Genomic DNA, 56129 nt, shown 5'->3' with positions numbered 1-56129 from the left:
GCCGCGCCGACGTGCGACAAGACCTCGTCAACCATTCCCTAAGGCGTTCCTGCTATCCCCGGTTGCAGAGACCGCGGGGCTTTTCATGCTGGACAAGGTGGCGAGAACGGGGGAAGCGCGCGATGCGCTCCTGACCTTCGCGCAGGCGCACGCCGACATCGCCGCCGAGCCCCAGACGAACGCCGCACTCGCCACGCTGCTGAGCTGGGTCGAGAGCTATCTGATGCGCGAGCATCCCGATCTCGGCCGCACCGGCGCTGTCTGTCCCTTCACCCGCCAGGCCACCCGTATCGATACGGCGCGCCTTGCGATCTGCACTGTCGGCCCCACTGAGGAAGAGCGTGCCTTCACGCTGATCCGCAGCTGTTTCGGGGCGCTCGACGCGATTGCCTGCAAGCCGGGCATGGAACATTTCCGCACTGTCATCGTCGGCTTTCCCGGTTGTGCCGACGCGCCCGGTATCGCGATGCTGCAGCGCGTCCAGAAGCGGCACAAAGTCTATTCCCTGGCCCGTGGCCGGATGATCGGACTGATGTATGAAGCCTCGGAGGCGCCGGGATTGTGGAACCGCGATTTCCGTCCCTTGCGAGCGCCTCTGCCGGTCCTGGCCATCCGCCACATGGTCGAGCATGACGCGCCCTTCGCCGCCCGTCATCCGCTCCTGCTCGTGCCCTATCTCGCGAAGTTCCGCCTGGCGGGTGGGAAACGCCTGATCGACCATCTTCGCGGCCAGGGTTGAGCATGCGCGCCAAGCCCATGCAGGCGGTTGCCGAAGGATCGCCCTCGCCCGATGGCAGGGCAGCTACCGGCTTTGCCGTCGAGATTCTGACGGGCCGCGATGCCTTCCTGGCCCTAAAGCCGGAATGGGATGCACTCTTCGCCCGCGCCGGTCTGCCGCATCAGCTTTTCCAGCGTCACGCTTTCCTGCGGCACTGGTGCGACCACTATCTGGCATCCGATGATCGGCTCTGCCTCGTTGTTGGTCGCAAGGCCGGGCGCCTGGTCATGCTCTGGCCGCTGGAACGCCGGCACCGCCTCGGCCTGGAGCTGGTGCGCCTGATGGGAGCACCGGTCGCGCAGTTCGGCGATATCCTCATCGAGCCCGGTCCGCAGCGCGAGGCCTGGCTGGAGCGCGGCTGGGAGGCGCTGCGGCGGCGCGGTGTCGACCTGGTCGAGCTGCGCCTCGTGCGGAACGACGGAGCGCTCGGCCACTGCAACCGACTTGGTCTGGCTACTCCGGTGGTGAGCCAGGAGGCGCCGTTCGCCGATCTGGCCTTGCGTGTAGCACCGGACGGACCGAGCCTCGCCTATCCGGCGCGCGACCGATCCAGCTACCGCCGTCGCCTGCGCCGCCTCACAGAGCGCGGCGAGATCGCCTTCACCAGCATCGGGCCAGGCGAAGAGGCGCGCGCTCTGGCCGAGCAGGCCGTCGCGATGAAGCGCGGAGCGCTTGCCCAACACGGCGTCATCGCACCTGCGGTCTTGGATCCGCGTTTCGGTCGCTTCTTTGCGGAGCTCGCTGCCGACCTGGATGACGAAGCGGGCCTGCGCCTCTCCGTCGTCAGCTGCGACGGCCGTCCGATCGGAATCGATCTCTCCTTCGACTGCAAGGGCCGCAGCTTCGGCCACGTCATCGCCAGCGATCCGGGCTTCGAGCGGGAAGGTCTGGGCCGCGTGCTGGTTCACCACGCCTTCGCCAGCGCCAGGGCACGCGGCAGCTCGATCTTCGACCTGCTGGCCCCCGCCGATCCCTACAAGCAAGAACATGCCGACGGGGCCGTGCCGGTGCGCGATTTCACCGTACCGCTGAGCTGGCGCGGCCAACTCGCTTGCGATTTCGCCCTGCCGCATCTGCGCCCGACGCTGAAGGCGATCGCGAAGCGACTGCCGGCCGGCTGGGTCCGGCGCTTCACAAGCCCAGGCGGTTAGCTCGCCATCGCATCCATCGCACGTGCCAGCCTGACGTCGAGCTCGGTCAGGCCGCCGGCATCATGCGTCGACAGTGTCACCTCGACCGTCTTGTAAACATTCGACCACTCCGGGTGATGGTCGAGCTTTTCGGCGAGCAACGCCACCCGGCTCATCCAGCCGAAAGCCTCGTTGAAGTCGCGGAAGACGAAGCGCTTACTCATCGCCTCCCGCCCTTCGACCAGCGTCCAGCCGGTCAGGACCGACAACGCCTCCTTGCGGGCCTCCGGGCTCAGGCGTTTCGGCCGATCGTGTCCCATGTCATCTCCGCTGCGAAAGCGCGCCAAGTGGGCGGTTCGGATAGTGCAAACCGAGCGGATAGGCCGCCTCGAGCACGTAGGGCCCCCCGCCGATCGAATCACGCGAGGACATCAGTGCGACCCGACGTGCCGTAAAGCTGATCGGACGTACGATCGGATGCGCGGCGAGATAGTGCGCGACATCGACAGGCAATGAATCGCGCAGCCGGGCCAGCGTCACATGCGGCGTAAACTTGCGTGATTCGGCCGGCAGTCCGAGCCGGCGCACCAAGCGCTCCAACTCGGCCTGCAGCTCGTTCAGCTTCGGCGAGGGCTGGACCCTGGCGAAGACGGCGCGCGGCCGATCTCCGCCGAAACTGCCGAGCTGGTCGAGCGTGATCGCGAGCGGCTCGTTGCCGACATCGTTGAGAAAGCTATCGAGGTCATGGGCCGTACGCCGATCGACATCACCGAGGAAGCGTAGCGTGATGTGATAATCGGCGGGCTCGATCCAGCGGGCGCCGACCAATCCGCCACGATGCAGCGTCAGGCTCGAGGCGACCTCAGCGGGAACTTCCAGGGCGGTGAATAGCCGGGGCATGACGAATCAGTGCCAAGCATTTGTGACTCTAGCGAGACGCCAGCCTTGCACCACGCGCCGCGACCGACAAGCCGGCTCTTAAAGGCCGGCTCATCGAGCTGGTCACCCTGGCCGGAGCGGCAGAGCCGCGCAGACCTCCCTGGAAAGGGCTACCAGCCTACGGGCACGGGTTGCCGACGCGCTGGTGGATCGCGTCGATCTTCGCCTCGAGCTCGGGCGAAATCGCAACCGAGGCCGAGCCGATCGCCGTTCTGAGATGGTCCATGCTGGTCGCCCCGACGATGTTCGAGGTGACGAAACAGCGCGAGGTCACGAAGGCCTGCGCCATCTGCACGGGATCGAGCCCGGCTTCGTCGGCGAGCGCGATATAGGCCTTGATTGCCAGGTCTGCGCCGGGCGCCTGGTAGCGCTGGCCGCGATCGAACAGCGTGGTGCGGGCGCCGGCCGGCCGTGCGCCGTCGAGATACTTGCCAGAGAGGTAGCCCTGGGCCAGCGGCGAATAGGCCAGCAGCCCGACCTGCTCGCGCATGGCGATCTCCGCCAGCGCCGTCTCAAAGGTCCGGTTCAGCAGATTGTAGGCGTTCTGGATCGACTGCACGCGCGGGCGATCATTGCCTTTCGCCTCGGCGAGGAAGTTCATCGTGCCCCAGGCGCTCTCGTTCGAGAGGCCGAGATGGCGGATCTTGCCGGCTTTGACGCTGTCCGCAAAGGCATCGAGCTGCTCGGCGATCGGCGTCTCGTCCTCGGCCAGGGTGAACGCCGCCTGGTTGAAGCGGGTCGGGTTCGAGCCCCAGGCCATCGGCCGATCGGGGAAATGAATCTGGTAGAGGTCGATGTAATCGGTCTGCAGTCGCTTCAGGCTCTTGTCGACCGCTTCCTCGATCTGCCGGCGGTTGACCCGGGTCGGCCTCTTGTCGTCGCGGAACCAGTCATTGGCCGAGCGGCCGACCACCTTGGAGGCGAGGATCACCTTGTCGCGATTGCCGCGCGCCTTGAACCAGCTGCCGATGATCCGCTCGGTCGAGCCCTGCGTCTCCGCTGTGGGCGGGATCGAATAGAGTTCGGCCGTATCGAAGAAGGTCACGCCCTGGTCGAGCGCGTAGTCCATCTGCTCGTGGCCCTCGGCTTCCGTATTCTGCTGGCCCCAGGTCATCGTTCCCAGGCAGATCGCCGAGACCTTGAGATCGGTGCGGCCGAGACGGCGGTATTCCATGGCGAAAGGCTCCGATGGCGGGCGCACCGGGGACGCGCCGCGCATGACTAAGGGGATGGCAGGATGCGCCCTAGCTCAGGAGCGCGGGCGCAGGGAGGCGAGGAACCGCTCCACCGTCGGCAGGATGCGCTGCGCGATGACGCGCACGCCCTCAGCCTTCGGATGCAGCATGTCGGGCTGGTTCAATACCCGGTCCCCGGCGATCCCGTCCAGAAAGAAGGGATAGAGGACGAGCCCGTGCTTCTCGGCGAGCTTCGGATAGATCGCATCAAAGCGCGCGACATAGTCCGGTCCGTTGCTGCGCGGCGCATACATGCCGGCGAGCAGCACCGGGATGCCGCGCGCTTTCAGCCCGGTCACGATTGCGTCAAGCGACGTTTCGGTCAGCGCCGGATCGATGCCACGCAGGGCGTCATTGGCGCCGAGCTCGAGGATGACGCCGTCGGTCCCATCGGGCACCGACCAGGCGAGCCGCTCGAGCCCGCCCTGCGCGGTATCGCCTGACACGCCGGCATTGGCGATCTCGACCGAAATTCCCTTGTCGCGCAGCATCTTCTCCAGCACCGTCGGAAAGGCGGCACTGCCCGGCAGGTTGTAGCCGGCGGTCAGGCTGTCGCCGAACGCAACCAGCTTGACGGGTTTGGTCTGGGCGAAGGCGGAGCTGTTCATCAAAAAAGAACCCAGGCTGACGAAGACGAGCAGCATCGCTGCCCAAATGCGCGGCGACAGCTGGATTCGGGAGGCTAAGCGCCCATATCGGGTGGCGGCGCGACGCATGGCGGTTCTGGTCCCTTCGGCTCGGAATAGAAGTCGAAGCGGCGGCATCGGATGGGATGAAAGCGGAAACATGGCGGTGAGCGAGGCAACCCCGGCGATCGAACTCAGCGACGTCGAGCTCAGTCTGGGGCGCGGCGCCGCCCGCGTCCATATCCTCAAAGGCGTCTCGCTGACCATCCCGCAAGGGCAGGCCAGCGGCCTCGTCGGCCCCTCCGGCTCCGGCAAATCGACCCTGTTGATGACGATGGCCGGGCTGGAGCGGCCCGATTCCGGGCTGGTGAAGGTCGCCGGCCAGGATCTCGGCGTGCTCGGCGAGGATGCGCTCGCGATCTTCCGCGGCCGCCATATCGGCATCGTCTTCCAGTCCTTCCATCTCGTGCCGACCATGACGGCGCGCGAGAATGTGGCGCTGCCGCTCGAACTGGCCGGCGTCGACGATGCTCTCGAGCGCGCTGCCGCCGAATTGCGCAATGTCGGCCTCGGCGAACGCATGGACCACTATCCGGCCCAGCTCTCCGGCGGCGAGCAGCAGCGCGTCGCCATCGCTCGCGCGGTCGCACCCGACCCGGCGATCCTCGTCGCCGACGAGCCGACCGGCAATCTCGACGAGAGCACCGGCCGCTCGATCGTCGACCTGATCTTCGCGCTCCGGCGCGAGCGCGGCGCTACCCTCGTATTGGTCACCCACGATCTCTCGCTGGCGGCGAACTGCGACCGCACCGTGCGTCTGCGAGCCGGCCGCATCGAGACCGAGGCTGGAACCGAAGCGCTGGCGATCTGACATGCACGCTCCCGTCAGACCGTCGGCTACTCCTTCCAGCCCCACACGCAGGCCCGTCGGCCTGAAACTCGCGCTGCGCCTCGCCTGGCGCGATCTGCGCGGCGGCCTGCGCGGCTTCGGTGTCTTCATCGCCTGTCTTGCGCTCGGCGTCATGGCGATCGCCGCGGTGTCCTCGGCCTCGCGCGGCCTGAGTGAAGGTCTCGGCCGCGAGGGTCGGCGCATTCTCGGCGGCGATGCCGCCTTCAGCCTGATCCATCGTGAGCCGACCGCGGAGGAGCACGCCTTCCTCGCCCGCCATGGCAACGTCTCGACCATTGCGACGCTGCGCAGCATGGCCAATGCCGGTGAAAAGGGCGCGGCCCTGGTCGAGCTCAAGGCCGTCGACGGCTCCTATCCGAGCATCGGCGAATTGCGCACCGATCCGCCGGCCTCGGCCGCCGATCTGCTCGCCCTGCGTAACGGCGTCTATGGCGGCATCGCCGATCCCGTCCTGTTCGGCCGCCTCGATCTCAAGCCGGGCGACATCGTGCTGATCGGTTCCGCTCGGGTGCAGTTACGCGCCGGCCTCGTCTCCGAGCCCGACAAGATCGCCGCCGGCGTCGGCTTTGGCCCGCGCCTGATCGTCTCGCAGGAGGCGCTGCGCGCCTCCGAGCTGCTCCAGCCCGGCAGCCTGGTGCGCTGGACGGCTCGCGTCATCCTGCCGGCCGGGGCGAACACCGACGCCGCCCTCGATGCGTTGCTGGCCAATGCCGCACGCGAACAGCCAAACGCGGGCTGGGAAGTCCGCTCGCGCGCCAATGCCGCGCCGAACTTCCAGCGCAATATCGAGCGCTTCACCCAGTTCCTGACGCTGGTCGGCCTGACCGCGCTCCTGGTCGGCGGCGTCGGCGTCGCCAATGCGGTGCGCCGCTTCGTCGAGGCCAAGCGGCTCGATTTCGCCACGCTGAAGGCGATCGGCGCCACCGGCGGCCGGGTCGTCGCCATCCATCTGATCGAAGTCATGCTGGTCGCCGGTTTCGGCATCGCGATCGGGCTCGCGCTCGGCGCGGCGGCGCCCTTTGCGCTGGGCTATGCGCTCGCCGACATCCTGCCCCTGCCGTTCGAGCCGACGCTCGCTCCGGCCGAACTCGCTATCGCCGCCCTCTACGGCCTGTTGACGGCGCTGGTCTTCGCCATCATCCCGCTCGGCCGCGCCCATGACGTGCCGGTCTCCGCCCTGTTCCGCGACCAGGTCGAGCCTGACCGACGCCAGCCGCGCTGGATCTACAGGGCGATCTTCCTGGTTGCGCTCGCTGGCCTCGTCGGCGTCGCGCTTGCCTTCGCCTATGACCGGCGAATCGCGCTGATCTACATCGCCGCCGCCGCCGCCGTCTTCCTGCTGCTGCGTTTCGTTGCCCTCGGACTGATGGTGGGCGCGCGCCGCGCCGGGCGCCCACGCCAGCCGGCGCTGCGGATGGCGCTCGCCAACACCTATCGCCCGGGCGCGCTGACCCAGTCGCTCGTGCTGTCGCTCGGACTCGGCGTCGCGCTGCTCTCGACCCTCGCCTTCATCGATGTCAGCCTGAGGCGGCAACTGACGCAGTCGCTGCCGCAGAAGGCGCCGAGTTTCTTCTTCCTCGACATCCCCAACGCCCAGGCGGCCGAGTTCGACCGCTTCCTCAGCGAGCAGCGCCCCGGCGCGCATGTCGAGCGCGTGCCGATGATGCGCGGGCGCATCGTCAGCGTGAACGACGTCCCGGCCGAGCAGATCAAGGCGAGCGAGCAGATGGCCTGGGTGCTGGAGGGCGATCGCGGCATCACCTATTCCGCTGGTATGCCCGAGGCCTCCAGGCTCGCTTCAGGTGAATGGTGGCCGAAGGATTATCGCGGCGAGCCGCTGGTCTCCTTCGACGCCCGCGCTGTCGAGGGGCTGGGGCTGAAGCTCGGCGACAAGCTCACAGTCAACGTGCTCGGTCGCAACCTCACCGCGCGCATCGCCAATTTCCGCGATATCGAATGGCGCTCGCTCGGCATCAACTTCGTCATGGTGTTCTCGCCGAACACTTTTGCCGGCGCCCCGCACACCAACCTCGCCACCGTGACCGACAACGGCGCGCCAGCCACGGCCAGCGATGCGGTCCTGATGCGCCAGCTCGCCATCGCCTTCCCTGCAGTGACGGCGGTCAGGGTCAAGGACGCGCTGGAGGCGGTGAACACCATCGTTGGCCAGCTCGCCGGCGCGATTCGCGGCGCTTCCAGCCTTGCCATCGCCGCAAGCCTACTGGTTCTGGCAGGGGCGCTGGCCGCCGGGCAGAGGGCGCGGCTCTATGACGCGATGATCCTGAAGACGCTCGGCGCCACTCGCCGCTTCATACTTTCGTCGTACGCCCTCGAATACGCAGGCATCGGCATTGTTTCTGCCCTGTTCGGGCTCCTGGCAGGTACCTTGGCCGGGTGGGGTGTCGTCACGCAAGTGATGAAGATAGATTTCGTCTTCGATCCAACGGGCGCGATCATCGCTGCGACTGCAGCGGTCGTGGTCACCGTCGTGTTCGGATTGGTCGGAACGCTACAAATACTGTCGAAAGCGCCGGCTTCTCATCTGAGGAATTTATGAGTTCTGACTCACCGCAGCGCGGCATAAACATGAACGGAGCGTAATGTTGCATCGACTGGCCGGCGAAATTCTATGCCGGCGGCGGCGCTAACCATGCTTGCCTCTTGTAAGGCCGCGTGATCCCCATCATATTTCCGGGTGTCGCCACGATGGTGCGCGACGGTGGGCGTCGCAATGGCGATGTCCGCCAGGCAAAGTTTCAAGGGGAATTCTCTCCATGAGCGATTTCGACCGCAACGCTCAAGTCTGGGGTGCCGGCCGCGCACAGCAGACCAGCGCTGCCGAGCTGGACCAGGGCCTGCGCTCGTTCATGCTCGGCGTCTACAACAACATGACGATTGGCCTGGCCATCACTGGCCTGATGGCGATCGGCATCTCGATGCTGGCGATCGCCGGCTACTCGCCCTCGGGCAAGGTCACCGCGCTGACGCCACTCGGCCAGGCGCTCTACCTTTCCCCGCTGAAGTGGGTGGTGATGCTGGCGCCGCTGGCCTTCATCTTCTTCTTCTCGTTCAAGGCCGAGAGCATGAGCTCGTCGACGGCCCGCGCGATGTTCTTCGTCTTCGCGGCGGTGATGGGCATTTCGCTGTCGTCGATCTTCGTCGTCTTCACCGGTGAGTCGATCGCCAAGGTGTTCTTCATCACCGCGGCGGCCTTCGGCGGCCTCAGCCTCTACGGCTACACCACGAAGAAGTCGCTGTCGGGCATGGGCTCGTTCCTGATCATGGGCCTGATCGGCCTGGTGATCGCCTCGGTCGTGAACCTGTTCCTGGCCTCGAGCGCGCTGTCCTTCGCCATCTCGGTGATCGGCGTGCTGGTCTTCGCCGGCCTGACCGCCTGGGATACGCAGCGCCTGAAGGAAATGTACCTGTACTCGGACCTCGACTCCGAGTCGGCTGCGAAGCTCTCGGTGAACGGCGCCCTGTCGCTCTACCTGAACTTCATCAACATGTTCCAGATGCTGCTCTCGCTCTTCGGTTCCAAGCAGGAGTGATCAGGGCGACAGCCTGAAAACACGAAGCCCCGGCCGCAAGGCCGGGGCTTTTTCTTTGTGGGCCAGCCTGTGCGCGGCGATCTCAGCTCACCACGCTCAGCCGCTTGTCGAGCACCTTGAGCACCCGGCTCAGCTCGGCTCCGCGCTTCAGGATCAGCCCGGTCGCTGTCACCACCGAATAGGTGCCTTGTCGCCGCGCCAGCGAAGGATCCTTGACGATCCGGTAGAGCGGCACCTCGGCTGCGCGGCGAAAGACCGAGAACTGCGCCTTGTTGCGCAGGAAATCGATGGCGTAGTCGCGCCACTCACCGGCCGCGACCATCCGGCCATAAAGGTTGAGCAACTCGTTCAGCTCGCGGCGGTCGAAGGTGACGGAAGAGGGCGCGGCGGCAGCCGGAAAGGCGACGACCGCGCCCGCTCGCTGCGCTGGTGGAGTTTCGCTTTCGCTCATCGCTCCTCCTCTTCATCACCTGACGTTACCCGGCAAGGGATGATGCGCCCGCCCCCCGGCGCTTGGCAAGACAGCTTGATGACGGCGCCGAGGCCTTCCCTCACCTTCATAGCGATTGCCATGATTTTGCCGCGCTTGCGCCAAGCGAGCGCCCCGTTGCGGCATTCAACTCCGTTCGTTGCCTAGACGGCCCGACCTGTCCGGCACCGGACACGTCAGCCCCCCAGCCCCTCCGGCGCTGCGGCGGGTCGGGCCACTGGTCCAGGCTAACTTACGGCTGGCGGTTTCCGCCGGCCGTTTTCTTTGGCTGGAAGCTTTAGCGTGACGCGACGTGATATTCGGGGTTTGGCCGCATATCGACCGCCGAGGCGATCCGATTCGACATGTTGAAGAAGGCGGCGACCGCGCCAATGTCCCAGATGTCGCGCTCACTGAAGGCGGCCTTGCGCAGGGCCTCCCGGTCCTCTTCCTCGATTCGATGCGGCGTCTCGGTCAGCTTCACCGAAAAATCGAGCATGGCGCGATGGCGCGGCGAGAGCTGCGCGGCACGGTAGTTCATCACCATCATCTCGCCGAGCACCGGATCGCCGGAGAGCTGGCGTACCGCCTGGCCATGTGCGGTGAGGCAGTAATAGCAGCGGTTCACGCTGGAGACCGCGACCGCAATCATCTCGCGCTCCAGCTTCGACAGGCCGGACGGCGCCAGCATCAGGTCGTTGTAGAAGGTGGCGAAGGCCTGGAGCTTGGCATCGTCATGCGCATAAGCCAGCAGGACATTCGGCACATAGCCGAGCTTTTCCTCGCATTTCGCGAAATAGGCCTGCATCTCCTGCGAGAGTTCGGCTCGCGGCAGCGCGAGTGCCATCACGGCAGGCGGCGCGTCCTGTTTCGCCGGCGCTTCGCCCACCATCGCTTTGTCATGCTTCTTCGTCATCTCTGCACTCCTCGCGCTGATATCTGCGCAGATCGGCTGGTACCTGCCGCTTCTGCGCCATATTGGTGCAATCTGGCTGTCGCGATACGACCAAAGTTGCAGCCGCCGGTGAGCTATGTCATCGCTGCGGCAAAATAGCAGGGGGAAGACGACGATGGCCAAGCGGGAAGCGAATGCCACGGCTGCAGCCGTGATCGCAATCGAGACCGCCGCTCGCGAGCTCGGCTCGGCGATGCCTCCAGAGTTCCCGAAGCTGCTCTATGGCCGAACCGTCGCCGAGGATCTCGTCGCGCTGCCCGCCGACCTGCTCGCCCGTGCCGCTGATGCCGCCTATGCCCACCTGACCAGTCGGCGCAAGCCCGGCCAGCCCAATCTGCGCTTCCGCGACGAGGCCATGAAGGAGGATGGGCGCGAACGCCAGATCACGATCCTGGAAGTCGTCAACGACAACAAGCCGTTCCTGCTGGATTCCACTCTCGCCGAGCTGGCCGAGCAGGGCTATGAGCCACGCCTCGTCGCACACCCCATCCTCGCCGTGGTGCGCAAGGACAACGGCACCTTCGAATCGCTCGCCGGTGAAGCCGCCGGTCGCGCCGTCGAGGGCACGCGCCGCGAGAGCCTGATCCATATCCATCTCGACCGGATCGACACCGCCGAGGCGCGTGACCGGCTCGCCGCGGGCCTCGCCCGCGTCTATGTCGATGTCGGCCTCGCCGTCGACGACTGGGCCGCAATGCGCGGCCGCATCACCGAAGTGATCCAGTCCTACCGCGCCAACCCGCCGCCGCTGCCGGAGGACGAGGTCACCGAAGCGCTGAACTTCCTGGAATGGATCGCCAGCGACAACTTCACCCTCCTCGGCGTGCGCGCTTATCGCTTCGCCGGCGGCGACACCGCCGCCGACCCCGTCGATTCCTCCGGCCTTGGCATCCTGCGTGACCCGGATGTGCGGGTGCTGCGCAAGAATCGTGAACTCGTGGTGATGACGCCTGAGATTCGCGCCTTCCTGGCCAAGCCACAGGCGCTGATCATCACCAAGGCCAACGTCAAGAGCCGCGTCCATCGCCGCGTCCATCTCGACTATGTCGGGATCAAGCTCTTCACCGCCGATGGCAGGCTCGACGGCGAGTTGCGCATCGTCGGCCTTCTGACCTCGAACGCATATACCGGCACCGCCCGCTCCATTCCCTATCTGCGCCTCAAGATCGCGCGCGTCCTCAAGAGCACCGGCTTCGATCCGTCGAGCTATTCCGGCCGCGCTCTGTACAACGTGCTGGACGCCTTCCCGCGCGACGAGCTCTTCCAGATCGACATCGAGACGCTCGAGCGTTTTGCCCTCGATATCATGCAGTTGACCGAGCGGCCGCGCATCCGCGCGCTCGCCCGCGCCGACGAGTTCGATCGTTTCGTCTCGGCGCTCGTCTTCATCCCGAAGGACCGCTACGACACCACCGTGCGCCGCCGCGTCGGCGAATTCCTCGCCCGCATCTATCAGGGCCGCGTCTCCGCCGCCTATCCGGCCTATCCGGAAGGGCCCCTCGCCCGCACGCATTATATCATCGGCCGCGACGAGGGCCGCACGCCCAAGATCGACCGCGATACGCTCGAGGCCGGCATCGCCGCAATCGTCCGCACCTGGGGCGATGGGCTGAAGGACGCGCTCGACGCGCAGAAGGCCGGCCCCGCGGCGCGTGCGCTGGCCGAGCGCTATGCCGAGGCCTTCGGCGCAGCCTATCGCGAGCGCTATTCCGCCGAGGATGCGCTGATCGATATCGACATGCTGCAGAAGCTGTCGGACGAGCGGCCGCGCGCCGTCAATCTCTACCGTCGCGAAGGCGACGGCCCGACCCGCGCCAATCTCAAGCTGTTCTCGCGCGGCGCTGCGATCTCGCTGTCGGCACGCGTGCCGATGCTGGAGAACATGGGCTTCCGCGTCGTCAACGAGCGGACTTTCAACATCACGCCGCAGCAGAACGGAGCGACCGGCTCGGATGCGCGCGTCTGGCTCCACGACATGACGCTGGAGCGCGCCAGCGGCGGCGAGATCGACATCGAGAACCTCGATCCGACGATCGAGGCGGCGCTGATGGCGCAGTTCCGCGGCCTCACCGAATCCGACCGCTTCGACCAGCTCGTCCTCGCCGCCGGCCTCGCCTGGCGCGAGGCCGCGCTGCTGCGGGCACTCGGCCGCTATCTGCGCCAGGTCGGCGCACCCTATGCGCAGGACTACATCGCCGATGCGCTGACTCGCCATTCCGGCATCGCCACCGGGCTGGTCAAGCTCTTCATCGCCAAGTTCGATCCGCGCCTCTCCGACAAGAAGCGGGCCGAGCAGGTGAAAGCCGAGCGCGAGCGCATCGAAGCCGCGCTCGCCGACGTCACCAGCCTCGACGAGGACCGCATCCTGCGCCGCTTCGTCAATCTGATCGACGCAGGTCAGCGCACCAACTTCTTCCAGATCGGCCCCGACGGGCATCCGCGCAGCACGATCTCGTTCAAGTTCGCCTCGGGCCAGGTCGACGGCATGCCGCTGCCGCGCCCGCTCTACGAGATCTTCGTCTATTCGCCACGCGTCGAGGGCGTGCACATGCGCTTCGGCAAGGTCGCGCGCGGCGGCCTGCGCTGGTCGGACCGGTCGCAGGACTTCCGCACCGAGGTGCTCGGGCTGGTCAAAGCGCAGCAGGTCAAGAACGCTGTCATCGTCCCGGTCGGCGCCAAGGGCGGCTTCGTGCCCAAGCAGTTGCCGCCGGCGGGCGACCGGCAGGCCTGGCTCACTGAGGGCACCGAGAGCTACCGCATCTTCGTGCGCACCTTGCTCGAGCTCACCGACAATCTCGACGGCGAGACGGTCGTGCCGCCGCCGGACACGGTCCGCCATGACGGCGACGATCCCTATCTCGTCGTCGCCGCCGACAAGGGCACCGCGACCTTCTCCGACACCGCCAATGCGCTCTCGGTCGAGAAGCATCACTGGCTCGGCGACGCTTTCGCCTCCGGTGGCTCGCAGGGCTACGACCACAAGGGCATGGGCATCACGGCGCGCGGCGCCTGGGAGGCGGTGAAGCGCCATTTCCGCGAGATCGACGTCGACATCCAGACGACGCCCTTCACCGTCGCCGGCGTCGGCGACATGTCCGGCGACGTCTTCGGCAACGGCATGCTGCTCTCGCCGGCGATCAAGCTCGTCGCCGCCTTCGACCATCGCGACATCTTCCTCGACCCCGATCCCGACATGGCCAAGAGCCTGGCCGAGCGCCAGCGCATCTTCGCCCTGCCGCGCTCCTCCTGGGCCGACTATGACAAGTCCCTGATCTCCAAGGGCGGCGGCATCTTCTCGCGCCAGGCCAAGAGCATTGCGCTCTCGCCCGAGGTGCGACAGGCACTCGACTTCGACAAGGCGCAGGTCACGCCGGCCGAGCTGATGACGGCAATCCTGAAGGCGCCGGTCGACCTGCTCTGGTTCGGCGGCATCGGCACCTATATCCGCGCCGGCGACGAGACCGACGCCCAGGTCGGCGACCGCGCCAATGACGCGATCCGTGTCACCGGCGCCGATCTGCGCGCCAAGGCGATCGGCGAGGGCGCCAATCTCGGCGCGACCCAGCGTGGCCGCATCGAGGCGGCACGCCAGGGCGTGCGCCTCAACACCGACGCGATCGACAACTCCGCCGGCGTCAACACCTCGGACGTCGAGGTCAACATCAAGATCGCGCTCGCCGACCCCGTCCGCGACGGCCGCTTGCCCGAGAAGAAGCGCAACGCTTTGCTCGCGCAGATGACTGACGAAGTTGGCCTGCTCGTCCTGCGCAATAATTACCTGCAGAGCCTGGCGCTCTCGCTCACCGAGGCGCAGGGCATCCAGGCGACACCGCATCTGCGCCGGCTGATGGTGCAGCTCGAGGAAAACGGCCGGCTCGACCGCAGCGTCGAGTACCTGCCATCCGACGCGATGCTGATCGAGCGCGAAAAGCGCGGCGAGGGCCTGACCCGGCCGGAACTCGCGGTCCTGCTCGCCTATGCCAAGCTCGCTCTGCACGACGCGCTGCTTGAATCGGCCATTCCCGACGATCCCTATCTGAAGAGCGAGCTCGTCCGCTATTTCCCGCAGCCGCTGCGCGAGGGCTATGGCCCCGAGATCGCCGGCCACAAGCTGCGCCGCGAGATCGTCGCGACCCAGCTCGCCAATGCCATCATCAATCGCGGTGGCCCGGCGATCGTCTCGACGCTGGCCGACCAGACCCGCGCCGAGGCTCCGGCGATCGCCGCCGCCTACGCCGTCGCTCGCGATTCCTTCGACCTGATCGCGCTGAACGGCGCCATCGATGCGCTCGACGCCAAGCTGCCGGGTAAGACCCAAACCGGGCTCTATGCCGCCGCGCAGGAATTGGTCGTCGACCGGATGCGCTGGTTCCTGCGCCGCGGCGTCGCCACGCCGGGCGCGATCGAGCAGACCGTGGCGCACTATGCCAAGGGCGTCGCGGCGCTGGAAGGTGCGTTAGCCGAGCTGCTGCCGGAGGCAGCGGCCCAGGCGCGCAATGCCCGCATCGCCGCGCTCACCGCCGAGGGCGTGCCCGAGCCGCTGGCGGTGCGCGTCGCCAGCCTGCCCTGGCTCGCCGAGGCAACCGACATCGTCGACATCGCGAGCCGCACCAAGCGCGACATCGTCGACGTCGCGCGGATTCATTTCGCTGCCGATTCGGTCTTCGGTTTCTCGACACTGGCCTCGGCGGCCGCTGCCGTGCCGGCGACCGACGATTATGAGCGCCTGGCACGCCAGCGCGCGGTCGAGACGCTGACCGACGCCCATGCTGGGCTGACACAGGAGATCGCCACCGGCAAATCGGGCCCCGATGCGCTGAAGGACTGGCTGGCAGAACGGGGCGCCGACGCCGAACGCACCCGCGCCACCGTCTCGGCCATTGCCATGTCCGGCCTCTCCCTGCCAAAGCTGATGGTGGCGGCCGGTATGCTGGCCGATCTGCCACGCCGATAAGGCCGAGAAGAGAGTTTGGCGATGAGCCCCGAAGACGAGAGTACGATGCCGGCTGCGACGCGGATCGATCCGAAGTTGCTGGAGATCCTCGTCTGCCCGGTCACCAAGGCCACGCTCGAATACGACGCCGCTCGCCAGGAGCTAATCAGCCGCGCCGCCAAGCTCGCCTATCCGATCCGCGACGGCATCCCGATCATGCTGCCGGAAGAGGCACGTCAGCTGGAAGGGTAGTGCCGGAAATCACGTCTCCTATTTGGGCTGACTCAAGTAAGATTCGGTAGGACCGCGGAAGCTTGGTGCGCGACCTGCCGATAACCGTCCGGCCCGACTCGGTATGACCGGGTCTGACTCTGGGTCACGGCAACAGGTAGTGCCTACAGCATCTCGCCCTTGAGCAGGCGCGGCGTCGATCCTCCCAATCCGGCCGCCTCGCGGATGAAGAAGCGCTTAAGCCCCGGCATGCGCTCGACCAGGCCGAGCCCGAGATCGCGCACCAGCCTGAGCGGCGTCGAATCGTTCGAGAACAGCCGGTTGAGTCCGTCGGTGACGACACCCATGGCGACCGTGTCGAAGCGCCGCCCCTTCTCGTAGGTCTCGAGCACGTCCGAACCGCCGACATCGAGGCCAAGGCGGGCGGCATCGACGATCGCCTCGGCGAGGGCCGCGACGTCCTTCAGCCCGAGATTGAGCCCCTGGCCGGCGATCGGATGGATGACATGAGCGGCATCGCCGAGCAGCGCCAGCCGGTCGCCGACGAAACGGCGCGCCACGCCGAAGGACAAGGGATAGGCGCCCGGGCGGCTTTCCATGGTGATCTCGCCGAGCTCCAGGCCGAAGCGGCGCTCGACTTCGAGCAGGAGGTCGCTGTCGTCGAGCGCCAGCAGCGCCGGGACGTTCTCGCTCGCTTCCGTCCAGACGATCGAGGAGCGATGGCCGAGCTTGCCGCCATCGGCCAATGGCAGGATCGCGAAGGGGCCAGACGGCAGGAAATGCTCGACCGCCCGCCCCTCATGCGGCCGCTCATGACCGATGGTCGCGACGATTCCCGATTGCGGATAGGACCAGCCGACCCAGCCGATGCCGGCCTGTTCGCGGAGCTTGGAACGCGCCCCGTCCGCCGCGACCAGCAAGGCGCAATCGAGGCTCTCGCCGCTCGCGAAGTTCACTGCAGCCATACCGCCGTCGTCAACTGCGCTTGAGCGGACGCCCTCGGCCCGCAATTCGACACCATTGGCGCGCGAGACCTGGAGTAGTGCCGCCATCAGCGCGCCGTTCTCGACCATATGGGCGAAGGGCTGATCGGGTTCGACCTCGCCGTCGAAGCTGAGGAAGACCGGCCGTACCAGATCCGGTGTGCGGCTGTCGGTGATCACCATCTCGGTCATCGGCGTCGCCGCCGTTTCCGCCAGACGCCAGACGCCGAGCGCCTCCAGCATGTTGCGCGCCGCCGCTGCGACCGCATAGGCGCGGCTGTCGGCTCGCGCCGGCGCGGCCAAGGCCGGATCGGCGACGATGATGCGGAAGCTCTCGCCCAGCGCCTGCTTCAGCGCGACCGCTAGCGTCAGCCCGGCGACGCCGCCGCCGGCGATGACGATGCGCTGGCTCGCATTTTCGGGGCTCTGCACCATGGCCTTCCTCGCATCGCACCGCTTGACGCGGCCAGATCGCTCGTTGCTGATGCAACCCTGCCGTCTTGCCTACAGCCGGCCCGGGCCGCAAGCCCGCGCCAAGCCAGTTTCCCGCCGATGACCCGCGCCGCCGACACCCTGCTCTCGATCTTCGATCTCGAACCGCTCGGACACAACCGGTTCCAGGGTCGCAGCCCCGACAATGGCTGGACCCGGGTCTTCGGCGGCCAGGTGATCGGCCAGGCGCTCTATGCCGCCTGCAAGACGGTCGAGGAGCGCCAGCCGCACTCGCTGCACGCCTATTTCCTGCTGCCCGGCGATCCGCAGATCCCGATCGTCTACGAGGTCGAGCGCCTGCGCGATGGCGGCTCGTTCACGACGCGGCGCGTGCTCGCACTGCAGAAGGGCGCGGCGATCTTCGCGATGTCGGCATCCTTCCAGATCGCCGAGCCCGGCTACGACCACCAGATGCCGATGCCCAACGTGCCGATGCCGGAAGAGCTTCCCGATCGCGACGGCATGGAACGCGACGTGCTGCCGCACATGCCCGAGGCGGTGCGAGCCTATTACCGGCGCGAGCGGCCGATCGAGATCCGCCCGGTCGAGATGAGCCGCTACGCCGCAGACGGATCGCGGGAGCCGAGATTCGACGTCTGGGTCAGGGCCTCGCAGAAGCTGCCGGACGAGCCGGCGCTGCACCAGAGCGTGCTCGCCTATGCCTCCGACCTGATGCTGCTCGATTCCAGCCTGATCGCGCATGGCACCAGCGTCTTCGACCGGCGTATCCAGGCGGCAAGCCTCGATCATGCGCTCTGGTTCCACCGGCCCTTCCGCGCCGATGACTGGCTGCTCTACGCCCAGGACAGTCCCTCGGCCTCCGGTGCGCGTGGCTTCTCGCGCGGGCTGATCTTCGACCGGGAGGGGCATCTGGTCGCCTCGGTCGCGCAGGAAGGGCTGATCCGACCCCGCCCCGACCGCGTCTGAGCGAAAGCCGCCTGCTTTCACAGCATCTGCCTAATTCTTAGGCATTAGAGCCCGCTGAGATCCGCCTGATCATGGCGGAATCGCGGCATTGCCCGCTCGCGCGCCACATCTTCCGGTTGGCACGCCGCTTGATAGGTCCACCCCGACGCGCCTGGCTCGAAAGGGCGCGAGAGGCGCAACGACGTCGCTTGGACCGCGGTCCGGCGCGCACAAGCGGGGATAACCCAGCCATGAAGATCGTGATGGCTATCATCAAGCCGTTCAAGCTGGAGGAGGTGCGCGACGGGCTCACCGCCATCGGCGTGCACGGGCTGACCGTGACCGAAGTCAAAGGCTATGGCCGTCAGAAGGGCCATACCGAGATCTATCGCGGCGCCGAATACGCCGTGAGCTTCCTGCCGAAGATCAAGATCGAGGTCGCCGTCACGGACGATCTCGTCCCCAAGGTGATCGAGGCGATTACCGCTGCTGCCCGCACCGGCCAGATCGGCGACGGCAAGATCTTCGTTTCGTCGATCGAGAAAGCCGTGCGCATCCGCACCGGCGAGACCGATGGCGACGCCCTCTGATCCCGACCTTCCGTCCAGGAGTTACACGATGAACATCAAGACCCTTAACCGGGCCGGGCTGGTCGGGCTGGCGCTCGCCGCGATGGCCGGCGCCGCGCTGGCGCAAGCTCCCGCTGCACCGCCTGCCCCCGTGCCCAACAAGGGCGACACCGCCTTCATGATGAGCTCGACGATCCTCGTCCTGCTCATGACCGTGCCCGGCCTCGCTCTGTTCTATGGCGGCCTCGTCCGCTCCAAGAACATGCTCTCGGTGTTGACCCAGGTCTTCGCCATCGTCTGCATCGTCTCGCTGCTGTGGATCATCTACGGCTATTCGCTCGCCTTCACCAATGGCGGTGGCCTCAACGACTATGTCGGCGGTTTCTCCAAGGCCTTCCTGCGCGGCGTCGACGCCAATTCGACCGCCGCGACCTTCTCCAACGGCGTCGTCATCCCGGAATATATCTACATCGCCTTCCAGATGACCTTCGCCTGCATCACGCCGGCCCTCATCGTCGGCGCCTTCGCCGAGCGCATGAAGTTCTCGGCGCTGCTGCTCTTCATCGTGCTCTGGGTCACCTTCATCTATTTCCCGATGGCCCACATGGTCTGGTACTGGGGCGGGCCTGATGCGGTCGGCAACGCCGCCAAGGCGCTGGCCGAGGCCGGCCCTGACGGCAAGGCCGCAGCCCAGGCCGCGCTCGACGCGGTCAACGCCGATGCCGGCATGCTGTTCAAGTGGGGCGCGCTCGACTTCGCCGGCGGCACCGTCGTGCACATCAACGCCGGTATCGCGGGCCTGGTCGGCTGCGTCCTGATCGGCAAGCGCATCGGCTTCGGCCGCGAACTGATGGCCCCGCACTCGCTGACCATGACCCTGATCGGCGCCGCCCTGCTCTGGGTCGGCTGGTTCGGCTTCAATGCCGGCTCCAACCTCGAAGCCAACGGCACCGCCGGCCTCGCCATGATCAACACCTTCGTCGCCACCGCGGCGGCGGCGGTCGCCTGGCTGTTCGTCGAATGGGCCGTGAAGGGCAAGCCCTCCATGCTCGGCATGGTTTCGGGTGCGGTCGCCGGCCTCGTTGCCATCACCCCGGCCGCGGGCTTCGCCGGACCGATGGGCTCGATCGTGCTCGGACTCATCGCCGGCGCCGTCTGCTTCGTCTTCTGCTCGACCGTGAAGAACGCGCTCGGCTACGACGACTCGCTCGACGTCTTCGGCATCCACTGCATTGGCGGCATCATCGGCGCGCTCGGCACCGGCATCCTGGTCAACCAGGCGCTCGGCGGCGCGGGCATCCCCGACTATGCGACCAAGCCGGGCGAGCTGGTCGCCGCAACCTACGAGTTCGGGACCGCCTTCATGGCCCAGCTCAAGGCGGTGCTATTCACCCTGGTCTTCAGCGGCGTCGGCTCGGCGATCCTCTACAAGATCGTCGACGTGATTGTCGGCTTGCGTGTCCCGGCTGACCAGGAGCGTGAGGGCCTCGACATCGCCGAGCACGGCGAGCGCGCCTACCACGACTGAGCGCGGACTTTACCTCCGATAAGACAGCGCCCCGGCGGGAAACCGCCGGGGTTTTCTGTTGGCGCCCTTCAATCGCGGCTTTCCGCGCGATCGAGCACGATCTCGAGAACCTGCACCGCCTGCGGCAATTCGATCAGGAACTCGGCATCGCGTTCGAGATGGTGGATCTTGCGTGGATCGGGCCCGGCGAAGCGCGACATCGCCTCGACGCTCTCCCAGTACGAGATCGTCACGAACTCGCTCTCGGTCTTCCGATCCTCGCGGAACATCTGCGCGCCGAGCGCCTTTCTGGCCAGCGGCCTGACGCCGACCTCGAGCAGATAATCCGCGTAGGCATCGGCCTTTTCCGGCACGGTGCGGCCACGCCAGATCCGGGCAATTCTCGCAATTCTGTTCTCGCCATCGGTCATGTCGCCCTCCTCGCTGGTGCTTGTCGAAGAATGCTTTGGTCGCGCCATCGTTCCCGAGGCCCGCGACAGCACGCGGCGGCAGCGCAAGGTTAAGCGCGCCTTAACCGGACCTTCCTAACCTGCCGGTTCGATGGGGCGGTCTCGGCCGCCTTCCTCATGCCCGCAGACCACGGCCCGATGCGCACGATCCGACGCTCCTCATCGCTGATCGACCGCCTGCCCGATCCGGTGCGGGAGTTCCTGTCGCGCCGCGCTGCCGAGATCGGCGGCATGGCGATGCTCGCGCTGATGGTCGCCGTCGCGGTCGCCCTCGCCACCTGGTCGGTCGACGATCCCAGCCTCAACAACGCCACGCGCGGCACCGTGCGCAACTTGCTCGGCCGGCCGGGCGCGATGATTGCCGATCTCGCCATGCAATTGCTCGGCCTCGGCGTGGTCGCACTGCTGCTGCCGCCGCTGCTCTGGGCGCTCAGGCTGATCCGCTTCCATCTCTTCGATCGCAGCGCGCTCAAGCTCGTGCTCTGGGTCATCGGCATCGTCTCGACCGCCGCGGTGGCGAGCGCTTTGCCGGCAACCCCGCGTTGGCCGCTGCCGACCGGCATGGGCGGCGTGATCGGCGATGCGCTGCTGCATGGCACCCGCAATATCGTCGGGCTCTCCGGCACCGCGCTCGGTGGTCTCGTCGCCTTCGTCTTCGCCGGTATCGCTATCCTCTCGGTCACGGCCGCGGCCGGCTTCGGCCTCGTCACTGACGCTGACCCCGAGCTCGACAGTGACGATGATCCGGCCTGGGCCGATTCGGACGACCGCCGCGACGACGAGCCCGGCCTGTCGGTGATCCTGATCGGCTGGCTTGCCCATGGCGCCATGGCGCTGAAGGCCGCGATCATGCGCCGTCTGCCGCGACCACCACAGCCGGCATCGGCGAGTGCCGGGTCGATGCCCGTGCCGGTGCAGAGCGGGCGGGTCCGCCGCGAACCGAATTTCACCGGCGGTCCGGAGCCTTATAGGTCACCTGTCGTCGCACCCGAGCTCGCTCGCGCCGCGGCCGTCAGGCCGAAAGCGAATGCTCCCGCGGCCTATGACGACGACGAGCCGTTCGAGGCGCAGGACGTGCGCGACCTCAACGCGCCGCGCGTCACGCCGCCGCTGACCGCACCCAAGCCCGGCAAGCGCCTGTCGCGCGAGGCCCAACCCTCGCTGCTCGACCGCGACACCTTCGAATTGCCGCCGCTGACCTATCTCGCCGAGCCGAAGAAGCTGCCGGCCAACACCGTTTCGACCGACGCGCTGGAGCAGAACGCCACCCTGCTGGAAGGCGTGCTCGAAGATTTCGGCGTGCGCGGCGAGATCAGCCAAGTCCGCCCCGGCCCGGTTGTGACGTTGTACGAGCTTGAGCCGGCCCCCGGCACGAAGTCGTCGCGGGTGATTTCGCTTGCGGACGACATTGCGCGGTCGATGAGCGCGATCTCGGCCCGCGTCGCGGTGGTGCAGGGCAAGAACGCGATCGGCATCGAATTGCCCAACGCCAAGCGCGAGACCGTCTTCCTGCGCGAACTGCTCGCCAGCCAGGATTTCGAGGGCACCAAGCACAAGCTGGCGCTTTGCCTCGGCAAGACCATCGGCGGCGAGCCGGTGATCGCCGATCTCGCCCGCATGCCGCATCTGCTCGTTGCGGGCACCACCGGCTCGGGCAAGTCGGTCGCGATCAACACCATGATCCTGTCGATCCTCTACCGGCTGAAGCCGGAGGAGTGCCGGCTGATCATGGTCGATCCCAAGATGCTCGAGCTTTCGGTCTATGACGGCATCCCGCATCTGCTCACCCCCGTCGTCACCGACCCGAAGAAGGCGGTCGTCGCCCTGAAATGGGCGGTGCGCGAGATGGAGGAGCGCTACAAGAAGATGTCGAAGCTCGGTGTACGCAACATCGACGGCTTCAATGTCCGGGTCGGCGAGGCGCTTGCCGCCGGCGAGGTCATCACCCGCACGGTCCAGACCGGCTTCGACAAGCATTCGGGCGAGGCGATCTATGAGGAGGAGGCGATGGACCTGTCGCCTCTGCCCTATATCGTCGTGATCGTCGACGAGATGGCCGACCTGATGATGGTCGCCGGCAAGGAGATCGAGGGCACGATCCAGCGCCTGGCCCAGATGGCCCGCGCCGCCGGCATCCATGTCGTGCTGGCGACGCAGCGCCCTTCCGTCGACGTGATCACCGGCACGATCAAGGCGAACTTCCCGACGCGGATCTCCTTCCAGGTGACGAGCAAGATCGACTCGCGCACCATTCTCGGCGAGATGGGCGCCGAGCAGCTGCTCGGCCAGGGCGACATGCTCTACATGGCGGGCGGCGGGCGGATCACCCGCGTGCACGGCCCGTTCGTCTCGGATTCCGAGGTCGAGAAGGTCGTGGCGCATCTGAAGACGCAAGGGCGGCCGGACTATCTCGACGCGGTCACCGCCGAGGACGAGGCCGCCGGAGCCGAGGACGAGGACGGCGCGGTCTTCGACAAGAGCGCGATGGGCGCCGAGAGCGACGATCCCTACGAGCAGGCGGTTGCGGTCGTCCTGCGAGACAAGAAGGCCTCGACCTCCTACATCCAGCGCCGGCTGCAGATCGGCTACAACCGCGCCGCCTCGATCATGGAGCGGATGGAGAACGAAGGCATCGTCGGACCGGCCAACCACGCCGGCAAACGCGACATCCTCGTCGAAGCCGGAAGAGCAAGAGAAGACGAGGACTGAGGGCGGGTGCGGCCAAGTGGCGCGAAACCGGTCCTGAAAATGCCATCACCCCGGTGCAACTTCTCCGCCGACTGAAGCGTTGAACCCTTGCCGGCCAGCCTTGGCGGCACGATATTCCGCCAGAAGGCCGCCAACCGGACTCCGAGCTCCATGACCCACCTCTCGCCCATGCCAGCCCTCGCAGCCGCCGCCCTGGCGCTCGCGCTGGCGTCGGGCCCGGTCTTGGCCCAGCCGCTCGACATCAAGCCCTCGGGGCAGCCGGCGGCGCCACGAGCCGCCCAGCGGGCATTTCCCCTGCCGCCGATCCGGCCAGCCGGCCTCGGCCTGCCGCGGACCGAGGCAGCGGCGCAGCCTGCAGCGGCACCGGCGCAGGAGCCTGTCGTCACCGCAAACAATGAGCCGCGCGCCACGCCAGCCGCCAAGCCGTCGAGGCCTGGTGCTCCGCTGTCAAAAGCCGAGGCCGTCGAGCGATTAAACGCCTATTTCAACGGTTTCTCGACCCTGCAAGGCGATTTCATCCAGTTCGCCGCCGATGGGCGTCGCTTCGAGGGCAAGCTCTATATCCAGCGCCCCGGCAAGATGCGCTTCGAATACCGGCCGCCCGTGACGATGGAGGTCATCGCCGACGGGACTTCGGTGGCGATCCGCGACCGGAAGCTCGCCACCCAGGATCTCTACTCGATCGGCCAGACCCCGCTGAAGTTCCTGCTCAAGGAGCAGATGAACCTCGAGAAGGACAGCATCGTCACCGGCGTCAGCACCAAGGGCGATATCCTCTCGCTCAAGCTCGAGGACCGCTCGACCTTGGGCGGCACCTCGAAAATCACGCTGAACTTCGACCTTGCCGCCAACGCGCTGCGGCAATGGGTGGTGATCGACCCGCAGGGCTACGAGACCTCGGTCTCGGTCTATAATCTCGACACCCAGCGCCGGCCTGACCAGAAGAACTTCGTGATCAACTACGAGCGGGTGCTCTGAGCGGCGCGGCGGCGCTTGCTTTTCGGAGGCCGACGACCCAGTTTCCGGCTTCCCTTTCCGCCGGATCCCTCGCGTGCAGCTCTCCGTCACCACCTGGAACATCAACTCGGTGCGTCTGCGCATCGGGATGGTCACCGACTTCCTGAAGACCCACCAGCCCGACGTCCTCTGCCTGCAGGAGACCAAGACGCCGGACGAGCAGTTCCCGGCGAAGGCCTTCACTGAGGCCGGTTATGTCCACCAGGCCTTCATCGGCAACAAGGGCTATAACGGCGTCGCCATCGTCTCGAAGCTGCCCTTCTCGGAGAAAGAGGCGATGGCGATGTGCGAGCGCAACGACGCCCGGCACATGACCGTCGTGCTCGACCAGGGCGCTGGCGCCGCTGCCGGCGTTGCCATCCATAATTTCTACATCCCGGCCGGCGGCGACATTGCCGATCCCGAGGCTAATCCGAAATTCGCCCACAAGCTGCAGTTCCTCGACGCGATCGGTGCCTGGGGCATCGCCCGTAACCCGGCGGGCCGGCCGAGCATTCTGGTCGGCGATCTCAACATCGCGCCTTATGAGCACGATGTCTGGAGCCATAAGCAGCTGCTCGACGTCGTCAGCCACACCCCGATCGAGACCTCGACGCTGGAGAAATTGCGCAGCGAGCTCGGCTGGATCGATGCTGCTCGCACGCTCAGGCCCGAGCCGGAAAAACTCTATAGCTGGTGGAGCTATCGCGCCGCCGACTGGCAAGCTTCGAACCGCGGCCGCCGGCTCGACCACATCTGGCTTTCGGACGGGCTGAAGCCGACGCTGCGCGACCTCTCCTTCCTGAGCGAAGCCCGCGGCTGGGAGCGCCCCTCCGATCATGTCCCGGTGACGGTCCAGCTGGAGCTTTGACCGCCGTCAGCGCAGGTCGATCGCCCTGAGTGCCGCTCCGACCGAGGCGAGCTCGCTGTTGAAGTCGTGCAGGCGCTCGGCGACTGCAGCGGCAATCGCCTGCGCCGAATCGGGTGATTCGCCGAGAACGCGGCGCATCACGCTGCGCGCCAGGCGCATCACCTGGGTCGGCTCGCGCGCGATCGCCGTCACCGGCCGCTCCAGCGCCGTGAACAGCGCGAGCTCGCCGATCAGCGCACCCGGTCCCACAACCTCGTCTGCCGGCCGGCCATCATCCTCACGCGTTATCGCCACCGTCCCGGATACGACGAGAAAAGCCCCGTCCGAGCCCTCGCCGCGCCGGAACAGCACGTCACCAGCGCGCAGGGTCCGGGTCTCGGCAGCGAAGGCGACAAGGCGCAGTGCATCGCGATCCATCAGGCCCAGCAGCGGCTGACGGGCCAGCAAGGTGATGTCGTCGTTGAGGGACATCCGGCGCTTAAGGGTTCAGCCGGTAGCCGCCGGCATCGGTGACGAGCAGCCGAGCATTGGCGGGATCCGGCTCGATCTTCTGGCGCAGTCGGTAGATATGGGTCTCGAGCGTATGCGTCGTGACCTGCGAATTATAGCCCCAGACCTCCTGCAGCAGGGTCTCGCGCGCGATCGGCTTGCGGCCGGCGCGATAGAGAAAGCGCAGGATTGCCGTCTCCTTTTCGGTGAGCTTGGTCTTCGAGCCCTTGGCGCTGACCAGGAGCTTGGACCCCGGATGAAATGTGTAAGGGCCAACCTGAAAGATGGCGTCTTCGCTCGCCTCGTACTGCCGCAGATGCGCGCGGATACGCGCCAGCAGCACGGCGAACTTGAACGGCTTCACCACATAGTCGTTAGCGCCGGCCTCGAGCCCGAGCACGGTGTCGGCGTCCGAGCCCTGCCCGGTCAGCATCACCACCGGCCCCTTGAAGCCGTTCTTGCGCATCAGCTTCACCGCCTCGCGGCCGTCCATGTCGGGCAACCCGACATCCATGACGACGAGGTCGATACGCTCGGCCTGCACGGCCTTGAGGCTCGCTGTCGCGGTCGGCGACGACGACACCTTGAACTCGTCATAGAGCGCAAGTTGCTCGGCGAGCGCATCGCGCAGCGTCTGATCGTCATCGACCAGCAGGATATGATGGGTAGCCGACATGGAGCGATTCAGCCCGTTTGCGTTTGCGCGACATTAGAGCATGTTCGGGAGAAGTGGGAGCCGCCTTTGCGAAGGGCCTAGGCTCCAACATATTGAGTTCAGCGCAGATTCTGACGGTCCGGCTGGCACCGGTCAAACGGAAAGCGCGCGGGATGGCGACAAATGGACGGCAGATCACGCAAGATGGATGTCCTGTGAAAAAACGTGATGATGGCGCCGCAGCCGGCGGGCGGCTGACCCGGCTCGTCGTGGTGCGCTCGGTGCGTGATCGCCGCCAGGGCTTCCTGATCGCCGGTTCCGCGACCTTTCCCTGCGCCCTCGGCCGCTCCGGCATTGTCGTCACCAAGCGCGAGGGCGACGGCGGTACGCCGCGGGCCAAGCTGCCGTTGCGCCGTGTCTTCTACCGCGCCGACAGGCTGCCCCGCCCATCAAGCCTCCTGCCGGTCCGCGCCATCACGCCGCGCGACGCCTGGTGCGACGATCAGAACGACCGGCGCTACAACCGCCTGATCGACCGCCCGCCCGGCAAGGCCGAGGAGCGGCTTGCCCGCGCCGACCATCTCTACGACGTCATCGTCGAGCTCGGCTGGAACGATGCGCCTGTCCAGCGCGGCCGCGGCAGCGCCATCTTCTGGCATCTCGCCAGACCGGGCTTCACGCCAACGGCCGGCTGCGTTGCCGTGACCCGCGGCATCTTCGGCAAGGTTCTCCCGCGGCTGGCGCGGCGCTGCGCCATCGTGGTGCGCTAAGCGCTTGCAAGCCGGCACAGACCGGCGATATTAGGCGTGAGCACCGTCTCGATGATCGATTTTAGGAACACCGGACTGCGCGGGCACGGCCCCGTTCAGCGAGGCCGGTTCCCAGCAAGAGACTGTGCCATGACTGATTCAGCCCCGACCGAGATCGGCTTCGGCCGCGTCGCCGCGATGTTCCCCGTCAAGGACATGGAGCGCGCCTGCGCCTTCTATAGCGGCGTGCTCGGCTTCACCAAGACCTTCGAGAACGGCCAGCCGGTCGGCTTCATGATCCTCAAGAAGGGTAGGGCCGAGATTCACCTGACCCTGCAGCAGGACCACAAGGCCGCGCCCTTCAACATCGCCCATATGATGGTCGACAATGTCGACGCCTTTCACGAGCTCTGCCGCGGTCACGGGCTACGCATCGTCAAAGGCCTGCGCGACCAGGACTACGGCCTGCGCGCCTTCGTCTTCGAGGACCCCGACGGCAACCGCATCGACGTCGGCCAGCCGATCTAGGCTGTCGGTGTCTATGCGGCGTCAGCCGCGCGCGCCAAAAATTGCGCTACCGACCCTGACATGGGTGGCGCCGAGCTGGATCGCCGCCTCGTAATCGGCGCTCATGCCCATCGACAGGATCGCCAGCCCATTGCGCCTGGCGATCTTGGCTAGCAAAGCGAAATGCGGCGACGGCTGATCCTCGGCCGGGGGAATGCACATCAGCCCTGCGATCGCCAGGCCATGGCGGGTCCGGCACAGTTCGAGGAAGGCGTCGACCTCGCCGGGCAGCACGCCGCCCTTTTGCGGCTCGGCGCCGGTGTTGACCTGCACGATCAGTTGCGGCGCCTTGCCGGCCCGCTCGATCTCGCGGGCAAGCTCCTTGGCGAGGCTTTCGCGGTCGAGCGAGTGGATCACATCGAACAGCGCGACAGCCTCGCGCGCCTTGTTCGACTGCAGCGGCCCGATCATGTGCAGCCTGGCCTGCGGGAAACGCTCGCGCAGCGCCGGCCATTTGGCGCTGGCCTCCTGGACATAGTTCTCGCCGAAATCGATCTGCCCGGCCTCCAGCGCCGGCAGGATCACCTCCGCCGGCTTGGTCTTGGAGACTGCGACAAGCGTCACGCCTTCCGGCTTGCGGCCGAAATCGCGCGCGGCGCGGGCGATCGCCGCCCGCGTCTCCTGCAGCCTTGCCGCAACATCCTGCATCGCCATCGCCTTTCGTCCGCCACGCACGGCGCCCAAGCCGTTCTGAACGTTGACCGGGCGCGCTGCTTCGTGTCCTAGTCCGCGCAACTCCGATCACGCAAGAACGACACGATCAGCATGGCCGTCGAACGCTATAATCCGAAGGAAGCCGAGCCGAAATGGCGCAAGGTCTGGGATGAGCGCAAGCTTTTCGAGACTCGCAACGACGATCCGCGGCCGAGCTATTACGTGCTCGAAATGTTCCCCTATCCGTCGGGGCGCATCCATATGGGCCATGTCCGCAACTATGCGATGGGCGACGTGGTCGCGCGCTACAAGCGCGCCAAGGGCTTTGCCGTGCTCCACCCGATGGGCTGGGACGCCTTCGGCCTGCCGGCCGAGAACGCCGCCAAGGCCAACAAGGTCCACCCGCGGGACTGGACCTATGCCAACATCGCGACGATGCGCGGCCAGCTGCAGTCCATGGGCCTGTCGCTCGACTGGAGCCGCGAACTCGCCACCTGCGACGCCAGCTATTACAAGCACCAGCAGAAGCTCTTCCTCGATTTCCTGAAAGCCGGGCTGGTCGACCGCAAGACTGCCAAGGTCAACTGGGACCCGGTCGACGAGACCGTGCTCGCCAATGAGCAGGTCATCGATGGCCGCGGCTGGCGCTCGGGCGCGCCGGTCGAGCTTCGCGAGCTGACGCAATGGTTCTTCAAGATCACCGCGTTCGGCCAGGAGCTGAACGACGCGCTCGATGGGCTGACCCGCTGGCCGGACAAGGTCCGGCTGATGCAGAAGAACTGGATCGGTCGCTCGGAAGGGTTGCTGGTTCGTTTCGCGCTCGAATCGAATCCTCTGAGCCAGAGCGAAGTCGAGGTTTACACGACGCGCCCCGACACGCTGTTCGGCGCGAAGTTCATCGCGGTTGCGCCCGATCATCCCCTGGCCAAGGCCGCAGCCGAAACGAATCCGGCGCTGCAGGACTTCATTGCGGAATGCAAGAAGACCGGGACCGCCCAGGAGGCCATCGACAAGGCCGAGAAGCAGGGCTTCGATACCGGTTTGCGTGCTATCCATCCCTTTGATCCGTCATGGACTTTGCCGGTCTATGTCGCGAATTTCGTCCTGATGGAATATGGCACCGGCGCGATCTTCGGCTGCCCGGCGCACGACCAGCGCGACCTCGACTTCGTCAACAAATACGGACTCGGGAACACCCCTGTCGTCTGCCCTGAGGGCGCGGACCCGGCGAGCTTCGTCATCACCGATACCGCCTATGTCGACGATGGCCGGATGATCAATTCGCGCTTCCTCGATGGAATGACCATTCCGGAGGCGAAAGAAGACGTCGCCAGACACCTGGAAGCCGAAACCCTCGGCAACCGCCCGGTCGCCCAGCGCAAGGTCAACTTCCGCCTGCGTGACTGGGGCATTTCGCGCCAGCGCTATTGGGGCTGCCCGATCCCGATCATCCATTGCGAGAGCTGCGGCGTCGTGCCGGTGCCGGAGCAGGATCTGCCGGTCAAGCTCGCCGACGATGTCTCCTTCGACAAGCCCGGCAACCCGCTCGACCATCATCCGAGCTGGAAGCATGTCGCCTGTCCGCAATGCGGCAAGCCGGCGCGGCGCGAGACCGATACCATGGACACCTTCGTCGATTCGTCCTGGTATTTTGCCCGCTTCACCGATCCCTGGCGCACGGACAGCCCGACCGACCGCAAGGCCGTCGACCGCTTCCTGCCGATCGACCAGTATATCGGCGGCGTCGAGCACGCGATCCTGCACCTGCTCTATTCGCGCTTCTTCACGCGGGCGATGAAGGCGACCGGCCATGCCGGCCTGGACGAGCCTTTCGACGGCATGTTCACCCAGGGCATGGTCGTCCACGAGACCTATCGGGCTGAGGATGGCTCCTGGGTCGAGCCCGGCAATGTCCGGATCGAGACGGCCGGCAATGAGCGCCGCGGCTTCGACATCGACACCGGCGCTCCGATCGAGATCGGCTCGATCGAGAAGATGTCGAAGTCCAAGAAGAATGTCGTCGACCCCGACGACATCATCGCCTCCTATGGCGCCGACACTGCGCGCTGGTTCATGCTCTCCGATTCGCCGCCCGATCGCGACGTGATCTGGAGTGACGAAGGCGTTCAGGGCGCGGCCCGCTTCGTGCAGCGGCTCTGGCGCCTCGTCGCCGAGATCGGCGAACGTGTGGGCGGGGCGCCCGCCAAGCCGGCGAGCTTCTCGGAAGCCGCGCTCGCCTTGCGCAAGGCGAGCCATCGCGCCCTTCATGCCGTCGGCGCCGATATCGAGCGGCTCGGCTTCAACCGTTGCGTCGCGCATATCTACACGCTGACCAACGCGATCGGCAAAGCCCTCGACGCCGCAGCCGAGTCGGCCGATGTCCCCGCCGATATCGCCTTCGCGCTGCATGAATCCGCCATGATCGCCACGCAGCTTGTCGCGCCGATGATGCCGCATCTGGCCGAGGAATGCTGGCAGGCTCTCGGCTTGCCCGGCCTCGCCGGCGAAGCCGTCTGGCCGGAGGCGGAAACGGATTTGTTACAGGATGACAGCAAAGTGCTGCCGGTACAGGTCAACGGCAAGAAGCGGGCAGAGGTGACGGTGCCCGCCGATGCCGATACGGTGGCGGTCGAGGCGATCGTGCGCGCCTCCGAGGCTGTCGCCAAAGCTCTCGAGAACCGGCCGATCCGCAAGGTGATCGTGGTGCCGGGGAGGATCGTAAATGTCGTCGTCTGAGACCGGAGCCATGACGCGCCGCCGCCCGCTGGCGCTCGCGGCCGTGCTGGCCTTTGCTGCGCTTGCCGGTGGCTGCTTTCAGCCGCTCTATGGCGAAGGCACGGTCAGCAAGGTCGGTGGCAATGTCCGCAATGCGATGCTCGGCATCGAGGTGCCCGAAATCAAGGGCCTGGTCGGCCATTATCTGCGCAACGAGCTCGTCTTCGAGTTCGATGGCGGCGGCGCACCCGACCGGCAGAAAATCCTGAAGCTCACCGCGACCACGACCGAATCGCTCGAAGTCATCACGGTCGACTACGCCAATGGCCGCGCCGATTCGGCTGTTCTGGTCGCCACCGCGAACTGGCAGTTGGTCCGCGCCGGTTCGAACGAGGTCGTGGCTTCGGGCCAGAGCGTCGTCCGGGCGCCTTATGAGCGCTCGCAGCAGCGTTTCGCCTCGCTACGTGCGGCGCGCGACGCCCAGGTCCGCGCCGCCAAGAACCTCGCTCAGCTGATCAAGGCCCGCGTCGCCGCCGCGCTCGTCAGCGGCTGAGGCTGCTTTCGATGGCAATGATCAAGGCGCACGAGGCGGATCGCGCCCTCGCGCGCCCGGACCCGGCCTGGCGCCTGTTCCTCTTCTATGGCCCGGATGCCGGGCTGATCTCCGAGCGGGCCACCGCTTTGGCCCGCAGCAGCGTTGATGATCCGCAAGATGCCTTCCAGCTGATTCGCATGGATGGTGATCAGCTCGCTTCCGACCCGCTCAAGCTGGTCGACGAAGCCAATACCATAGGCCTGTTCGGCGGGCGCCGCGCAATCCGCGTCTCGCCGACATCTCGGCCACTGTCAGCCGCCGTCGAGCCGCTGCTGGCGACGCCATCGCAGGACGCCATCGTGATCATCGAGGCTGGTGACCTGCAAAAATCGAATCCGCTGCGCACCGCCTGCGAACGCGCGAAATCCGCACTTGCCGTGCCTTGCTATGGCGATGCAGCGCGCGATCTCGGCACGATCGTCGACGAGATGGCGCGAGCGGCCGGCAAGAGCATCGACAGGACCACCCGCGACCTTCTGACCAGCCTGCTCGGTGGCGACCGCCAGACCTCCCGCCAGGAGATCGACAAGCTGATCCTCTATGCCGGCAGCGACGCGGCCTTGACGTCTGACCATGTCGACGCCGTCGTCGGCGATACCGCCCAGCGCGAGCAGGCCGGGGTGGTCGATGCCGTCTTCGCCGGCCGCTTGCCGAGCCTCGATCTCGCCCTCGCCAAGCTCGCGGGCGAGGGGCTCGACCAGGGCGTGCTGCTTGGCGCGGTGCTGCGCCATACGCTCGCTTTGCTCAAGGCGAAGCTGGCTATCGAGGGCGGCAAGCCGGCGCGCGAAGCGATCGGCGCTATGCGGCTGCCCTATCCGCGCCTTGCGACCGCGGAAGCGGCGCTGAATGCCTGGCCCGCAACCCGCTTGCGCGATGCAATAACCATCCTTGGAGCAGCGATCCTGGCCGTGCGCCGCGACGGCGACATGGCCAAGCCCATCGCCGCCCGCGCGCTCTGGACGCTCAGCCGAATGTCCGGCAAGGGACGTTGATCAGGCCTTCAAACGCCGGCAGAGCGCGTCGAGCTGTTCCAGCGTCTTGTAGCTGATCTTCATCTCGCCGCCGCCATTGGCACGATGCTGGATCGAGACACTGAGGCCGAGCGCTTCTTCCAGCGCCTTCTCGACCGCGCGCGTATCCGGATCCTTCTCCGGCTTCGGTGCGGCAGCCCGCACCGGCTTGTTCTCGCTGCGCGCTTCGTCCTGGCCGAGCCGCTCGATATCGCGGACCGTAAGGCCTTGCTCAACAATGCGTTTCGCGACCTGTTCCGGATCCGAAACAGCCAGAAGTGCACGCGCATGACCGGCCGAGACCGAGCCATTGCCGACCATTAGCTTGACCGGTTCCGGCAGCTTGCTCAGGCGCAGCGTGTTCGCCACATGCGAGCGGCTCTTGCCAATCACCTTGGCGAGGTCGTTCTGCGTATAGTCGAACTCGGCAATCAGCCGCTCATAACCGGCCGCCTCTTCCATCGCATTGAGATCGGCGCGCTGGACGTTCTCGACGATGGCGATCTCGAGCGCCTCGCGATCATTGGCCTCGACCAGGATGACCGGAACATCGTGCAGCTCGGCGCGCTGCGCCGCGCGCCAGCGCCGTTCGCCGGCAATAATCTCATAGGCGTCGATCATGCCCGGGATCGAGCGCACGATGATCGGCTGCAGGATGCCGCGCTCGCGCACAGAGGCGGTCAGATCGTCGAGTTCGGCGTCGTTGAAGATTTTGCGCGGGTTGCGCGCATTTGGACGCAGGAACTCCACCGGCACCTTGCGCTGGCCCCGGGCCCGCTCAAGCGCGCCGATTTCGTCTCCAACATCGCCGATTAAAGCGGCGAGACCTCGGCCAAGACGCGAACGCCCCTGTTCCTCGACCATTGCCATTCCTCTTGAACCCTTCACCCGCATCAGGCGGCGGCGCGCAAGGTGCGCTCGCGCCTGATCACCTCCGAGGCCAACTTCAGATAGGCCTGCGACCCCGCGCAGCGCAGATCATAGAGCAAGGCCGGCTTGCCATAGGACGGCGCCTCCGAGATCCGCACATTGCGTGGAATCACCGTCTCGTAGACCTTGTCGCCGAGAAAATCGCGGACATCGGCCATGACCTGGCCGGAGAGGTTGTTGCGCGGGTCGTACATGGTCAGCACCACGCCCTGGATGGTCAGGCGCGGGTTGAGCCCGGCGCGGACCTGCTCGACCGTCTTGAGCAACTGGCTGAGACCTTCCAGCGCGAAGAACTCACATTGCAGCGGCACCAGCACCGCATCCGCCGCGGTCATCGCGTTGATCGTGATCAGACTCAGCGAAGGCGGACAGTCGATCAGGATATAGGTCAGATCGCTGCAGCGCTGGTCGTCGACCAGCTCATCGATCGCCTTCTTCAGTCGCGTCGCCCTGTCTTTGGCGCTGGCGATCTCCAGCTCGACGCCAAGCAGGTCGAGCGTCGACGGCGCCAGGAACAAATTGGGAACGGCCGTAGCCTGCATCGCCATGCCAAGCCCGATATCGCCACAGAGCACGTCATAGGTCGAAGCCTTCCGGCTCTTGCGGTCGACCCCGAGGCCGGTCGAGGCATTGCCCTGCGGGTCGAGATCGATGATCAGCACCTTCTCACCGATCGCGGCGAGCGCAGTGCCAAGATTGATCGCGGTCGTGGTCTTACCGACCCCGCCCTTCTGATTGGCGAGCGCCAGCACGCGCGGTCGCGCGGCGGGGAGGGAGATTAGCTGAGAATCGGTCATCAATCGGCCCGTTTCTCGGCGCCGCCAATCACCAGGATCGCGGCCGCCGAATCCGTCAAGGATGGAAACGTTGTGGACTGAATCTTCCAATATTTAGCAGCAGCGGTCAATTCCGCCTCTAGATGTTGTCCCTTGGGAAAGACTCCCGTCACCCCGGTTCTCAACAGCTCTTTGCACCAGTCGAGCAGGAGCGGCAACGGCGCGAGCGCCCGCGCCGTCACGGCTTCGACCTTGCCGACAAAATCGTCGACCACATCTTCAATGCGAGCGGTATGCACCGTCACTGGCGCCCCGGTCAGCCGTGCCGCGTGGCGCAGGAAGGCGCATTTGCGCGCATTACTCTCGACAAGGTCGATGTGCCCGCCCAGTTCGGCCAGCCTGATGCCGAGCACGAGACCTGGAAAGCCGCCACCCGAGCCGAGGTCGAGCCACTGCTTGGCGTGTGGCGCATGGTCGAGCAGCTGCAGGGAATCGGCGACATGCCGGGTCCAGACAGTATTGAGCGTAGCGTCTGAGACGAGGTTTTTCGCTTTCTGCCAGCGCCGCAGCTCCCCAACGAGAATGGCAAGGCGCTCCTCTGTTTCACGTGAAACAGGCGTCAAGCGAAAAGCACGCAGGCGATCCCGGTTATCCTCGCTATCAACAGAACTCACAGGCTCATGCTCCAACGCCGGCCGCGCGTCCGACCTTGCGCCTGCGTGCATGGGCCGCCAGCAAGGTCAAAGCCGCCGGGGTCATACCCTCGATCCGGCCCGCTTGCGCCAGATTGTCCGGCCGGGAAGCACGAAGCTTGGCGCGAAGCTCGTTCGACAGACCCGAGATTCCGTCGAGGTCGAGATCGCCCGGTAGTGGGAGCGCCAGGTCGCGCTGATAGGAATCGATCTCGGCCGCTTGCCGGTCGAGATAGACCGCATAGGTCGCATCGGCAGCGACACGCGCCCGGGTGGGTTCTGAGAATTTAGCGAAATCGGGCCAGACGCGAGTAAGCACGTCGAAATCAACTCCCGGATAGGACAGGATCTGGAAGGCCGATCGCCTGATACCATCGCGATTGAGCTCGAGCCCAGCTGCAGCCGCTTCGCTCGGCGACAGGGTCCGCGCTCGCAAGAGTTCGGTAAGCTTAACGATCTCTGATAGCCCGCGCTCAAACCGCTCCTGGCGAGCGCTACCAACGACACCGAGCCCGGCGCCAAACGATGTCAGCCGTTCATCAGCATTGTCGACCCGCAGCGACAGCCGGAACTCGGCGCGCGACGTAAACATTCGATACGGCTCCGTAACGCCGCGCGTCACCAGGTCGTCGACCATCACGCCGATATAGGATTGTGTCCGGTCCAGGCTGACCGGCTCGCCGCCGCTGGCGCGCCTCGCCGCGTTGAGTCCGGCAAGCAGTCCCTGCGCCGCCGCTTCTTCATACCCGGTGGTACCGTTGATCTGCCCGGCGAGGAACAATCCGGCGATCGCGCGTGTCTCCAGTGTCGCTTTCAACGCGCGCGGATCGACATAATCATACTCGATCGCATAACCCGGCCGCAGCATCGTCGCATGCTCCAGGCCCGGAATCGTCTTCAGTAGGCCGAGCTGGACATCTTCCGGCAGCGAGGTCGAAATCCCGTTCGGATAGACCGTTGGGTCGTCGAGGCCCTCGGGCTCGAGGAAGATCTGGTGGCCGTCGCGGTCGCCGAAGCGGCCAACCTTGTCCTCGATCGACGGGCAATAGCGTGGTCCGCGCCCCTCGATCTGCCCGGAAAACATCGGGGCCCGATGCAGATTCGCGCGGATCAGCTCATGCGTCGCCAGCGTCGTCCGCGTCACGCCGCAGCTGATCTGCGGCGTGGTGATCGCCTCCGTCATCGCCGAGAACGGCTCGGGTGGGTCGTCGCCGGGCTGCATCTCCAGACCGGACCAGTCGATCGTGCGGCCATCCAAGCGCGGTGGTGTCCCGGTCTTCAACCGGCCGAGCGGAAAGCCGTGCCGTTCCAGTGTTGCAGAGAGGCCAAGCGAGGCCGCCTCGCCGACCCGGCCCGCCGGGATCTTCTGCTCGCCGATATGGATCAGGCCACGCAGGAACGTGCCGGTGGTGAGCACGACCGTTCCGCAGGCGAATCGACGACCGTCCGCGAGTACAACGCCGGCAACGGCGCCAGCGTTGATATCCAGATCGAACGCCTCACCCTCGATCAGGGTGAGATTATCCTGAACGGCCAGCGCAGCCTGCACCGCCTCACGATAGAGCTTGCGATCGGCCTGGGCCCGTGGCCCCCGAACCGCCGGCCCCTTGCGCCGATTGAGCATGCGGAATTGGATGCCGCCCTGGTCGGCGCAGCGCGCCATGATCCCGTCGAGCGCATCGATCTCACGCACGAGATGGCCCTTGCCAAGCCCTCCGATCGCCGGATTGCACGACATGGCGCCGACAGTCGCGATCTGCTGGGTGATCAGCGCCGTCCGGGCGCCGGCGCGTGCAGCCGCGGCCGCGGCTTCCGCCCCGGCATGGCCGCCGCCCACCACGACGACATCGTAGTGCCCGTTCGCCTGCGCATTCGACATGACCATTCGCTAGCCAAGCCCGATCGCGAGGTCAACGAAAACCGCTTATTTGCCGATGCAGAAGCCGGAAAACAGGATGTCGAGCACATCCTCGACATCAACCCTGCCGATCAGACGTTCCAGCGCCCTGACCGCGATGCGCAGTTCTTCGGCGATCAGCTCCGGCTGCTCATGCGGTAGCACGCCGGCGCGTTCAATCGCGGCCGCCGCGTCTGCCACTGCGATACGCTGACGTTCACGGGTGACGAGCGCAGGCTCTGCCTGGCCGAGCTTGCCGAGGCGAGCTGCGATGATATCGATCAGCTCGGGCAGGCCAGCGCCAGTGACCGCCGACACGCCAACTTCCCCGGGCAGGGCAGCTCCACCAAGGTCGATCATCGTCGCGACAGTTAGGTCGGCGTTTTCACTGCCGGCTCGTTCCGGGTCCGAATCGGGCGGGCGCAATCTCAGGACCAGGTCCGCGTGAGCCGCCCTCTGCCGCGCCCGCCTCACGCCCTCGGCTTCGATCGCGTCGCGGCTCTCGCGCAAGCCGGCGGTGTCGACGAGCACGACAGGGATGCCGCCGAGATCCAGCCTGACCTCGATCGCATCCCGGGTCGTCCCCGCAATCGGCGAGACGATCGCGACGTCGCGCCGCGCCAATGCATTGAGCAAGCTCGACTTGCCGGCATTGGGCGGCCCGGAGAGGACGACCACGAAGCCGTCGCGGACGCGCTCTCCAGCTGCGAAACTGCCGAGCGCTGTGCGCAGGCTGACGAGCACGACCTGTGCTTCAGCAACGGCGCCCACGATCAGCGGGCCTTCGACGTCGCCCTCGTCTGAAAAGTCGATCTCGGCCTCGAGCAAGGTCATCGCCTTGATCAGTGCGGTTCGCCATTCGCCGGCCGCGCGCCCGAGCGCGCCTTCCATCTGTCGCAGCGCCTGTTTGCGCTGCCATTCCGTTTCCGAATCGATCAGGTCGGCGAGCCCCTCGACAGCGGCGAGGTCGAGCTTGCCGGCCTCGAAGGCGCGGCGGGTGAACTCGCCAGCTTCCGCCAGGCGCAGGCCCGGCAGCGCAGTGAGCACCGACAACAGGCGCGACAGCACCGCGCGCGAGCCATGGATATGGAATTCGGCGACATCCTCGCCGGTGAAGCTCGCTGGGCCGGGGAAGAACAGCACCAGGCCGTGGTCGATGGTCACGCCGGCTGGATCGCGCAGGATGCGATAGGCGGCCTTGCGGGCTTCCGGCACCGGCCCAGCAATCGTTTCGATAGCGAATCGGACGCGTTCGCCCGAAACTCGAACCACCGCGACACCAGCGCGCCCGGCACCGGAGGACAGCGCCACAATCGTCGGATAGGCTTTCACGGCTCGCCACCGCCTGGGCCGGAACTCTGCCAATGAACCGCCTGAAGCATGCCGCCAGTCCCTATCTGCTGCAGCACCGCGACAACCCCGTTGAGTGGTGGGAATGGAGCGACGAGGCCTTCGCGCAAGCGCGCGCCAGCGATCGCCCCGTCCTGCTTTCTGTCGGCTATGCCGCCTGCCACTGGTGCCATGTTATGGCGCATGAAAGCTTCGAGAACCCCGCTATCGCTGCGGTGATGAACGAGCTCTTCGTGAACATCAAGGTCGACCGCGAGGAGCGGCCCGATATCGACCATGTCTATATGAGCGCCCTGCATACCCTCGGAGAGCAGGGCGGTTGGCCGCTGACCATGTTCCTCGACAGTCATGGTGCGCCCTTCTGGGGCGGCACCTATTTTCCGCCGACTTCGCGCTATGGGCGACCCGGCTTCATCGACGTGCTCCGGCAGATATCCGGCCTCTATCGCAGCGATCGCGAGCGCATAGGGCGCAATGCTGCGGCTATCGGTGAGGCGCTGCAGCAGAGCCTGCAGCGTATCGCGGAGGCCAGCGAGCCCGATCTCGACCATCTCGCCCACCAGATCGCGCGCCGCTTCGACCGCGACCATGGCGGGCTCGGCGGTGCGCCGAAATTCCCGAACCCGGGCCTGATCGAATTGCTCTGGCGCCATGGCGCACGCAGCGAAGATGAAACTTCTCGCGACGCCACCAACCGGACTTTGGTGCAGATGGCGCGCGGCGGCATCCACGACCATCTCGGTGGTGGCTTCGCCCGCTATGCCGTCGACGAACGCTGGCTCGTGCCGCATTTCGAAAAGATGCTCTACGACAATGCCCAGTTACTGCCGCTCTATGCGCTCGAGGCAGCGCGTACAGACGACCCGCTTCTGCGCGAAGCAGCCGATGGCATCGTCGCTTGGCTCGATCGCGACATGCTTTTGCCGGAGCGCGCCTTTGCCGCCAGCCTCGACGCCGATTCCGAAGGGGTAGAGGGCAAGTTCTATGTCTGGACGTTTCCGGAGCTGACAAAGGTGCTCGGCCCCGAAGACGCTGCCCTCTTCGCCCGGCATTATGACGTGACCGCCGGAGGCAATTGGGAAGGACACGCCATTCTCAATCGGCTGGAGACGCCTGACCCGTCCCCGGAGATTGCTGTCGAGCTCAGCCATCTTCGCGAGCGGCTGCTTGAAATCCGCAGCACACGGATTGCCCCCGGCCGCGACGACAAGATCCTCGCCGACTGGAACGGGCTGATGATCGCCGGCCTCGTCCGGGCGAGTGGCCTTCTCGGTCGTCCGAGCTGGATCGAACTCGCGGCCGACGCCTTTCGTTTCGTCACCGAATCCATGGCCGATGGTGAAGGCCTAGCCCATTCCTATCGGGCCGGTCGCCGGATCACCCCAGGGTTTGCGCTCGATCACGCGGCGATGGCCGAGGCTGCACTCGCCCTCCATGACGCGACTGGCGATCGGCACTACTTCGACCTCGCCAGGCGCTGGAGCGCACATCTCGATCGGCACTACCGCGAGGCCGACTCGGGCCTTCTTCGCATGACTCGCACCGACAGTGCGGCACTACCGGTCATACCCAGGCCGACTCACGACGATGCGGTGCCGAACGCCAACGGGGTGCATGGAGCCAACCTGATGCGAATCGCGGCTCAGACCGGATTGCCGGAAGACCGCGAGCGGGCCGACCGATTCCTGGCGGTCATACTCGCGGCAGCCGCGCATGCCCCGATGGCGCATGGCTCGGTCCTCAACGCCTACGACCTCGCGCGTAACGGCGTCGAGGTCGTACTGGCCGGCCCCAACCGCGAGGCATTCCGTCAGGCAGCCCTGACACTACCCCATCCGACGACCATGTTGGTTGATTGTCCCGATCCGGAGGAGCTGCCACCCGGGCATCCGGCTCATGCCTATGCCCGGCAGGCGGGGGCAGGCTCTGCCTTCGTCTGCCTGCATGGCCGCTGCCTGCCGCCTGTCACGGAGCCGAATCGATTGGCTGAGGTGGTTGCAGCTGCCCGCTGAGACGGATGCTCGCGGCAAACGAAAAAGGCCACGGCGAACCGCCGTGGCCTTCCCGTTCCAGGGGTACTGAAATCGTCAGGTATTCATCGAGTCGAAGAATTCGGAGTTCTGTTTGGTCTGGCGCAGCTTGTCCAATAGGAACTCGATCGCGTCCTGCGGACCCATCGGGTTGAGGATGCGGCGCAGCACATAGGTCTTCTGCAGATCGGAGCGCGGCGTGATGAGCTCTTCCTTGCGGGTGCCGGACTTGATGATGTCGATCGCCGGGAAGATGCGCTTGTCGGCCACCTTGCGGTCGAGAATGATTTCCGAGTTGCCCGTGCCCTTGAACTCCTCGAAGATCACCTCGTCCATACGGCTGCCGGTGTCGATCAGCGCGGTCGCGACAATGGTCAGCGAGCCGCCTTCCTCGATGTTTCGGGCGGCGCCGAAGAAGCGCTTCGGACGCTGCAAGGCGTTGGCGTCGACACCGCCGGTCAGCACCTTGCCGGAGGACGGCACCACCGTGTTGTAGGCGCGGCCGAGACGGGTAATCGAATCGAGCAGAATGACGACGTCGCGGCCGTGTTCGACCAGGCGCTTGGCCTTCTCGATCACCATCTCCGCGACCTGGACGTGGCGGGTCGCCGGCTCGTCGAAGGTCGAGGACACCACCTCGCCCTTCACCGAACGCTGCATGTCGGTGACTTCCTCGGGCCGCTCGTCGATCAGCAGCACGATCAGATAGCACTCGGGATGATTGGTCGTGATCGACTGCGCGATGTTCTGCAGCAGCACGGTCTTGCCGGTGCGAGGCGGCGCCACGATCAGAGCGCGCTGGCCCTTGCCGATCGGCGCGACGATATCGATGACGCGCGGCGAGAAATCCTTCTTGGTCGGATCCTGCACCTCGAGCTTCAGCCGCTCGTCGGGGTAGAGCGGTGTCAGGTTGTCGAAGTGGATCTTGTGCTTGATCTTCTCCGGATCCTCGAAGTTGATCGTATTGACCTTGAGCAGGGCGAAATAGCGCTCGCCATCCTTGGGGCCCCGAATCGGGCCTTCGACGGTGTCGCCAGTGCGCAGCCCGAACTTCCGAATCTGTGAGGGCGAGACATAGATGTCGTCCGGACCCGGCAGATAATTGGAATCGGAGGAACGCAGGAAGCCGAAGCCATCCTGCAGGACTTCGACGACGCCTTCGCCGAGGATTTCGGTTTCCTGAGAGGCGAGCTGCTTCAGGATCGCGAACATGAGCTCCTGCTTGCGCATGGTGCTCGCGTTCTCGACCTCCATGCCCTCGGCAAAGGTGAGCAGTTCGGTCGGCGATTTCGCCTTGAGTTCGTGGAGTTTGATTTCCCGCATGGGGCACCCGGGTTGAGCAGGCCCGCACTTAAGGCAAGCCGGACGGCAGTGGAGGGATCGACGGGGACGAAGGGCTGGGAGCCCCACTTGTCAGGATGTCGTGTCGGCCGGCGAAGCAGCCGCGGCACGAACCGTCGACGATAGGGAAGGACGCGAACAGAAGGCGCGAAGCTTGATAACCGCTTTCCCGACCGGGCTCAAGCGGGAAACCGCGCCAATATCAGAACGGCTTGACGATCACCAGGATGACGATGACCGCCATCAGCAACGCCGGTACCTCGTTGAGGACGCGATAGAAGCGCGCCGGCTTGTCGTTACGGTCTTCGGCAAAGGCTCTGACCCTGCCGGCCAGATAGCCATGCAAGCCGGAAAGGACAAGTACCAGGGCGATCTTGCCATGTAGCCAGCCGCCCTTGAAGCCGAAAGCGCTCCAAGCGAGGTAGAGCCCCAACGCCCAGGTGATGATCATCGAGGGGTTGATGATCCCCTTGAGCAGCCTCCGCTCCATGATCTTGAAGGTCTCGGACTGGATCGATCCGGTCTGCGCCTCGGCATGGTAGACCATCAGCCGCGGCAGATAGAGCATCCCGGCCATCCAGGCGATCACCGCCATGACATGGAAAGCCTTGATCCATTCGTAAGCCATCGGGTCGATCCTTTAGGCGCGCACCAACTCGACCAGCCGCTCGACATGAGCGATCGGCGTGTCCGGCAGAATGCCATGCCCCAGATTGAAGACGAATGGACCATCGCCGAATGCCGCACGGATCGCTTTGATCTCGCGATCCAGCTCCGGGCCGCCCGCGCGCAGAAGCTGCGGGTCGAGGTGACCCTGCACCGGGACCAGCGTCTGGATCGCCTCGCGCACGAAGCCTCGGTCGATCTCGGTTTCGAGCCCGACGGCATCGACACCGGTCCCACGAACATAATCGGGAATGCCGGCGCCGGCCCCGCGCGGAAAGCCGATGATCTTCGCTTGCGGGTGGCGAGCGCGAACAAGGTCGACGATCCGCCGCGTCGGCTCGATGCACCAGCGCTTGAAATCCTCCGGCCCTAGCGAGCCCGCCCAGCTGTCGAAGACCTGCACGGCATCGACACCGGCAGCAATCTGCGCGTTGAGATAATTTGCCGAGTTCACGACGAGCCGGTCGATCAGCCTGGCAAACAAGGCAGGGTCGCGCTGGAACAGGTCCTTCGCCGGCCCTTGATCCGGCGTGCCGCGTCCCGCGACCATATAGGTCGCGACCGTCCAGGGCGCGCCGCAGAAGCCGATGAGCGCCGTTCCGGATGGCAGGGCAGCCTTCACCCGGCGAACGGTCTCGTAGACCGGCGCAAGCACGTCCGGATCGATCTCGTCGCGGATCTCGCCAAACCGGGCTTCGTCGGCGACAGGCTCCAGCCTCGGTCCTTCGCCCTCGGCAAACCAGAGCTTCTGTCCGAGCGCATGGGGAATCACGAGGATGTCGGAAAACAAGATCGCCGCCTCGAAGCCGAAGCGCCTGATCGGCTGCAGAGTGACTTCCGCCGCCATATCCGGATTGTAGCAAAGGTCGAGGAAGCCGCCTGCCTTCGCTCGGAGTGCACGATATTCCGGCAGATAGCGGCCAGCCTGACGCATCATCCAAAGCGGCGGCTTCGGCAGGGTCTCACCGGAAAGGGCACGGAGGAAAAGGCTCTGGCTCATGAAGCACACCGGGCTGTGGGCCCATCGTCTAAAAAGATTCTTTTATAAGAGAGTCTTCTGTTTTGACTGTTGGGTAGGGGCACATAGCCCGCCCCAAGATTGTCCACAACCGGTCCACAGGCCGCGCGCCGATAAGCGGGCGGGCCGTTGTACCGGCGGAAGGTCCTTAACAGTTTCTTAACCAATTGCTTTTCGTTCGAGGGCGCGGCCTCGCGCCGCGTCCCAAAATGATTCACGTGAAACATCCCCGATTCAGCGCACAGGCCGATGCCTGTTGAGCTGCAAGCAGGGTTATCCCGCCCCTCGGCGGCAGGGCTCGGGTTATGCCCGGTTATCCCCACTTGTCCCGGCCGCCTGAAACCGGCGACTGACCGCATCGGTGAGCGGAAAGGGGATTCCCTCGCTCACTGATCGGCTCTAGAGCTGAATCGAGAACAGCCGGCGGGGGAAGCCGTGGCGCGCAACTATTTTCACCTGCACCTCGTCTCGGACGCGACCGGCGAAACGCTGATCGCGGTCAGCCGCGCCGCGGCTGCGCAATACGAGGCGGTTTCGGCGATCGAGCATGTCTACCCGCTCGTCCGCTCCGAGAACCAGCTGTCGCGCGTGCTTGCCGAGATCGAAACCTCCCCCGGGGTCGTGCTCTACACGCTGGTCGAGCCGGAATGGTCCGAGCGACTGGAGGCCTTCTGCCGCGAGATCGGTTGCCCATGCCTGTCGGTGCTGCAGCCCGTACTGTCGCTGTTCCAGTCCTATCTCGGCCAGGCCTCGGCGCCGCGACCGGGCGCCCAGCACACGCTCAATGCCGAATACTTCCGGCGCATCGACGCGATGAACTACACGCTGATGCATGATGACGGTCAGCTCGGCGGTGATCTCGAAAGCGCCGATGTCATCCTCGTCGGCATCAGCCGGACCTCGAAGACGCCGACCAGCATCTATCTGGCCAATCGCGGCATCAAGACCGCCAACATCCCGCTTGTGCCGAACGTGCCGCTTCCCCTGGAGCTCGAGAGCTTAAAGAGACCTTTGGTCGTCGGCCTCGTCGCCAGCGCCGAACGCATCATCCAGATCCGGCAGAACCGGCTGCTGTCACTGAAGGCGGACGACGAGACGCCCTATGTCGATCCCGACGCGGTTGCCGATGAGGTCACCCAGTCGCGTCGGCTCTGCGCGCGCCGGGGCTGGCCGGTGATCGATGTCACCCGGCGCTCGATCGAGGAAACGGCTGCGGGCATCCTCGATCTGCTGCGCGATCATCGCATGAAGTTCATCGCGACGTGACCGACCAAGCGACATTCTGGCGCCGCGATGCGCCCCTCGTCCTCGCCTCCGGCAGTGTCACGCGCCTGCAACTGCTCGAAGCGGCGGGACTTCCGATCGAGGTGATCAAGCCGGTCGTCGACGAGCGCGCGATTGAAGCGGAGTTCCTCGCCATGGGCGGCTCGCCGGCAGGGGTCGCTGCCGCATTGGCGGAGGCCAAGGCGTTGTCGGTCTCGCCGCTTGCTCCGGGACGCATCGTGCTCTCGGCGGACCAGATGCTGACCTCAGAGGGGCGTCCATTTCACAAGCCCGAGGATGCTGCCGCCGCACACCGGCAGATCGCGGCGCTCGCCGGCCGGGGGCACGAACTCACCTCCGCTTTCGTGCTGGCACGGGACGGACAGGTCATCGGCCGCGGCGCCAGCAGCGCGACGCTCGTGATGCGTCCGCTGACGCGAGATTTCATCGCCCGCTATATCGCCCAGGCTGGCCAGGCTGCGACCATGAGCGTCGGCGGCTATCAGCTCGAAGGGCTTGGCATCCACCTGTTCGAGGCGATCGAAGGTGATCATTTCACCATCCTCGGGCTGCCGATGCTGAGTTTGCTCGCCACGCTCCGCGACCTCGATCTCATCGCATGACCAAGCGCTGCTTCATCATCGGCCACCCAGTCGGACATTCCCGCTCGCCGCTGATCCATGGCCATTGGCTCGCCGAGCACGGCCTTGCCGGCAGCTATGAGCGCGTCGAGGTGCCGCCAGCCGAGGTGCCGGGTTTCATCGCGCGTCTGCGCACCGGCGAGTTCGCTGGCGGCAACGTCACCGTGCCGAACAAGGAAACCGTGCTGCCGTTGCTCGACAAGGTCAGCAGGACTGCGCGGATGATGGGCGCCGCCAATACACTCTGGATGGAGGATGGTCGGCTCCACGGCGACAATACAGACGCCTATGGCTTCCTCGCCCATCTCGACGCCTGCGTGCCGGGCTGGGCCGGGCGGAGCGGAACAGCGCTCATCCTCGGTGCTGGCGGCGCGGCGCGCGCCGTGATCCATGGCCTCACCGAGCGGGGCGTCCGCCGTATCCTCCTGGTCAACCGCAGTCCCGAGCGCGCTCTTGAGCTGGCAGCGGCATTTCCGAAAGCGGTCGAGGCCCGGCGCTGGCAGGATATCGCCGTGCTCGTGGGCGAAAGCGATCTGATCGTGAATACGACCTCTCTCGGCATGCACGGCCAGCCGCCACTGGAGATCGATCTCTCAGGTTTGCGTTCCGGCACGATCGTCGACGACATCGTCTACGTCCCGCTGGAGACGCCATTGCTCGCTGAGGCCAGGCGTCGTGGCGGCATTCAGGTCGACGGACTCGGCATGCTGCTGCATCAGGCGGTGCCGGGTTTCGAGCGCTGGTTCGGCGTCCGTCCGCAGGTGACGGCAGCGCTGCGCGCGAAACTCGAAGCCGACATTCCCGCTGTGTGACCATGATGACAGAGGCGATGCGATGACCTTCCTGCTCGGCCTCACCGGCTCGATCGGCATGGGCAAGTCGACGACATCGGCGATGTTCCGTGCCGCCGGGGTGCCTGTCCACGATGCCGACGAAGCGGTGCACAAGCTCTATGCCGGCGCGGCGGCGTCGCAGATCGAGGCAGCTTTCGCGGGGACGACGGTGGGCGGTGCCGTCGATCGGGCGAAGCTCTCTGCCGCAGTGCTCGGCCGGCCCGAGGAGTTGGCGACGCTCGAAGCCATCGTCCATCCGCTGGTGCGCGCCGAGGAGCAGGCCTTCCTGGCGCAGTGTCGCCGGAGCGGCGCTACAGCCGCGGTGCTCGATGTGCCGCTCCTGCTCGAGACTGGCGGGGAGGGCCGCTGCGACGCCATCGTCGTCGTCACCGCTCCGGCCGACGTCCAGCGCAAGCGAGTTCTCGCCCGCTCTGGCATGACCGAAGAGAAGCTCGCGGCGATCCTCGCCCGCCAGATGCCCGATGCAGAGAAGCGCCGCCGGGCGCACTTCCTTGTGGACACCTCGCGCGGGCTCGTGGCCGCCGAGCGCCAGGTCCGCTCTATCCTGAACGCCGTCGCCGGCCGCTTCGGCCGGACCGAAAGGGCGGACTGAGATGCGCGAAATCGTTCTCGACACCGAGACCACCGGCGTCGAACCGCTGAAGGGCGATCGTATCGTCGAGATCGGCTGCGTCGAGCTGGTCAATCATTGCCCGACCGGTCGCAATTACCACGTCTACATCAATCCCGAGCGCAACATGCCGGACGGCGCTTTCAGGGTGCACGGGCTTTCCGAGGCTTTCCTCTCCGACAAGCCGGTCTTCGCTGCGGTCGCTACCGAGTTTGCCGCTTTCATCGCGGATGCCAGGCTGGTCATCCATAACGCAGCCTTCGACGTCGGTTTCATCAATATGGAGTTCGGCCGGCTCCGCCTGCCCCCGATCGTGCCGGCGCTCGTGGTCGATACGCTGGCGATGGCGAGGCGCAAGCACCCCGGCGCCAGCAACAGTCTGGATGCGCTCTGTTCTCGCTATGGCATCGACAACAGCCGCCGCACCAAGCACGGGGCGCTACTCGACTCCGAGATCCTGGCCGAGGTCTATATCGAGCTGATCGGTGGCAAGCAGACGAGCCTCGGCCTCGGCAGCGCTGAGGCCGGCAGGGCTGGCGCTGGGCTTGCCGCAGCGATCGAGCGGCCGGTTCGCCAGCGCCCGCTGGCAGCGCGCCTCACGCCGGAGGAGCGCGCGGCCCATGAGGCTTTCGTGATGAAGCTCAAGGGACCGCTCTGGCGCGGCTATCTCGGCTTGCCGGAGCAGGCGTGAACCGAACCGTCATGCCGGGCCGAAACCCGGCATGACGAGCTTTCCGTTTACTCCACCCGCTTCCGGCCAGCCCGGCGCGACATCATATTCAGCCCCTCGATCAGGGCCGAGAAGGCCATGGCCGCGTAGATGTAGCCCTTCGGGATATGGGCGCCGAAGCCTTCGCCGATCAGCGTGCCGCCGATCATCAGGAGGAAGCCGAGCGCCAGCATCACGATCGTCGGGTTCTTGTCGATGAAGCGCGCCAGCGGATCGGCTGCCAGCAACATCACCAGCACGGCGACGATGACGGCGATGACCATCACCGGCACATGCTCGGTCATGCCGACGGCGGTGATGATGCTGTCGATCGAGAAGACGAGGTCGAGCAAAAGGATCTGGAAGATCACGCCGCCGAAGGTCACGGCCGCCGCTGCTCCCCCATCGAACATGTCGGGTCCGTGATCGGGATCGACCTTGTGGTGGATCTCCTTGGTCGCCTTCCAGACCAGGAACAGGCCGCCGGCGATCAGGATCATGTCGCGCCAGGAGAAGGCCTTGCCGAAGACCGAGAACACCGGCGCGGTGAGCTGCACGATGAAGGCCACGGTCGAGAGCAAAGCGAGGCGCAGGATCAGCGCCAATCCAATGCCGATCCGGCGGCCCCGCGCACGCTGATGCTCGGGCAGCTTGTTGGTCAGGATCGAGATGAAGATGAGGTTGTCGATACCGAGGACGACCTCCATGGCGATCAGGGCGCCGAGCGCCGCCCAGATGGCTGGGTCGGCGGCGAGCGTCATAAGGGCATCCATGGAAATCGTGAACCTCGCGGGAACGGCGCGCCGGAACGGGCGCCTCTGGCGAGGTCGAGATGGAAAGCGACTGGCTGCTTCGCAAGCAGCTGCACGAATTAACAATAAAAAAGAGCCCCGAAGGGCTCTTTTCTGTCTCTCGTGCCTGGCGGATGCCGCTTAGGCGTTCGGAGCGCCCTGCTGCGCCTGCATCTCCTCGAGACGCTGGCGGTAGAGCTGGGCGAAGTCGATCGGGTCGATATAGAGCGGCGGGAAGCCGCCATTGCGCACGGCATCAGCGACGATCGCCCGGGCGAACGGGAAGAGCAGGCGCGGGCAGTCGATCATCACGACTGCATGCAGCTGCTCTTGCGGCACTCCGAGAATGCGGAAGACGCCGGCATAGCTCAGCTCGAACGCGAACAGCGTCTCGTCGTTCAGCGTCGCCTTGCCTTCGAGCGTCAGGATCGTCTCGATGTCGTTCTCGCCGAGCGCATTGGCGTGGACATTGACCTGGAGGCCGATCTGCGGCCCGCCCTGCTGTTGCTGCTGGGTCAGCGAGCGCGGAGCATTGGGGTTCTCGAAGGAGAAATCCTTGATGTACTGGACCAGCGTGTTGAGGCTGGGCCCCTGCTGGTCGGCGGCGCCGGCGCCGTTGCCGTTTTCGTTGGCCATCGATTCCATCATTATCTGCACAAAACCATTGGGAAATTCCGTGCCGTGGCCGGAACTACCCGGGCAAGGCGGCGGCGCCGGGCTCGCGTCGGCTATCATGGCAGCGGGGCCGGCACAAGCGAAGCGAGCTCTCGCGCCCTTGTCGCGGACCGGGGGTGGATGTTACGAGCCTCCCTCACCATATCCGTTCGATGACGGGCGGCAGAAGCGCGCCCGCGCGGGAACGAGTTTTCGAGGTTCGGATCAGCCGGCGATGCAGAATTTCGATATGACGACCCTGGTCTTCCTGGCCTTGGCCGTTTTCGTCGCCTGGAAACTGCGCTCGGTTCTGGGCCAGAAGACCGGGCACGAGAAGCCGCCGGCCGATCCGTTCGCGCGTCGTGAGGCGCCACCGATGCGCCCCGACCAGCAGGGCAATGGCGAGCGACGCGACAATGTCGTCCGTCTGCCGGGCGCCGCCAACGATGCCGCGGCTGCTCCGGCGGCCGATGCGGAGCGCTGGAAGGACATTGCCGAGCCGGGTTCGCCCATCGCCGTCGGCCTCGATGAGATCGCCCGCCAGGAGCCGCGCTTCGATGCGCCGGGCTTCGTCGGTGGTGCGAAGTCGGCCTATGAGACCATCGTCACCGCCTTCGCCCGCGGCGATCGCAAGACCTTGAAGGGCCTGCTCGCCAAGGAAGTCTATGACGGCTTCGACCAGGCGATCGCCGAGCGCGAGAAGCGCGGCGAGAAGGCCGAATCCAATTTCGTCTCGATCGACAAGGCCGAGATCACCGGGGCGGAGGTCAAGGGCAAGGCCGCCCAGATCACCATCGCCTTCGTCTCGCAGTTGATCAGCGCGGTCCGCGATGCGCAGGGCATTGTCGTCGATGGCAGCGCTGAGATGGTCTCCGAGGTCAACGACGTCTGGACCTTCTCGCGCCAGCTCGGCAGCCGCGATCCGAACTGGCTGCTGGTCGCCACCGAATCGGCCGCGTGATTCGTGCCGCCGGTTTCGTTCTGGGGCTGCTTGCCGCAGGCTTATCGATGACCGGCGCCAAAGCATCGCCCCCACCCTTGCCGCCGGGCGCCCGGGCAGAGCCCGTGGCGCCCGATGTGCTTTCCGGCTGGAGCGCTGACGATCAGGTCGCGGTTCTGCGCCTGTTCGCGCAGGGCTGCGAGACCGATCCGCCGCTGCGGCAAGGCGCTGTTTCGCCTCCCGCTCTGCCGGCCCTGTGCACGAAGGCAGCGGCTCTGCTCGCCGCGGGTGATGTGAGGCAGGATGCGGCGCGCCGCTTCTTCGCGGACAACTTCACCTTCTGGCGCATTCGCCCGCCTGGTGCCGAACGTGGCTTTATGACCGGCTATTTCGAGCCGGAGTTCGAGGGATCGCTGACGCGATCGGAGGCTTTTCCGACGCCGCTCTACGGCCGGCCCGCTGATCTGGTGACGAAGATGCCGGGTGACGACTGGCCCGGCCTCGATCCGACCCTGACCTCGGCGCGCCGGACGGCCAAGGGCCTGGAGCTCTTCCCGGACCGGGCGGCGATCGAGGAGGGTGCACTCGCCGGCCACGGGCTCGAGATCCTCTGGATGCGCGATCCGGTTGATCGCTTCGTCCTGCAGGTCCAGGGCTCGGGCCGGATTCGCTTGCCGGACGGCAAGGTGACGCGCCTCGTCTATGCCGGGCGCAACGGCCATCCTTACACCTCGCTCGGGCGCGAGCTCAGCCGGCGCGAGAACATCCCGCCCGAGCAGATGACGATGGATAAGCTCGTCGCCCGGCTGAAGGCCGATGCCGGCTTTGCCCGCGAGCTGATCAGGCTCAACCGCTCTTTCGTCTTCTTCGCTCGCAACGATGCACTACCGGCCGATTCGGGTCCGATCGGCGGCGCCGGCCTGCCGCTGACGCCGCTGCGCAGCGTTGCGGTCGATCGCTCGCTCTGGCCCTATGGCATGCCAGCCTGGATCGAGACCGAAATCCCCGACGGCAAGGGCGGCAGCGAGAGGCTCGCCCGGCTCGTCCTGGCCCAGGATACGGGAACCGCGATCGTCGGCCCGGCCCGGATCGATCTCTTCATCGGCTCGGGCGCGGAAGCCGGTCATCGTGCCGGTCTGATCCGGCATCCCTTCGATTTCGTCGTGCTCTGGCCACGCTGAGCCATGCGGCGGCGTGGCAAGCTCCTCTCCGAAGCGGAACTCGCGCTCTGGCGTCAGGTCGCGCGTACGGTCAAGCCGCTGGCCGGCCGCGCGCCAGTCGAAGCCGAGCCGGAAGCGAACTCGGAAAAGCCACCACCGCTCGTAGAGAGTGCCCAGCCCCCCGCGGGCCTCGCGCTCCAAGGGCGCCCGACGAAGCCCGCCCCGCCGCCACTGGTGCCACTGGAGCGGCGTATGCGCACACAATTGCGGCGTGGCCAGCAGGGCGTCGAGGCCGTGATCGACCTGCACGGCCTGCGCCAGGACGAAGCGCATTCGGCCTTGCGTGGCTTCCTGCGCCTGCAGCAACAGCGCGGTGCCAAGCTCGTTCTGGTGGTGACCGGCAAGGGCATCGCCGGCGATGTCCCGTATGGCGAGGAGCGCGGCATCCTGCGCCGAAACGTTCCGCACTGGCTGCGGCTGCCCGACTTGCGACCCCTCGTGCTCGGTTTCGACGAGGCCGAGCAGCGCCATGGCGGTGCCGGCGCGCTCTACATCCGCCTGCGCCGCAGTCGGGAGCTGGACTGATGACGCCGTTCGGCCGCCGCGTCCGCGAATTGCGCGCCGCCCGCGGGGTCACGCTGGCGCAGATGGCGCAGGCGCTCGGTGTCACCCCGGCCTATCTCTCGGCGCTGGAGCACGGCAAGCGCGGTCAGCCGACCTTCACCCTGATCCAGGGTGCGATCCATGTCCTCGGCGTGATCTGGGACGAAGCCGATGAACTGATCCGCCTCGCCGAGCTCTCCCATCCGCGCGTCGTGATCGACACGGCCGGCCTCGAACCGGAGGCGACGCTGTTCGCCAACCGCCTCGCCCATGAGGTGCAGTGGCTCGGTCCGTCCGATCTGGCGGCCCTGACCTCGATCCTCGACAGCGCCGCGCGCCGCCGCGGCAGCGCTTGACCTGACCTTCCGGCAATGCCACACGCCGCCATTCTCCCGCCATTACGGACATCTTCATGACCTCCAAGCGCTATGACGTGCTCGCCCTCGGCAATGCCATCGTCGACGTCTTCGCTTCGGCGGAGGAAGATTTTCTGGCCAAGTACGCGCTCGTCAAAGGCTCGATGGCGCTGATCGATGAAGCCAGGGCCGAGCTGCTCTATGGCGCGATGGGGCCGGGCAAGGTGGTTTCGGGCGGTTCGGCCGCCAACACCATCGCGGGCCTTGCCTCCTTCGGCGGCAAGGGCGCCTTCATCGGCAAGGTCAAGGCCGACGAACTCGGCGGGCTCTATCGCCACGACCTGGCCTCGCTCGGCGTCGCTTTCGACACGGCTGCGGCGAATGACGGCCCGGCGACGGCGCGCTCCTTCATCATCGTCACGCCGGATGGCGAGCGCACGATGAACACCTATCTCGGTGCCTGTCAGGGCCTGTCACCGGCCGATGTCGATGCCGCGACGGTCGAGAACGCGGATATCGTTTATCTCGAAGGCTATCTCTGGGATCCGCCGGCGGCCAAGGACGCCTTCCGTAAGGCCTCCGAGCTCGCCCACAAGGCTGGCGGGCGCGTCGCCATCACCCTGTCCGACTCCTTCTGCGTCGACCGCTATCGCGACGAATTCCTCGGCCTGATCCGCAACCGCATGGTCGATCTCGTCTTCGCCAACGAGCACGAGCTGAAGAGCCTCTATCAAAGCGCGGATTTCGACACGGCGCTGGCGGCGCTGCGGGCCGAAAACATCCTGGCGGTCATCACGCGCTCGGAGAACGGCGCGCTGGCGCTGACGCCCGACGGCGTCGTGGCCGAGCCGGTCTTCCCGATCGAGCGCGTGGTCGATGCGACCGGCGCCGGCGATCTCTTCGCCGCGGGTTTCCTGCACGGCCTGACGACGAACCGCGAGGCGCGTGATTGCCTGCGGCTCGGCGCGCTGGCTGCCGCCGAGGTCATCAGTCATGTCGGCGCGCGCCCGGACGTCAACCTGAAGACGCTCGCCGGCAATAACGGCCTGCTCTGAGGCAGAAGGGCGGCCGGTTCAGGCCGCCCGCTTCAACCCGACGGCGCCCCAGATCTCGCTGAGCGCGCCGACCAGCGCGGCGATGTCCTCGTCCGAGTGCAGCGGCGTCGGCGTGATGCGCAAACGTTCGGTACCGCGTGGCACAGTCGGATAGTTGATCGGCTGGACGTAGATCGAAAAGCGCTCCAGCAGCTCGTCGCTGATCCGCTTGCACAGCGCGGCGTCGCCGACCATCACCGGCACGATATGGCTCGGATTAGGCAGATGCGGGATGCCGGCCTGGTCGAGCTGGCGGCGCAGACTGCGCACCCGGTCTTGCTGACCCTCGCGCTCGGCCGAGCTCGCCTTGAGATGCCGGATCGCGGCCAGCGCGCCGGCGGCCAGAGCCGGCGGCAGCGAGCTCGAGAAGATGAAGCCGGAGGCGAAGCTGCGGATGAAGTCGCAGAGCGCTGCCGAGCCGGTGACATAGCCACCCATCACGCCGAAGGACTTGGCCAGCGTGCCCTCGATCAGGTCGAGCCGGTGGGCAAGCCCATCGCGCTCGCTGACGCCGCCGCCGCGCGGGCCGTAGAGTCCGACGGCATGGACCTCGTCGATATAGGTCATCGCTCCGAATTCCTCGGCGAGATCGCAGAACTCGGCGATCGGCGCGATGTCGCCATCCATCGAATAGACCGACTCGAAGGCGATCAGCTTGGGCCGTGCCCGGTCGACGCTCGCGAGCTTGCGGCGCAGGTCGTCCGCATCGTTGTGGGCGAAAATCAGCTTCTCGGCCCGCGAATGCCGGATGCCCTCGATCATCGAGGCGTGGTTTGCCGCATCGGTCAGCACGATGCAGCCGGGAATGCGCGCGGCCAGCGTCGAGAGCGAGGCCCAGTTCGACATGTAGCCGGAGTTGAACAGCAGCGCGGCTTCCTTGCCGTGCAGGTCGGCGAGCTCGCGCTCGAGCAGGACATGGTAGTGGTTGGTCCCGGCGATGTTGCGGGTGCCGCCGGCGCCGGCGCCGCAGCTGTCTAGCGCTTCGCGCATCGCCGCGAGCACGGCCGGGTGCTGCCCCATGCCGAGATAATCGTTCGAGCACCAGACGGTGACCTCGCGCGGCCCGTCCGGGCCGTGGAAGGCGGCGCGTGGAAAGCGGCCGGCGCGGCGTTCGAGATCGGCAAAGACGCGATAGCGGCCCTCGGCCCTGAGGCTATCGAGTTCGCTGCGGAAAAAGGCTTCGAAATCCATCGTGACGCTCCTGGCGGCACCTTTTAGGGATTCCAGGCGCGGGGTAAAGGCGCGCCGATGTCGCGCCGCAGCCAGGCTGCGGCGGCTTGATCCTAACCCAAGCCGCGCCGCATCGTGCAAGGTGCTTTTCGTTTCCGGGCGGGAATGGGTCTTTCCCTTTAGCGCGCTGGCCCGTTAGATCGGGTAAAGCTGACGAGGACAGGCCATGGCGGTAACGATCGACGGACGCACCCTGAAGGGCAAGCAGGTGCTGCGCGTGGCCCGGCCCGGCGCCTCCGGCCGCTATGAGAAGGCGAATCTCGCGCCGGCGGCGCGAGAGGCGATCGCGGCGACACGGGCCCATATCGACGCCAATTTCATGAACGACGAGGCGCCGTTCATGTACTCCTTCAACACCGGCGTCGGCCTGTTCAAGGACCAGCGCGTGCTGATGTCGGAGATGACCGAGTATCAGCGCAAGAGCGTCTACGCGCACGCCACCGGCATCGGCGAGCCCTTCGCGGAGGATGTGACGCGCGCCACCATGCTGCTGCGCGCCAACGCCTTCGCCTCGAACTATTCCGGTCCCCAGGTCGCGCTGGTCGAGCGGCTGCTCGCCTGCCTCAATGCCGGGGTCCATCCGGTGATCCCGCAGAAAGGCTCGGTCGGCGCCTCCGGCGATCTCGCACCGCTCGCCCATATGTCGGCCGCGGTCTGCGGCTTCGAGGAGGCGGAAGCTTTCTACAAGGGCAAGCGGATGAAGGCCCGCGACGCTCTGGCCAGGGCAGGGCTGGAACCGGACTTCAAGCTCGGCGCCAAGGACGCCTCCGCTCTGATCAACGGCTCGACCGTCTCGCTCGCGCTCGGTGTGCTTGCGACGGAAGACGCCAGGCGCCTGATCAAGGCGGCGGATATTGGGCTGGCACTCTCGCTCGAAGCGATGCGCGGCGAGCTCGCCGCCTTCGATCCGCGCGTCCATGCCGCTCGCCCGCATCCCGGCCAGGCGCTGGTCGCGCGCAATCTGCTCAAGATCACGCAGGGCTCGAAGCGCTGCTCGGCCTCGGCCCGCGAGACGATCTATCCCGACGAGATCGGCCGCTCGCCCGGCAAGCCGCCGGCGCCGCGCGTGCAGGATGTCTATTCGCTGCGCTGCGCCCCGCAGGTGCATGGCCCGGCGCGCGAGGCGCTCGACTATGTCTCGCGCATCATCGCGACCGAGACCAATTCGGCAACCGACAATCCGCTGATTTTCCCCGAGGATGACGGCTACCGCGTCATTTCCGGCGGCCATTTCCACGGCCAGTATGTCGCGCAGGCGATGGACCTGCTCGCCATCGCCATGACCGATCTCGGCTCGATCTGCGAGCGCCGCCTCGCCCGCCTCGTCGATCCGACGCTGAGCTACGGCCTGCCGCGCAACCTTCTCGCCGGCAAGCGCGGCCTCAACACCGGTTTTGCGACGGTGCAGTGCTCGATGTCGGCGCTGGTGATGGAGAACCGGACGCTGTCCTCGCCCGGCTCGGTCGATTCGATCCCCGGCAAGTCGAATGCCGAGGACCATGTCTCGAACTCGACCTGGTGCGGCCGCAAGGCGCGCACCATCGTCGAGAATGTCGAGATGATCATCGCTGCCGAGATCCTGATGGCCTGCCAAGCGCTGTCGCTGATCGCCGAGACGGCCAAGGCCCATCCGCTGGGCAAGGGCACGCAGGCGGCGCTCGATGCGCTGCGCCAGACGATCCCGCCGGCGCTCGACGGCGACCGCTGGTACGCCGCCGAGATGAATGAGGCGACGGCGCTGGTGCGCTCCGGTGCGATCGTCGAGGCGGTCGAGGCGGTGGTCGGGGCGCTGGAGTAGGCGCCGGCGTTACCTCGAAAGGCGCGAGGAAC

General features: G+C 66.3%; 52 protein-coding genes. 30 read left to right on the top strand and 22 right to left on the bottom strand.

Features of this window, described 5'->3' with window-relative positions:
- Positions 1-85 precede the first annotated feature (85 nt).
- Together ACSQ3M_RS27670 and ACSQ3M_RS27665 are read left to right on the top strand one after the other, a co-directional pair.
- On the top strand, positions 86-739 hold the full coding sequence (locus ACSQ3M_RS27670; RefSeq protein ID WP_436153294.1) for a DUF6875 domain-containing protein: 654 nt from the start codon (positions 86-88) through the stop codon (positions 737-739).
- Positions 740-741: 2 nt separating this feature from the next.
- The gene (locus ACSQ3M_RS27665) at positions 742-1929 is read left to right on the top strand and encodes a GNAT family N-acetyltransferase (protein ID WP_436153293.1); all 1188 of its coding nucleotides are present in this window, start codon (positions 742-744) and stop codon (positions 1927-1929) included.
- Here ACSQ3M_RS27665 and ACSQ3M_RS27660 read toward each other — a convergent pair.
- The 4 genes from ACSQ3M_RS27660 to ACSQ3M_RS27645 form a co-directional block, all read right to left on the bottom strand.
- On the bottom strand, positions 1926-2228 hold the full coding sequence (locus ACSQ3M_RS27660; RefSeq protein ID WP_436097980.1) for a 4a-hydroxytetrahydrobiopterin dehydratase: 303 nt from the start codon (positions 2226-2228) through the stop codon (positions 1926-1928). The two genes, ACSQ3M_RS27665 and ACSQ3M_RS27660, sit on opposite strands and share 4 nt — an antisense overlap.
- A 1-nt stretch (position 2229) precedes the next feature.
- Positions 2230-2808 carry an RNA 2',3'-cyclic phosphodiesterase gene (thpR, locus tag ACSQ3M_RS27655; RefSeq protein ID WP_436153292.1) on the bottom strand — a complete coding sequence of 193 codons (579 nt, stop codon included), beginning with the start codon at positions 2806-2808 and terminating at the stop codon, positions 2230-2232.
- 157 nt (positions 2809-2965) lie between these two features.
- Positions 2966-4021 carry an aldo/keto reductase gene (locus ACSQ3M_RS27650; RefSeq protein WP_436153291.1) on the bottom strand — a complete coding sequence of 352 codons (1056 nt, stop codon included), beginning with the start codon at positions 4019-4021 and terminating at the stop codon, positions 2966-2968.
- A gap of 75 nt (positions 4022-4096) precedes the next feature.
- A complete protein-coding gene (locus ACSQ3M_RS27645) occupies positions 4097-4690 on the bottom strand; it encodes an arylesterase (protein WP_436153341.1) in 594 nt (197 codons plus the stop codon).
- Positions 4691-4868: 178 nt separating this feature from the next.
- On the opposite strand from ACSQ3M_RS27645, the gene ACSQ3M_RS27640 reads away from it, so the two are divergent.
- From ACSQ3M_RS27640 to ACSQ3M_RS27630, 3 genes are all read left to right on the top strand, one after another.
- Positions 4869-5579, top strand: coding sequence for an ABC transporter ATP-binding protein (locus tag ACSQ3M_RS27640; RefSeq protein WP_436153290.1), 711 nt, complete (start codon positions 4869-4871; stop codon positions 5577-5579).
- A 1-nt stretch (position 5580) separates the two neighbouring features.
- Positions 5581-8175, top strand: a complete 2595-nt coding sequence (locus ACSQ3M_RS27635) for an ABC transporter permease (RefSeq protein ID WP_436153289.1) — start codon at positions 5581-5583, stop codon at positions 8173-8175.
- A 217-nt stretch (positions 8176-8392) separates the two neighbouring features.
- Positions 8393-9169: a Bax inhibitor-1/YccA family protein gene (locus ACSQ3M_RS27630; protein WP_436153288.1), complete on the top strand. Its 777-nt coding sequence runs from the start codon at positions 8393-8395 to the stop codon at positions 9167-9169.
- Between the two features lie 82 nt (positions 9170-9251).
- Here ACSQ3M_RS27630 and ACSQ3M_RS27625 read toward each other — a convergent pair whose 3' ends face one another.
- Positions 9252-9620 carry a DUF2794 domain-containing protein gene (locus ACSQ3M_RS27625; RefSeq protein WP_436153287.1) on the bottom strand — a complete coding sequence of 123 codons (369 nt, stop codon included), beginning with the start codon at positions 9618-9620 and terminating at the stop codon, positions 9252-9254.
- A gap of 316 nt (positions 9621-9936) precedes the next feature.
- Positions 9937-10530 carry a peroxidase-related enzyme gene (locus tag ACSQ3M_RS27620; protein ID WP_436153340.1) on the bottom strand — a complete coding sequence of 198 codons (594 nt, stop codon included), beginning with the start codon at positions 10528-10530 and terminating at the stop codon, positions 9937-9939.
- A 178-nt stretch (positions 10531-10708) separates the two neighbouring features.
- Here ACSQ3M_RS27620 and ACSQ3M_RS27615 point away from each other — a divergent pair, with 178 nt between their 5' ends.
- A complete protein-coding gene (locus ACSQ3M_RS27615) occupies positions 10709-15547 on the top strand; it encodes an NAD-glutamate dehydrogenase (protein WP_436153286.1) in 4839 nt (1612 codons plus the stop codon).
- A 21-nt stretch (positions 15548-15568) separates the two neighbouring features.
- Positions 15569-15778 carry a Trm112 family protein gene (locus ACSQ3M_RS27610; RefSeq protein ID WP_436153285.1) on the top strand — a complete coding sequence of 70 codons (210 nt, stop codon included), beginning with the start codon at positions 15569-15571 and terminating at the stop codon, positions 15776-15778.
- 143 nt (positions 15779-15921) lie between these two features.
- Here the strand turns inward: ACSQ3M_RS27610 and ACSQ3M_RS27605 are convergent, their stop codons facing one another.
- The gene (locus ACSQ3M_RS27605; RefSeq protein WP_436153284.1) at positions 15922-17175 is read right to left on the bottom strand and encodes a ubiquinone biosynthesis hydroxylase; all 1254 of its coding nucleotides are present in this window, start codon (positions 17173-17175) and stop codon (positions 15922-15924) included.
- 117 nt (positions 17176-17292) lie between these two features.
- Between ACSQ3M_RS27605 and tesB the strand changes: the two genes are divergently transcribed.
- From tesB to ACSQ3M_RS27590, 3 genes are all read left to right on the top strand, one after another.
- Positions 17293-18159 (top strand): acyl-CoA thioesterase II, encoded by an 867-nt coding sequence (gene tesB / locus ACSQ3M_RS27600; RefSeq protein ID WP_436153283.1) that lies wholly within the window; start codon positions 17293-17295, stop codon positions 18157-18159.
- Positions 18160-18389: 230 nt separating this feature from the next.
- The gene (locus ACSQ3M_RS27595; RefSeq protein WP_110493299.1) at positions 18390-18728 is read left to right on the top strand and encodes a P-II family nitrogen regulator; all 339 of its coding nucleotides are present in this window, start codon (positions 18390-18392) and stop codon (positions 18726-18728) included.
- A gap of 28 nt (positions 18729-18756) precedes the next feature.
- A complete protein-coding gene (locus tag ACSQ3M_RS27590) occupies positions 18757-20235 on the top strand; it encodes an ammonium transporter (RefSeq protein ID WP_436153282.1) in 1479 nt (492 codons plus the stop codon).
- Between the two features lie 68 nt (positions 20236-20303).
- On the opposite strand, the gene ACSQ3M_RS27585 is transcribed toward ACSQ3M_RS27590, so the two are convergent.
- Positions 20304-20645, bottom strand: coding sequence for an antibiotic biosynthesis monooxygenase family protein (locus ACSQ3M_RS27585; RefSeq protein ID WP_436153281.1), 342 nt, complete (start codon positions 20643-20645; stop codon positions 20304-20306).
- Between the two features lie 177 nt (positions 20646-20822).
- On the opposite strand from ACSQ3M_RS27585, the gene ACSQ3M_RS27580 reads away from it, so the two are divergent.
- The 3 genes from ACSQ3M_RS27580 to xth all read left to right on the top strand — a co-directional run bounded on the left by ACSQ3M_RS27580 (position 20823) and on the right by xth (position 25260).
- Positions 20823-23393 carry a DNA translocase FtsK 4TM domain-containing protein gene (locus ACSQ3M_RS27580; protein WP_436153280.1) on the top strand — a complete coding sequence of 857 codons (2571 nt, stop codon included), beginning with the start codon at positions 20823-20825 and terminating at the stop codon, positions 23391-23393.
- A gap of 150 nt (positions 23394-23543) precedes the next feature.
- Complete coding sequence (locus ACSQ3M_RS27575; protein ID WP_436153279.1) at positions 23544-24371, top strand: outer membrane lipoprotein carrier protein LolA; 828 nt, start codon at positions 23544-23546, stop codon at positions 24369-24371.
- A gap of 73 nt (positions 24372-24444) precedes the next feature.
- The gene (xth, locus tag ACSQ3M_RS27570; protein WP_436153278.1) at positions 24445-25260 is read left to right on the top strand and encodes an exodeoxyribonuclease III; all 816 of its coding nucleotides are present in this window, start codon (positions 24445-24447) and stop codon (positions 25258-25260) included.
- Between the two features lie 6 nt (positions 25261-25266).
- Here xth and ACSQ3M_RS27565 read toward each other — a convergent pair whose 3' ends face one another.
- Together ACSQ3M_RS27565 and ACSQ3M_RS27560 are read right to left on the bottom strand one after the other, a co-directional pair.
- Positions 25267-25731: a cyclic nucleotide-binding domain-containing protein gene (locus tag ACSQ3M_RS27565; RefSeq protein ID WP_436153277.1), complete on the bottom strand. Its 465-nt coding sequence runs from the start codon at positions 25729-25731 to the stop codon at positions 25267-25269.
- A gap of 7 nt (positions 25732-25738) precedes the next feature.
- Positions 25739-26425 (bottom strand): response regulator transcription factor, encoded by a 687-nt coding sequence (locus tag ACSQ3M_RS27560; protein WP_126114700.1) that lies wholly within the window; start codon positions 26423-26425, stop codon positions 25739-25741.
- Between the two features lie 194 nt (positions 26426-26619).
- On the opposite strand from ACSQ3M_RS27560, the gene ACSQ3M_RS27555 reads away from it, so the two are divergent.
- Positions 26620-27174, top strand: coding sequence for a L,D-transpeptidase family protein (locus ACSQ3M_RS27555; RefSeq protein ID WP_436153276.1), 555 nt, complete (start codon positions 26620-26622; stop codon positions 27172-27174).
- 129 nt (positions 27175-27303) lie between these two features.
- Positions 27304-27681 carry a VOC family protein gene (locus ACSQ3M_RS27550; RefSeq protein ID WP_436153275.1) on the top strand — a complete coding sequence of 126 codons (378 nt, stop codon included), beginning with the start codon at positions 27304-27306 and terminating at the stop codon, positions 27679-27681.
- Positions 27682-27702: 21 nt separating this feature from the next.
- Here ACSQ3M_RS27550 and ACSQ3M_RS27545 read toward each other — a convergent pair whose 3' ends face one another.
- Positions 27703-28374: a YggS family pyridoxal phosphate-dependent enzyme gene (locus ACSQ3M_RS27545; protein ID WP_436153274.1), complete on the bottom strand. Its 672-nt coding sequence runs from the start codon at positions 28372-28374 to the stop codon at positions 27703-27705.
- A gap of 111 nt (positions 28375-28485) precedes the next feature.
- On the opposite strand from ACSQ3M_RS27545, the gene leuS reads away from it, so the two are divergent.
- From leuS to holA, 3 genes are read left to right on the top strand one after another with little or no spacing between them, the layout of a single operon-like run.
- Positions 28486-31110 carry a leucine--tRNA ligase gene (leuS, locus tag ACSQ3M_RS27540; RefSeq protein WP_436153273.1) on the top strand — a complete coding sequence of 875 codons (2625 nt, stop codon included), beginning with the start codon at positions 28486-28488 and terminating at the stop codon, positions 31108-31110.
- 10 nt (positions 31111-31120) lie between these two features.
- A complete protein-coding gene (gene lptE / locus ACSQ3M_RS27535) occupies positions 31121-31642 on the top strand; it encodes an LPS assembly lipoprotein LptE (RefSeq protein WP_436153272.1) in 522 nt (173 codons plus the stop codon).
- Positions 31643-31653: 11 nt separating this feature from the next.
- Complete coding sequence (gene holA / locus ACSQ3M_RS27530; RefSeq protein ID WP_436153271.1) at positions 31654-32676, top strand: DNA polymerase III subunit delta; 1023 nt, start codon at positions 31654-31656, stop codon at positions 32674-32676.
- Here holA and ACSQ3M_RS27525 read toward each other — a convergent pair whose 3' ends face one another.
- The 5 genes from ACSQ3M_RS27525 to mnmE are packed head-to-tail and all read right to left on the bottom strand — an operon-like array spanning position 32677 to position 38321.
- A complete protein-coding gene (locus tag ACSQ3M_RS27525) occupies positions 32677-33558 on the bottom strand; it encodes a ParB/RepB/Spo0J family partition protein (protein WP_436153270.1) in 882 nt (293 codons plus the stop codon). It lies immediately after the preceding gene.
- Between the two features lie 29 nt (positions 33559-33587).
- Positions 33588-34421 (bottom strand): ParA family protein, encoded by an 834-nt coding sequence (locus tag ACSQ3M_RS27520; RefSeq protein ID WP_436153269.1) that lies wholly within the window; start codon positions 34419-34421, stop codon positions 33588-33590.
- Entirely contained in the window at positions 34421-35074 is a 654-nt protein-coding gene (rsmG, locus tag ACSQ3M_RS27515; protein WP_436153268.1) for a 16S rRNA (guanine(527)-N(7))-methyltransferase RsmG, read from the bottom strand. The genes ACSQ3M_RS27520 and rsmG overlap by 1 nt, the downstream gene beginning before the upstream one ends.
- Positions 35075-35078: 4 nt before the next feature.
- Positions 35079-36971 carry a tRNA uridine-5-carboxymethylaminomethyl(34) synthesis enzyme MnmG gene (mnmG, locus tag ACSQ3M_RS27510; protein ID WP_436153267.1) on the bottom strand — a complete coding sequence of 631 codons (1893 nt, stop codon included), beginning with the start codon at positions 36969-36971 and terminating at the stop codon, positions 35079-35081.
- A gap of 45 nt (positions 36972-37016) precedes the next feature.
- Complete coding sequence (gene mnmE, locus ACSQ3M_RS27505) at positions 37017-38321, bottom strand: tRNA uridine-5-carboxymethylaminomethyl(34) synthesis GTPase MnmE (protein WP_436153266.1); 1305 nt, start codon at positions 38319-38321, stop codon at positions 37017-37019.
- A 32-nt stretch (positions 38322-38353) separates the two neighbouring features.
- Between mnmE and ACSQ3M_RS27500 the strand changes: the two genes are divergently transcribed.
- Positions 38354-40351 carry a thioredoxin domain-containing protein gene (locus tag ACSQ3M_RS27500; RefSeq protein WP_436153265.1) on the top strand — a complete coding sequence of 666 codons (1998 nt, stop codon included), beginning with the start codon at positions 38354-38356 and terminating at the stop codon, positions 40349-40351.
- Between the two features lie 75 nt (positions 40352-40426).
- Here the strand turns inward: ACSQ3M_RS27500 and rho are convergent, their stop codons facing one another.
- The 3 genes from rho to hemE all read right to left on the bottom strand — a co-directional run bounded on the left by rho (position 40427) and on the right by hemE (position 43376).
- Positions 40427-41692 (bottom strand): transcription termination factor Rho, encoded by a 1266-nt coding sequence (gene rho, locus ACSQ3M_RS27495; protein ID WP_126114687.1) that lies wholly within the window; start codon positions 41690-41692, stop codon positions 40427-40429.
- A 220-nt stretch (positions 41693-41912) separates the two neighbouring features.
- A complete protein-coding gene (gene hemJ, locus ACSQ3M_RS27490; protein ID WP_436153264.1) occupies positions 41913-42338 on the bottom strand; it encodes a protoporphyrinogen oxidase HemJ in 426 nt (141 codons plus the stop codon).
- Between the two features lie 12 nt (positions 42339-42350).
- Positions 42351-43376 (bottom strand): uroporphyrinogen decarboxylase, encoded by a 1026-nt coding sequence (gene hemE / locus ACSQ3M_RS27485; RefSeq protein WP_436153263.1) that lies wholly within the window; start codon positions 43374-43376, stop codon positions 42351-42353.
- 453 nt (positions 43377-43829) lie between these two features.
- Here hemE and ACSQ3M_RS27480 point away from each other — a divergent pair, with 453 nt between their 5' ends.
- Genes ACSQ3M_RS27480 through dnaQ form a run of 5 tightly spaced genes read left to right on the top strand, consistent with a single transcriptional unit; the run spans position 43830 to position 47453 of the window.
- The gene (locus tag ACSQ3M_RS27480) at positions 43830-44660 is read left to right on the top strand and encodes a pyruvate, water dikinase regulatory protein (RefSeq protein WP_436153262.1); all 831 of its coding nucleotides are present in this window, start codon (positions 43830-43832) and stop codon (positions 44658-44660) included.
- Complete coding sequence (locus ACSQ3M_RS27475; protein ID WP_436153261.1) at positions 44657-45280, top strand: Maf family protein; 624 nt, start codon at positions 44657-44659, stop codon at positions 45278-45280. Before ACSQ3M_RS27480 ends, ACSQ3M_RS27475 begins: the two co-directional genes overlap by 4 nt.
- Positions 45277-46110: a shikimate dehydrogenase gene (locus tag ACSQ3M_RS27470; RefSeq protein WP_436153260.1), complete on the top strand. Its 834-nt coding sequence runs from the start codon at positions 45277-45279 to the stop codon at positions 46108-46110. The genes ACSQ3M_RS27475 and ACSQ3M_RS27470 overlap by 4 nt, the downstream gene beginning before the upstream one ends.
- A 22-nt stretch (positions 46111-46132) precedes the next feature.
- On the top strand, positions 46133-46744 hold the full coding sequence (gene coaE, locus ACSQ3M_RS27465; protein WP_436153259.1) for a dephospho-CoA kinase: 612 nt from the start codon (positions 46133-46135) through the stop codon (positions 46742-46744).
- Position 46745: 1 nt separating this feature from the next.
- Entirely contained in the window at positions 46746-47453 is a 708-nt protein-coding gene (dnaQ, locus tag ACSQ3M_RS27460) for a DNA polymerase III subunit epsilon (protein WP_436153258.1), read from the top strand.
- A 47-nt stretch (positions 47454-47500) separates the two neighbouring features.
- Here dnaQ and ACSQ3M_RS27455 read toward each other — a convergent pair whose 3' ends face one another.
- Both ACSQ3M_RS27455 and secB read right to left on the bottom strand, forming a co-directional pair.
- Entirely contained in the window at positions 47501-48244 is a 744-nt protein-coding gene (locus ACSQ3M_RS27455) for a TerC family protein (protein WP_436153257.1), read from the bottom strand.
- Between the two features lie 159 nt (positions 48245-48403).
- Positions 48404-48898: a protein-export chaperone SecB gene (gene secB / locus ACSQ3M_RS27450; RefSeq protein WP_129160413.1), complete on the bottom strand. Its 495-nt coding sequence runs from the start codon at positions 48896-48898 to the stop codon at positions 48404-48406.
- Positions 48899-49151: 253 nt separating this feature from the next.
- Between secB and ACSQ3M_RS27445 the strand changes: the two genes are divergently transcribed.
- Genes ACSQ3M_RS27445 through ACSQ3M_RS27425 form a run of 5 tightly spaced genes read left to right on the top strand, consistent with a single transcriptional unit; the run spans position 49152 to position 53030 of the window.
- Complete coding sequence (locus tag ACSQ3M_RS27445; protein ID WP_436153256.1) at positions 49152-49877, top strand: Tim44/TimA family putative adaptor protein; 726 nt, start codon at positions 49152-49154, stop codon at positions 49875-49877.
- 47 nt (positions 49878-49924) lie between these two features.
- Complete coding sequence (mltA, locus tag ACSQ3M_RS27440; RefSeq protein ID WP_436153255.1) at positions 49925-51037, top strand: murein transglycosylase A; 1113 nt, start codon at positions 49925-49927, stop codon at positions 51035-51037.
- 3 nt (positions 51038-51040) lie between these two features.
- Positions 51041-51601: a Smr/MutS family protein gene (locus ACSQ3M_RS27435; RefSeq protein ID WP_436153254.1), complete on the top strand. Its 561-nt coding sequence runs from the start codon at positions 51041-51043 to the stop codon at positions 51599-51601.
- Positions 51601-51975, top strand: coding sequence for a helix-turn-helix domain-containing protein (locus ACSQ3M_RS27430; RefSeq protein WP_436153253.1), 375 nt, complete (start codon positions 51601-51603; stop codon positions 51973-51975). The genes ACSQ3M_RS27435 and ACSQ3M_RS27430 overlap by 1 nt, the downstream gene beginning before the upstream one ends.
- A gap of 56 nt (positions 51976-52031) precedes the next feature.
- Positions 52032-53030 carry an adenosine kinase gene (locus ACSQ3M_RS27425; RefSeq protein ID WP_436153252.1) on the top strand — a complete coding sequence of 333 codons (999 nt, stop codon included), beginning with the start codon at positions 52032-52034 and terminating at the stop codon, positions 53028-53030.
- An 18-nt stretch (positions 53031-53048) separates the two neighbouring features.
- Here the strand turns inward: ACSQ3M_RS27425 and hemA are convergent, their stop codons facing one another.
- Positions 53049-54260: a 5-aminolevulinate synthase gene (hemA, locus tag ACSQ3M_RS27420; RefSeq protein WP_436153251.1), complete on the bottom strand. Its 1212-nt coding sequence runs from the start codon at positions 54258-54260 to the stop codon at positions 53049-53051.
- A 205-nt stretch (positions 54261-54465) separates the two neighbouring features.
- Here hemA and ACSQ3M_RS27415 point away from each other — a divergent pair, with 205 nt between their 5' ends.
- The gene (locus ACSQ3M_RS27415; protein ID WP_436153250.1) at positions 54466-56097 is read left to right on the top strand and encodes an HAL/PAL/TAL family ammonia-lyase; all 1632 of its coding nucleotides are present in this window, start codon (positions 54466-54468) and stop codon (positions 56095-56097) included.
- The last annotated feature ends 32 nt before the right edge of the window (positions 56098-56129 follow it).

The organism is Allobosea sp. LjRoot90 (assembly GCF_964254315.1).
Taxonomy (GTDB): domain Bacteria; phylum Pseudomonadota; class Alphaproteobacteria; order Rhizobiales; family Beijerinckiaceae; genus Allobosea.
The sequence above is the reverse complement of the archived record's forward strand: the minus strand, read 5'-3'. Positions and strand labels throughout refer to the sequence as shown.

Bases quoted from the DNA above. Each gene is read 5' to 3' on its own strand.
- ACSQ3M_RS27670 (WP_436153294.1), top strand. From the start codon at position 86: ATGCTGGACAAGGTGGCGAGAACGGGGGAAGCGCGCGATGCGCTCCTG.
- ACSQ3M_RS27665 (WP_436153293.1), top strand. From the start codon at position 742: ATGCGCGCCAAGCCCATGCAGGCGGTTGCCGAAGGATCGCCCTCGCCC.
- ACSQ3M_RS27660 (WP_436097980.1), bottom strand. From the start codon at position 2,228: ATGGGACACGATCGGCCGAAACGCCTGAGCCCGGAGGCCCGCAAGGAG.
- thpR (WP_436153292.1), bottom strand. From the start codon at position 2,808: ATGCCCCGGCTATTCACCGCCCTGGAAGTTCCCGCTGAGGTCGCCTCG.
- ACSQ3M_RS27650 (WP_436153291.1), bottom strand. From the start codon at position 4,021: ATGGAATACCGCCGTCTCGGCCGCACCGATCTCAAGGTCTCGGCGATC.
- ACSQ3M_RS27645 (WP_436153341.1), bottom strand. From the start codon at position 4,690: ATGAACAGCTCCGCCTTCGCCCAGACCAAACCCGTCAAGCTGGTTGCG.
- ACSQ3M_RS27640 (WP_436153290.1), top strand. From the start codon at position 4,869: ATGGCGGTGAGCGAGGCAACCCCGGCGATCGAACTCAGCGACGTCGAG.
- ACSQ3M_RS27635 (WP_436153289.1), top strand. From the start codon at position 5,581: ATGCACGCTCCCGTCAGACCGTCGGCTACTCCTTCCAGCCCCACACGC.
- ACSQ3M_RS27630 (WP_436153288.1), top strand. From the start codon at position 8,393: ATGAGCGATTTCGACCGCAACGCTCAAGTCTGGGGTGCCGGCCGCGCA.
- ACSQ3M_RS27625 (WP_436153287.1), bottom strand. From the start codon at position 9,620: ATGAGCGAAAGCGAAACTCCACCAGCGCAGCGAGCGGGCGCGGTCGTC.
- ACSQ3M_RS27620 (WP_436153340.1), bottom strand. From the start codon at position 10,530: ATGGTGGGCGAAGCGCCGGCGAAACAGGACGCGCCGCCTGCCGTGATG.
- ACSQ3M_RS27615 (WP_436153286.1), top strand. From the start codon at position 10,709: ATGGCCAAGCGGGAAGCGAATGCCACGGCTGCAGCCGTGATCGCAATC.
- ACSQ3M_RS27610 (WP_436153285.1), top strand. From the start codon at position 15,569: ATGAGCCCCGAAGACGAGAGTACGATGCCGGCTGCGACGCGGATCGAT.
- ACSQ3M_RS27605 (WP_436153284.1), bottom strand. From the start codon at position 17,175: ATGGTGCAGAGCCCCGAAAATGCGAGCCAGCGCATCGTCATCGCCGGC.
- tesB (WP_436153283.1), top strand. From the start codon at position 17,293: ATGACCCGCGCCGCCGACACCCTGCTCTCGATCTTCGATCTCGAACCG.
- ACSQ3M_RS27595 (WP_110493299.1), top strand. From the start codon at position 18,390: ATGAAGATCGTGATGGCTATCATCAAGCCGTTCAAGCTGGAGGAGGTG.
- ACSQ3M_RS27590 (WP_436153282.1), top strand. From the start codon at position 18,757: ATGAACATCAAGACCCTTAACCGGGCCGGGCTGGTCGGGCTGGCGCTC.
- ACSQ3M_RS27585 (WP_436153281.1), bottom strand. From the start codon at position 20,645: ATGACCGATGGCGAGAACAGAATTGCGAGAATTGCCCGGATCTGGCGT.
- ACSQ3M_RS27580 (WP_436153280.1), top strand. From the start codon at position 20,823: ATGCGCACGATCCGACGCTCCTCATCGCTGATCGACCGCCTGCCCGAT.
- ACSQ3M_RS27575 (WP_436153279.1), top strand. From the start codon at position 23,544: ATGACCCACCTCTCGCCCATGCCAGCCCTCGCAGCCGCCGCCCTGGCG.
- ACSQ3M_RS27565 (WP_436153277.1), bottom strand. From the start codon at position 25,731: ATGTCCCTCAACGACGACATCACCTTGCTGGCCCGTCAGCCGCTGCTG.
- ACSQ3M_RS27560 (WP_126114700.1), bottom strand. From the start codon at position 26,425: ATGTCGGCTACCCATCATATCCTGCTGGTCGATGACGATCAGACGCTG.
- ACSQ3M_RS27550 (WP_436153275.1), top strand. From the start codon at position 27,304: ATGACTGATTCAGCCCCGACCGAGATCGGCTTCGGCCGCGTCGCCGCG.
- ACSQ3M_RS27545 (WP_436153274.1), bottom strand. From the start codon at position 28,374: ATGGCGATGCAGGATGTTGCGGCAAGGCTGCAGGAGACGCGGGCGGCG.
- leuS (WP_436153273.1), top strand. From the start codon at position 28,486: ATGGCCGTCGAACGCTATAATCCGAAGGAAGCCGAGCCGAAATGGCGC.
- lptE (WP_436153272.1), top strand. From the start codon at position 31,121: ATGACGCGCCGCCGCCCGCTGGCGCTCGCGGCCGTGCTGGCCTTTGCT.
- holA (WP_436153271.1), top strand. From the start codon at position 31,654: ATGGCAATGATCAAGGCGCACGAGGCGGATCGCGCCCTCGCGCGCCCG.
- ACSQ3M_RS27525 (WP_436153270.1), bottom strand. From the start codon at position 33,558: ATGGTCGAGGAACAGGGGCGTTCGCGTCTTGGCCGAGGTCTCGCCGCT.
- ACSQ3M_RS27520 (WP_436153269.1), bottom strand. From the start codon at position 34,421: ATGACCGATTCTCAGCTAATCTCCCTCCCCGCCGCGCGACCGCGCGTG.
- mnmG (WP_436153267.1), bottom strand. From the start codon at position 36,971: ATGTCGAATGCGCAGGCGAACGGGCACTACGATGTCGTCGTGGTGGGC.
- ACSQ3M_RS27500 (WP_436153265.1), top strand. From the start codon at position 38,354: ATGAACCGCCTGAAGCATGCCGCCAGTCCCTATCTGCTGCAGCACCGC.
- rho (WP_126114687.1), bottom strand. From the start codon at position 41,692: ATGCGGGAAATCAAACTCCACGAACTCAAGGCGAAATCGCCGACCGAA.
- hemJ (WP_436153264.1), bottom strand. From the start codon at position 42,338: ATGGCTTACGAATGGATCAAGGCTTTCCATGTCATGGCGGTGATCGCC.
- hemE (WP_436153263.1), bottom strand. From the start codon at position 43,376: ATGAGCCAGAGCCTTTTCCTCCGTGCCCTTTCCGGTGAGACCCTGCCG.
- ACSQ3M_RS27470 (WP_436153260.1), top strand. From the start codon at position 45,277: ATGACCAAGCGCTGCTTCATCATCGGCCACCCAGTCGGACATTCCCGC.
- coaE (WP_436153259.1), top strand. From the start codon at position 46,133: ATGACCTTCCTGCTCGGCCTCACCGGCTCGATCGGCATGGGCAAGTCG.
- dnaQ (WP_436153258.1), top strand. From the start codon at position 46,746: ATGCGCGAAATCGTTCTCGACACCGAGACCACCGGCGTCGAACCGCTG.
- ACSQ3M_RS27455 (WP_436153257.1), bottom strand. From the start codon at position 48,244: ATGGATGCCCTTATGACGCTCGCCGCCGACCCAGCCATCTGGGCGGCG.
- secB (WP_129160413.1), bottom strand. From the start codon at position 48,898: ATGGCCAACGAAAACGGCAACGGCGCCGGCGCCGCCGACCAGCAGGGG.
- ACSQ3M_RS27445 (WP_436153256.1), top strand. From the start codon at position 49,152: ATGCAGAATTTCGATATGACGACCCTGGTCTTCCTGGCCTTGGCCGTT.
- mltA (WP_436153255.1), top strand. From the start codon at position 49,925: ATGACCGGCGCCAAAGCATCGCCCCCACCCTTGCCGCCGGGCGCCCGG.
- ACSQ3M_RS27435 (WP_436153254.1), top strand. From the start codon at position 51,041: ATGCGGCGGCGTGGCAAGCTCCTCTCCGAAGCGGAACTCGCGCTCTGG.
- ACSQ3M_RS27430 (WP_436153253.1), top strand. From the start codon at position 51,601: ATGACGCCGTTCGGCCGCCGCGTCCGCGAATTGCGCGCCGCCCGCGGG.
- ACSQ3M_RS27425 (WP_436153252.1), top strand. From the start codon at position 52,032: ATGACCTCCAAGCGCTATGACGTGCTCGCCCTCGGCAATGCCATCGTC.
- hemA (WP_436153251.1), bottom strand. From the start codon at position 54,260: ATGGATTTCGAAGCCTTTTTCCGCAGCGAACTCGATAGCCTCAGGGCC.
- ACSQ3M_RS27415 (WP_436153250.1), top strand. From the start codon at position 54,466: ATGGCGGTAACGATCGACGGACGCACCCTGAAGGGCAAGCAGGTGCTG.